Below are 57,134 nucleotides of genomic sequence, written 5' to 3' on the forward strand. Positions count from 1 at the left end.
CGCGTAGGGAAAGAGCCGACCGATCAGACGCAGGCTCGACATCGTGAAGGCCAAGCCCGCTTGCCATCCGATCACCAGGAAGGCGATCGGGAGCACGATCGGGGGGATCTCGATGCCCACCGGCCACCCGAGAAGAGCGAGTGCGCCGGACACCAGCAACGGTCCCAGCGTCGCGGGAGCGGGAAGACGCGCGAGCCGCCCCAGAGCGATGCCCACCAGCACGGCACCGACGAGGAACAGCACACCGATCCACCACGGCAGCGCATCGTCGACGGGTTCCGCAGGCTCGACGGCGTGCGTGTCCGCGTGGAACACGAAGGTGACAACCAGCGGCATCGTCACGACGACCAGAGCGACGCGGAGGTACTGCACGACGGCGACGACACGCTCGTCGCCGCCGAGTTCGCGCGCCGTGGCCACCAGTCCGGTGGCGCCGCCGGCGATCAACGCCAGCATGCCCGTCGCTGCCGTCACATCCTTGTTCAGTGCGAGAAGTGCGCCGCAGCCGGCACTGACCGCCAACGTGGCGATCCCGATGGCCACCGCGGGAAACCAGTTGTCGCCCAACGCAGCCAGCGTCTCGATGTCCACCATCAGGCCGATCGTCACGGCCAGGGTTCCCTGGGCCGCCATCGACCCGAACCGCGGGACCGCGCGCGGACCCAGTCCCGTCAGGGCGAAGAAGACCGCGACGACGAGAGCCGCGAACAGTGACGGGGCGGTCAGTCCCACCGCGTCGAGTAGGAACCATCCGGCCACGGACACGGCTGTGAGCGCCACCCAGCGGGTGGCGCTCACAGCGACGGTACGAACTCTGCTCACGACTTGACGAGCAGCACCGGTACCGGTGTTTCGAGAAGCAGACGCTGGATCGACTGGCCCATCAGGAACTTGCCGACGGCCGACCGGTGACGCGAACCCACCACGAGCAGTTCGGCTCCGGACTTCTCGATCAGGGCGAGCAGGGTGGTCGTGGCATCGGGGTCGGGCTGAGCTGCGGCCAGGGTCCACGTCGCCTCGGATTCACCGAGAGCCGAGAGCGACGCCCTGATGGATTCCTCCACCGCGTCGGCCTCCTTGGCCTCCGAGGAGGGATCGGGTGAACCGGAGTACGCATGCAGCACAACCAGGTCGGTACCGGTCGCCCGTGCCTGCTGGAGTGCGGATCCGAGGGCTTTGCGGCCTTCGTCGGAGCTGTTGTGAACGACGGCGACACTCATGATCGTGTGTTCTCTTTCTCGTGGATGCTGATCAGCCGAAGGGGATCTGGCCGAGGAGGACGCCGACGGCGAGCATCGTCAAGGAGACGACGGTGGCGCGCCACAGGACCTTGCGGTGGTGGTCGGCGAGCGAGACGCCGGCAAGGGTGACCAGCAGCAGGATGGCGGGGACCAGCGGGCTCTGCAGGTGGACGGGCTGGCCGGTGATCGAGGCGCGTGCCATCTCGACCGGCTCGATGCCGTACTGCGCGGCCGTCTCGGTGAGCACCGGGAGGATGCCGAAGTAGAAGGCGTCGTTGGTCATGAAGAACGTCAGCGGGATCGACAGGATTCCGGTGATGACGGCCAGGAACGGTCCCATGGCGTCCGGGATGACGCCGAGGAGCCACTCGGCCATCGCCTCGACCATTCCGGTACCGGAGAACACGCCGGTGAGGACGGCAGCGGCGAGCACCATGGCGACGACGGAGACGATCGAGGCGGAGTGGCGTGCGATGGCCTCGCCCTGCTCCTTGACCTTCGGGAAGTTGAACGTGAGCGCGATGGAGGCGGCGATCATGAACAGCACCGGGATGGGGAGGATGTCCATGACCAGGATGACGAGGAGCGTGACGGTCAGGATCGCGTTGAACCAGAGCAGCTTCGGACGCAGGGTGTCGCGGTTCGGGTCGAGGCCGTCGATGAACTGGCCTGCCTTGCCGTCGTTCTCGTCGTCACCGGTGGTGATGTCGGCGCTTCCGGTGCTGCGACGGGTCTTGCCGGTTCCGGTGCCGTCGGTACCCACGCCGGCTCCTACGAGCTCCGTGTCGTAGACCAGCGAGCCGAGGCGGCGACGCTCCATCAGACCCAGGTGGATCGAGAACAGCAGCACAATGATCAGGCCGGCGATCATGGACGGAACCATGGGGATGAACACGTCGGAGGGCGAGATGCCGAGTGCCGATGCGGCACGGACGGTGGGTCCACCCCACGGGATGATGTTCATGGTGCCGTTGGCCAGACCGGCGACGACGGTCAGGATGACCGGGGAGACACCGAGTTTCAGGTACAGCGGCAGCAGCGCGGACGTCACGATGATGAACGTCGTGGAGCCGTCACCGTCGAGCGAGACGACCATCGCCAGCACGGCGGTTCCGACGACCAGCTTCATCGGGTCGTTGCGCACCAGGCGCAGGATGCCGCGCACCAGCGGGTCGAACAGTCCGACGTCGATCATGATGCCGAAGAAGATGATCGCGAAGAACAGCAACGCGGCGGTCGGGGCGAGCGATTTGATGCCGTCCGTGATCATGTCGCCGATGCCGAGGCCGGCTCCGGCGAACAGACCGAAGATGACCGGCACCAGGATCAGCGCGACGACGGGCGTCGCACGTTTGGTCAGGATCAGGAACATGAAAGCGGCAACCATGAGGAAGCCGAGTATCACCAACATGGTTACTACTCCTCGTGTTTCGAGTGGGGTGTATCGAGTGGATCGGGGTGTTCAGGACACAGCTGTCGCAGGGGACCGAGCTGGTGGGCCGGCGTCAGCCGGTGGTGGGTGGGCCGATCGTGGTGCGGACGAGGTCGGCCTGCTCGTCCAGGAACGACGCGAAGTCGTCACCGGTGAGAAGAGCGTCCCTCCACCCGTTGCGCAGCAGGATCTCCTGCCACACAGGGGATTCGACCAACGACTCGACCTGGGCGGTCAGAGCGTCGACCCGGTCGGGCGGCAGTCCCGGCGGCGCGAGGATGCCCCGCCAGTTGTCGAAGTCCAGGTCCACACCCTGCTCGCGGACGGTGGGGGCGTCGATACCGTCGATACGCTCGGCGCTGGAGACGGCGAGGACACGGACGGTGCCCGACGCGATCTGGTCGAGGTACTCGCTCACGCCGGTCGTGGCCACGTCGACCTGGCCGGTGAGCAGGGCGGGAAGAAGCTCGCCGCCCCCGTCGTAGACGCGGTACTCGGACGCCCGCGGATCGACTCCGACGGCCCGAGCGAGCTGGGTTCGGAACAGTCCGTCCGGACCACCCTCGGCGGAGCCGCCGGCGAACTGGAGACCGGACGTGTCCGAGCGCCATCGATCGAGCAGGTCGGCGAACGTACGCAGCGGGGATGCCGCCGGTACGAGCACGACCTCGGGTTCGGTGACCAGGCGGGCGATGGGAGTGACGTCGGTGATCGAGTGATCGGACGGGGTGGTGGACAGTGCGCCCACCAGCCCCAGTCCCATCACCAGCAGGAGCCGATCGTTGCCCTGTTCCAGAGCAAGACGATTGAGCCCCACGACGCCACCCGATCCGGGTAGTACGAGAACGTCGTCCACCACGACGTCCTCCGCGGCCCAACCTCGGGCCAAGCTGCGAGCGGTCAGGTCGTAACCGCCACCGGCGACGGAGGGAGCGATGAGACGAAGTCCCGGCTCCCCCACCCCGGTCACCATGGACGGCATCGCCGCACTGCAGGCGGTCGCCGTGCAGAGCACCACCAGCAGCGCTGCGAGAGCGCTGATGCGGCGACGTCGGTTCATGGGCACGATCTCACTGTGGCGCATCTTGTGACTGTGGTCACCCTTTGGTGCACAAACGGGATTGTGTTCATTGTGCGCGCCGACCGTGCACGCAGATGCGCGAATTCCCGCACCGTCCGGCGGTACGGTTCAGCGGTGATGCGGCGGCGACTGAATCTCCTTCGATCACGCCGCACCCTCTCGTCACAACTGCTCGGACTCCAGCTTCTCATCATCGTCGCCGTGCTCGTGGTCATCAGCGGCCTCTCGCTCGCGCAGGCGTCCGCGACCTTCCAACGTGAGCAGGGCCTGCGCGTGCAGTCCGCCGCGGAGAACCTGGCTGCCAGCCCGACAGTCCGGCAGCTGCTGCCCTCCGCTCAGCCGCGCATCCGCTCGGGACTGCAGGGCGCCGTGGAGTCGGTGCGCGCAGTGTCCGGCCTCGACTACGCACAACTCACCGATCCCGACGGAGTCATCGTCGTCGCCACGGATCCGTCGCGGATCGGGCAGAAGTCCGCCGCCGAGGGTGCCGGGGCCCGCGACGGCCGATCCTGGACCGGTCTGGCCGAGACCAGCGAGAACACGGCACTGTCCCCGAACGCGTCCGTCCAGTCGCAGGTCCCGGTACTCGACGCCGACGGTCGGATCGTGGGAGTGGCCATCGTCGGGCGTGAGTACCCGTCGGTGTGGGCGCGGCTCGGCCAGGCGACCCCCGACCTGCTCATCTACCTCGCGGTCGCCTCCGTCCTGGGAGCCGTGGGCTCCATCCTGCTTGCCCGACGCGTCAAACGGCAGACGATGGGCATGGAGGCCGGAGAGATCGTCGACCTCGTCCGGCAACGTCAGGCCATGCTCGAGGGACTGAAGGAAGCCGTTGTCGCACTGGACCCTTCGGGCAGGGTCGTCCTGCTGAGCCGCAGCGCCCACGACATGCTCGGTCTCCCCGAGGACAGTGTCGGACGGGACGTGGAGAAGCTGGGGCTCGACGATCGCGTGCTCGACGTCCTGCGCCACCCCAGCGACGACGGTGATCAACTCGTTCTCACCGGTGATCGCATCCTGGTCTTCAACACCGTCCCGATCGAGGCTGCCGGTCGGAAGGTCGCGACGGTCACCACGTTCCGCGACCGCACGGAGCTCAGCGACGTCGAGAGCAAGCTCGACATCAGCCGCACCAGTTCGACCGCACTGCGCGAACACATTCACGAGTTCGACAACCAGCTCCACACCATCTCGGGGCTGGTGCAGCTCGGCGAGTACGACGAGGTGGAGCGCTATGTCGACGGCATCACCGAGCATCGGGAACGACTGACCTCCACCGTCACCGACCGCATCGACGATCTGGGGGTCGCCGCCCTGCTGATCGCGAAGATCGGTGCGGCGGCGGCACGGTCGGTCACGATTGCGCTCGACGACGCCTCGAATCTCCCTCGATCGAGCGACGACGGCTCCCGCGATCTCTGCACCATCGTCGGCAATCTCGTCGACAATGCAGTAGACGCGCTGCTGGAACACGGGACACCGGATCCGGTCGTACGGGTGCGCATCGTGACCACCGAGGACCGTATCGACGTCGAGATCGCCGACAACGGCCCGGGCATCGACGCTCCGGACGTCGACAAGGTCTTCGAACAGGGGTGGAGTACCAAGGGGACGTCGCTCGACGGCCACGGTTTCGGTCTGGCCCTCGTGCGCGTCGTCTGTCGCCGCGGCGGCGGCGAGGTGTCGGTGGGTGAGAGAGTCGAGGACGGCAGGCGCTGGACGGTCTTCCGGGCGAGCGTGGGGAGGGACGAACGATGACACTCAAGGTCCTGGTGGTCGACGACGACTTCATGGTCGCGCGCGTACACACCGGGTTCGTGGCGAAGGTGGACGGCTTCGAGGTGTGCGGGGTGGCGCACACGGCCAGGGAGGCGCTGGAGAAGGTCGAGTCGACACGGCCGGATCTGGTGCTTCTGGACGTCCACCTGCCGGGCGTCACCGGACTCGATCTGATCGGCCCGTTCCGCGACATCATCCCTGACCTGGACGTTCTGGTCATCACCAGCGAGCGTGAGGCCGAGTCGGTTCAGAGGGCGCTACGCGCCGGCGCCGTGCACTATCTGATCAAGCCGTTCAAGTTCTCCGCCCTGCAGGAGCGGCTCGAGCACTACCGGCACACCCGCGAGTCGTTGGCGGCCATCTCCGAGGCGGAGCAGGACGCCGTCGACAAGGCGTTCGGAGTTCGCGGTGCGGCCACCCGTCTGCCCAAGGGTCTGAGCGGCGAGACGTTGACGATGGTGGAGCAGCACCTCCGGGACAACGAGACGGAGATCTCCGCGAGCGCGATGGCCGAACGCACGGGCATGTCGCGCTCCAGCGCGCGGCGCTACCTGGAGTACCTTTCCGACGTGAACCGCGTGACGGTGACGCTCGACTACGGCAACGTCGGCCGGCCGGAGCGGCTCTACCGACTCAAGCGCTAGCGCATCACGTTGCGGCCGGACAGCGCCCGGCCCAACGTGAGCTCGTCGGCGAATTCGAGGTCGCCGCCCATCGGCAGACCGGATGCCAGGCGCGTCACGCTCAGACCGGGGAAGTCGCGCATCATGCGCAGCAGGTAGGTCGCCGTCGCCTCGCCCTCGGTGTTGGGGTCGGTGGCGATGATGACCTCCGAGACGTCGACACCGTCCTCCTGATTGCCGACGCGGGTGAGCAGCTCACGGATGCGGAGTTGGTCCGGACCGACGCCGCTGAGCGGATCGAGAGCACCGCCGAGCACGTGGTAGCGGCCCTTGAACTCGCGAGTGCGCTCGACGGCCTGGACGTCCTTCGGCTCCTCCACGACGCAGATCATGGTGCGATCCCGCCGGGGATCGGAGCAGATGCGGCACATCTCCTTGTCCGAGACGGTGCCGCACACGATGCAGAACTGCACTCCGTCGCGAACACGCTGCAGAGCTTTCTGCAGGCGGTCGATGTCGGGCGCCTCGACGGCGAGGAGGTGGAAGGCGATGCGCTGCGCACTCTTCGGTCCGACACCGGGGAGCTTGCCCAGCTCGTCGATCAGATCCTGGACCGGACCTTCGTACACGGTCTAGAAGCCGGGCAGACCGGGAAGACCGCCGCCGGCGAGACCGGCGAGGGGGCCGAGCTTCTGCGAGGCGACCTCGGCCGCGGCGCGCGACGCGTCCGCGATGGCGCCGATGACCAGATCCTGCAGGGTGTCGACGTCGTCGGGATCGACGACCTTGGGGTCGATGGTCAGGCCCACCACCTCGCCGCTGCCCTTGACGGTGGCCACGACGAGTCCGCCGCCGGCGCTGCCGGTGACCTCGGTCGCGGCGATCTCGGCCTGGGCGGCCATGAGCTGCTGCTGCATCTGCTGGGCCTGCTGCAGCAGTTGGGACATGTCGGGCTGTTCACCGGGTTGCACGGCGGGTGTCCTTCCGAGACGAAAGCTGTGGTCCTGGTCGAGCCTAGTCACTCGACCCGACAGGTCACTGGACCTGACGCGACAGGTTCTCCAGCAGGCTCGCCTGGATCTTCTTCAGCCCGAGAGGGGCGAAGGTCTTCTCGAAGAAACCGCCGATGCCACCGGCGCCGGTCCACTCGGTCGTCGTCGTCACCTGCGAACCCGCCCCACTCGGGGAGACGGCGTAGGTGGTGACCATCGACGAGTTGGCATCGGTCTCGGTGATCGTCGAGCCCGCGACGGACACGGTCGCCAGGACGTCCCGTGACCGCTTCTCGGTCGCCTGGAGGATCCAGCGCACGACGGTGCCGTCGCCCTGACCGCCCTCGACGACAGCGAAGTCGCGGTAGTTCTCGGGCAGGATGCGCGGGCGCACGGTCTCGTAGTCGGAGAGGGCAGCGAGCACCTTGTCGGGTGCCGCCTCGAACGTGCGGACACTGCTGGCGCTGACCTTGGCCATGAGGGGTTCTCCTGAGCACATCGAAACGAACGAACGGTACTACCAGTCTTCCATGTCCCGGCCGAGAGGTTTCCGGGCGGACACCGGGCGAATCGACGGCAACGATCATGTGACGTTTCCCGTCTCGAGGGGCACCTTCCGTAGCGTTGCGAACAACCGCGATATAGCGTTCTCGCGTGGATCGGACACTCGACGCAGAACGTGGGAGACCCCCCGGACCTGCTGAAATCGGACAAGACCGGCACGAAGCCGGCGTACGGACACTGCTGAGCAGCTACCGCGCGATACCCGACGCGGCGACCGTCCGGCTGGCGAAGAAGACGTCCAATCTCTTCCGCGCCCGGCCGAAGAACACCGCTCCCGGCCTCGACGTCTCGGGACTGGGCGGAGTCATCTCCATCGACCCCGTCGCGATGACGGCCGACGTGCAGGGAATGTGCACGTACGAGGACCTCGTGGACGCGACCCTGCACCACGGCCTGTCGCCGCTTGTGGTCCCCCAGCTCAAGACCATCACGCTCGGCGGGGCCGTCACGGGCCTCGGGATCGAGTCGACGTCCTTCCGCAACGGGCTCCCGCACGAGTCCGTGCTCGAGGTCGACATCCTCACCGGATCCGGTGACATCGTCACCGCGACAGCCGACAACGAGTACAGCGACCTGTTCCACGCGTTCCCCAACTCGTACGGCACGCTCGGGTACTCGACCCGTCTCCGCATCGAGCTCGAGCGTGTCCACCCCTACGTCGCCCTGCGCCACGTCCGTTTCCACGACGTGGAGTCGGTGCAGGAGGTGATGACCCGGATCGTCGCGGACCGCGAGTACGACGGCGAACGCGTCGACTACCTGGACGGAGTCGTCTTCACAGGATCCGAGGCGTACCTGACGTTGGGCCGCGGCACCGACGAACCCGGACCCGTCAGCGACTACACCGACGATCGCGTCTTCTACCGGTCCATCCAGCACGACGGCGCCGCCCCGAAGCGTGATCGGCTGACTATCCGCGACTACCTGTGGCGATGGGACACCGACTGGTTCTGGTGCTCCCGTGCCTTCGGCGCCCAGAACCCCCGCATCCGGAAGTTCTGGCCCAAGAAATACCTGCGCAGCAGCTTCTACTGGAAGCTGATCGCGCTCGACCAGAAGTACGACATCGCCGATCGCCTGGAACGGCGCAAGGGCAACCCGATCCGCGAACGCGTCGTGCAGGACATCGAGGTTCCCGTCGAGAACACGGCCGCCTTCGTCGACTGGTTCCTGCGGGAAATACCGATCGAGCCGTTGTGGTTGTGTCCGCTGCGGCTGCGGGAACCCGACGGCTACAGCGATGCGAGCGAGGCGGATGCCGGAGTTCGCGGGTGGCCGCTGTACCCGTTGCAACCACACCGTACGTACGTCAACATCGGTTTCTGGTCGTCGGTCCCGATCGTCGACGGTGAGCCCGAAGGTGCGGCGAACCGCCGCATCGAACGGACGGTGACCGAGTTCGACGGCCACAAATCGCTCTACTCGGATTCGTTCTACGACAAGGACGAGTTCGATGCCCTCTACGGCGGTGAGAAATACCGCCTTCTGAAGAAGAAGTACGACCCCGATTCGCGACTGTTGGATCTGTATTCGAAGGCGGTGCATCGTCGATGACGACGTTCAAGGATCATCAGAACTCCGGCACGGCCGGTAGTTCGCCCAAACTCTCCATAGCCGAGATTCTCGAGCAGTTCACCGAAGGTGATCTGCCCGTGCGCTTCTCGGCCTACGACGGCAGTACGGCCGGTGCCGAGGATTCCGAGTACGGGCTCAAGCTCACCTCACCCCGCGGCACCACATACCTCGCGACAGCTCCGGGCGACCTGGGCATGGCCCGCGCCTACGTCTCCGGCGACCTCGAGATCGAAGGCGCCCACCCGGGCGACCCGTACGACGTGCTGAAGATGCTCGGCGACGACCTTCACTTCAAGCGCCCGTCCGCCCGCGCGCTGGCCACCGTGACCCGCTCGTTGGGCTGGGAGTTGTTGCGGCCCATCGCTCCCCCGCCCCAGGAGTCACTGCCGCGGTGGCGTCGTATCGCCGAGGGTCTGCGGCACAGCAAGACCCGCGACGCGGAGAGCATCCACCACCACTACGACGTGTCCAACACGTTCTACGAGTACGTCCTCGGCCCGTCGATGACCTACACGTGCGCCGCCTACCCGAGTATCGACGCCTCTCTCGAGGAGGCGCAGGAGAACAAGTACCGCCTGGTGTTCGAGAAGCTGAACCTCAAAGCGGGCGATCGGCTGCTCGACATCGGCTGCGGCTGGGGTTCGATGGTGCGCTACGCGGCCCGCCGCGGCGTCCACGTCATCGGCGCCACGCTCTCCAAGGAACAGGCCGAGTGGGCACAGCAGGCCATCGCCGCCGACGGCCTCGGTGATCTCGCCGAGGTCCGGCACAGCGACTACCGCGACATCGCCGAGACCGACTTCGACGCGGTGTCGTCCATCGGCCTCACCGAGCACATCGGTGTCTCGAACTACCCCGCATACTTCGAGTTCATCAAGAGCAAGCTCCGTCCCGGTGGCCGCGTGCTCAACCACTGCATCACCCGCCCCGACAACCGGTCGTCGGCACGTGCGGGTGGGTTCATCGACCGCTACGTCTTCCCCGACGGTGAACTGACCGGGTCGGGTCGCATCATCACCGAGATGCAGGACGTCGGCCTCGAGGTGCGCCACGAGGAGAACCTGCGCGAGCACTACGCGCTGACTCTGCGCGACTGGTGCCGCAACCTCGTCGACAACTGGGATGCCTGTGTCGCCGAGGTCGGTGAGGGAACCGCCCGCGTCTGGGGCCTCTACATGGCCGGCTCGCGCCTGGGCTTCGAGCGCAACGTCGTGCAGTTGCACCAGGTGCTCGCCGTGAAGCTCGACAGCACCGCCGACGCGGGACTTCCGTTGCGCCCCTGGTGGAACGGCTGATCTGCTGACACGGACGCCGTCTCGGGTGTCGAATCACGGGGACTGTCGACACCCGAGCGGGTGCGACTCCACGAGAGGACACCCGAGATGGCGGATCAGTCGCAGCCCGGACGTGCACGGCGGGACAACTGGAACAACCAGGTACGTCGACACGCACTGATGGATCCCGCGGGTGTGGCGCTGCGCTTCGGCGGGGCGACGCACACCTGGCGCGGCCTCGCCGACCGTGTCGACGCACTCGCCGGCGGGTTGTCCCGCCGCGGTGTGACGGCCGGGGACCGGGTGCTGATCCTCATGCTCAACCGGCCCGAGTACGTCGAATCGGTGCTGGCGATCACCGCCGTCGGTGCGATCGCCGTGCCCGTCAACTTCCGGATGAGCGCACCGGAGATCACCTACCTCGCGGAGAACAGCGGCGCCGGCCTCATCGTCGTGGAGGACGCTCTGGCACCGCTCGCCGCGGCGGTCGGCATCGCGGACTCGATCATCGTGGGAGGTGACGGGGACACCTACGAGGCGCTGATCCGCGAGGGCATTCCTGCGCCCGACACCGACGTCCCGGACGATGCGCCGGCGCTGATCATGTACACCTCGGGAACCACCGGCCGCCCCAAAGGTGCTGTGCTGTCCCATTCCAACATGCAGGCCCAAGCACTCACCTGCATCCGGGCGCTACAGATGTACGGGGTGGACGAGATCAATTTCTGCGCGTCGCCGATGTTCCACATCGCCGCGCTGGGCAGCATCGCCCCCAGTCTCAAACTCGGCATCCCCACCGTCATCCACCCCGTCGGTGCGTTCGACCCGGCCGCACTGCTCGACGTCCTCGAGGCCGAGGCCGTGACCACCCTGTTCCTCGTGCCGGTGCAGTGGCAGGCGGTCTGCGCAGAACAGGCGCGACGCCCCAGGACGTTGGCACTGCGGGTGATCTCGTGGGGTGCGGCGCCGGCGTCGGACACCGTGTTGAGGGCCATGTCGCAGACGTTCCCCGACGCCCTCACCGTGGCCGTCTTCGGCCAGACGGAGATGTCGCCGATCACCTGTGTCCTCGACGGCGGCGACGCACTCCGCAAACTCGGGTCCGTGGGACGCGTCGTCGCCACGGTGGAAGCGCGGGTCGTCGACGACGACATGGTCGACGTCCCGCGAGGCGACATCGGCGAGATCGTCTACCGCGGACCGACGTTGATGCACGGTTACTGGGAGAACCCCGCCGCGACGTCGGATGCGTTCCACGGCGGCTGGTTCCATTCCGGCGACCTGGTGCGCCAGGACGACGAGGGCTTCGTCTTCGTCGTCGACCGCAAGAAGGACATGATCATCTCCGGCGGTGAGAACATCTACTGCGCCGAGGTCGAAAACGTCCTGTTCTCCCATCCCCGGATACTCGAGGCAGCCGTCATCGGCCGCCCGGACGACCGGTGGGGTGAGGTGCCCGTCGCCGTCGTCGCGCAGCGCGCCACCGACGAGCCGGACCTGACGCTTCCCGACCTCGTCGACTGGCTGGACGCACGCCTCGCGCACTACAAGCACCCTCGCGACCTGGTCCTGGTGGAGGCGCTCCCCCGCAACGCCGGCGGCAAGGTCGTGAAGGTCGACCTGCGCCGGCGGTATTCGAGCTAGACCCCGCGGCGCCTGCTCACCACCACGATCGCCACTCCGACGATCAGGATGATGGGACCGAGGATCGACCAGGTGGACGTGTTGCTCATCGCGCTACCGCCGATCACCCCGAATCCCTGGAGGGCGAACAGGAGGCCCAGAAGGGCGATTACGACACCGATGACGGTGACAACAGGAGTCTTCACCTGTCGAACGTAGTCCCCTGACGCCGCGTCGGGCAGATCCTCGTGAGGAGACACACCACGAGGTGCGCAGCCCGTGGTGAACTGACAGACGTGACTTCTCTACGACGACTCGGTCTCCCTGCCCTCGTTGCCTGTGTATCGCTGGCGACACCCCTCTGGCTCGCCGTCGCGCCGGCATCCGCGGAACCTGCCGCGGGAACCGTGATCTCCAGCAGTGCGCTCGACCCGGCGCTCGCGCCCCGAGGTGCCGCCGAGAGCTACCTCGTCCGCTACACCACGCTGCGCACCGCGGACAAGGTCGGCGAATCGACGGGAACCGTGTTCGTGCCCGCCGGCGAGCCTCCCGTCGGTGGATGGCCCGTGGTCTCGCACGCTCACGGAACCACGGGCATCGACGACGCGTGCGCACCGTCGCTGACAGGCACCACCGAGCTCGAACGCCCGGCCGTCGAAGCGTGGCTGGCGGCGGGATACGCCGTCGTCGCCACCGACTACGCGGGCATGCGAACCCCCGGCGTGAGTGCGTATCTCGACGGCCCCGCAGCCGGCGCGAACACCGTCGACATCGTGCGCGCAGCCCATTCCGTGGTGGGTGGGACGTTGTCCCCGACGTGGATCGCCACCGGGTTGTCGCAAGGTGGGAACGCGGCGTACTTCGCTGCCGCGGCTGCGTCGTCGCGCGCACCGGAACTCGACTTCCGCGGCGCCGTAGCCATTGCCGGACCGACGCAGCTGGACTCGGTCTTCCCGTTCGCCGGCCCGACAATCCCGCCGGTGCTCCCGAACGGCATCGTCGGCTACGTGTTCTCCACTTTGGCGGGCATGAGCGACCAGCGCCCCGAACTCGATGTGCGGAGCTACCTCACTCCGCGCGGCCTCGAGTACCTGAACGCGGCGACCACGCTGTGCGGCACCGAATTCCGTACCTACCGAGAGACGCATCCCGCGCAGTTCGGTGACCTGCTGACCAGGCCGCTGACTCCGCTGGCGCCGGTGTTCCGGCAGATGCAGGCCGTTCCCGTCAGTGGATACGATCGGCCCCTGTTGGTGACGCAGAGCCTGGCGGACCAGACCGTCCCCGCACCTCTGACGTTCGCGCAGACCGCACGAATGTCTGCCGCCGGCACGGACTTCCAGCTGGTCACCTTCCCGACTCCCGACCACGTCGGAACGCTGATGGCGTCGATGCCGGCCTCGCTGGACTTCGCAGCACGCGTGCTGCGCTGAGACGACGACAGCCCCGCACCACGAGGTGCGGGGCTGTCGTGTGCTCGTGACTAGCGCAGTGACGCAGGCGGAGTGAACCGCTCGCCGTACTGCTTGGCCAGCTCCTCGGCACGGGCGACGAACGCCTCCTTGCCGATCGAACCGTCCGCGGCCTCGTAGCCGACGACGTACTGGTGCACGCCACCGGTCCACGCCGGGAAGCCGATTCCGAAGATCGAGCCGATGTTGGCGTCGGCCGTGGTGTTCAGGACACCCTCGTCGAAGCACTTCTGCGTCTCGATCGCCTCGATGAAGAGCATGCGCTCCTTGAGGTCCTCGAAGGACGCCTCTGACGTCCCCGACTTGAAGGCGTCACGCAGACCGGACCAGAGGCCGGTGCGCTTGCCGTCCACGTACTCGTAGAAGCCGGCGCCCTTGGACTTGGACGGACGCTCGAACTCGTCGACCATCTTGTCGATCACGGCACCCGCAGCATCCTCCGGAGGAGTTCCGCCGGCGGCCACGATCGCGTCGTAGGTCTCCTTGCGGATCTTCTGCATCAGGGTGAGCGTCAGCTCGTCGGAGAGCTGCAACGGCGGCGCCGGGTAGCCCGCCTGGAGGCCGGCCTGCTCGATGGTCGACGGCTCGACGCCCTCGCCCAGCATCGCGATGGCCTCGTTGATGAAGGTACCGATCACGCGGGAGGTGAAGAATCCGCGGCTGTCGTTGACGACGATCGGCGTCTTCTTGATGGCCTGCACGAGGTCGAATGCCTTGGCCAGAGCCGCATCCGAGGTCTTGTCGCCACGGATGATCTCGACCAGCGGCATCTTGTCGACGGGCGAGAAGAAGTGGATTCCGATGAAGTCTTCCTGGCGCTTCACACCCGTCGCGAGACCGGTGATGGGCAGCGTCGAGGTGTTCGAGCCGAGCAGCGAATCGGGAGCGACGAGGTCCTCGATCTCCTGGAAGACCTTGTGCTTGAGGTCCTGCGACTCGAAGACGGCCTCGATGACGAGGTCTGCACCCTCGACGTCCTTCGGGTCCGCCGTCGGGTGGATCCGCGCGAGGAGCGCGTCCGACTTCTCCTGCGTCGTCTTGCCACGCGAGAGAGCCTTGGCCTCGATGGCCTCCGAGTACGCCTTGCCCTTGTCCGCGGACGCCTGCTCGACGTCCTTGAGGACGACGTCGATGCCGGCCTTCGCACAGACGTAGGCGATGCCCGCGCCCATCATGCCGGCGCCGAGAACGGCGACCTTGGTGAACTGGGTCTTCTCGTAGCCGTCCGGCCGCGACTTGCCGGCGTTGATCGCCTGCAGGTCGAAGAAGAACGCCTGGATCATGTTCTTCGAGACCTGGCCGGTGACCAGCGACGTGAAGTAGCGCGACTCGATGGTGGACGCGTTGTCGAAGTCGACCTGCGCGCCTTCCACCGCTGCGGACAGGATCGCGAGCGGCGCCGGCATGGGCGCGCCCTTGATCTGCTTGCGCAGGTTCGAGGGGAACGCCGGAAGGATCTGTGCGAGCTTGGGATTCGACGGCGTGCCGCCGGGGATCTTGTAGCCCTTGACGTCCCAGGGAGCGACGCCACCCTCGGGGTTGGCCTTGATCCATGCCTTCGCAGCGGGAACCAGTTCCTCGATGCTGCCGACGACCTCGTGCACCAGACCGAGCTCGAGAGCCTTCGACGGCCGGAAACGCGTGCCCTGCGACAGCACCGACATGAAACCGTTCTGGATGCCCATCAGGCGGGTGATGCGCGTGACGCCACCACCGCCGGGGAGCAGGCCCAGCGAGACCTCTGGGAGGCCGAGCTGCACGCCCGGCACGTCGGCGACGATGCGGTGATGCGTCGCCAGCGTGATCTCGAGTCCGCCGCCCAGTGCTGCACCGTTGATCGCGGAGACGACGGGCTTGCCCAGGGTCTCGAGGCGACGGAGCTGCGCCTTGACGGTCTGCACCTCGTCGAAGATCTGCTGTGCGTCGGCCGGACCGGCCTTGATCATGTTCTTCAGGTCGCCACCGGCGAAGAACGTCTTCTTCGCCGAGGTGATGACGACGCCGGTGATGGAGTCCTTCTCGGCCTCGAGGCGATCGACCGTCGCGCCCATCGAGTCCTTGTAGAGCTCGTTCATCGTGTTGGCGCCCTGGTTGGGGTCGTCCATCGTCAGCGTGACGATGCCGTCGGCATCCTGATCCCACGCAATCATGTTCTCGCTCATATAAGTTCCTCAGACTCGCTCGATGATGGTGGCCACGCCCATGCCGCCGCCGATGCACAGGGTGATCAGCGCGTAGCGCCCGTTGCGTCGCTCGAGCTCGTCGAGGACGGTGCCGGTGATCATGGCGCCCGTGGCACCGAGGGGGTGGCCCATGGCGATGGCGCCGCCGTTGACGTTGAGCTTCTCGCCCGGGATCTTCAGATCGCGCTGGAAGCGGAGCACCACGGACGCGAACGCCTCGTTGAGCTCGAACAGGTCGATGTCGTCGACCGTCAGCCCGGCCGCGGCCAGGACCTTCTTCGACGCAGGCGTCGGGCCGGTCAGCATGATGGTGGTGTCGGCGCCACTGGTGGCGGTCGCGACGACGCGCGCACGGGGAGCCATGCCCATCGACTTGCCGGCGTCCTCGCTGCCGACGACGACGAGTGCAGCACCGTCGACGATGCCGGACGAGTTACCGCCCGTGTGGACGTGATCGATCTTCTCGATCCAGTGGTACTTCTGCAGCGCGACGTCGTCGAAGCCGCCCATCGCGGCGATTCCCTCGAACGCGGGCTTCAGCTTGCCGAGCGACTCGACCGTCGTACCCGGACGCATGTGCTCGTCGTTGTCGAGGATCAGCAGGCCGTTCTGGTCGGTGACCGGAACGACGGACTTGGTGAAGTAGCCACCCGACCATGCAGCAGCGGCGCGCTCCTGCGACTGCGCGGCGTAGGCGTCGACGTCCTCACGGGTGAAGCCCTCGATCGTCGCGATCAGATCGGCGCCGATTCCCTGAGGAGCGAAGTAGGTGTCGTAGTTGGTCTGCGGGTCCATCGCCCACGCGCCGCCGTCCGAGCCCATGGGCACGCGCGACATCGACTCGACGCCGCCGGCGATGACCAGCTCGTCCCACCCGGACCGCACCTTCTGTGCGGCGAGGTTGACGGCTTCGAGGCCCGAGGCGCAGAAGCGGTTGAGCTGGAAGCCGCCGACCGTGTCGGGCATCTTCGCGGCGAGGACCGCCGTGCGAGCGATGTCCGCGCCCTGGTCGCCGACGGGCGAGACGACACCGAGGATGAGGTCGGAGATCCGATCCTCGTCCATGTCGGGGAAGCGACGACGGAGCTCGTCGATCAACCCGGTGACGAGCGAGATCGGCTTGACCGAGTGCAACGACCCGTTCTTGCCCTTGCCTCGCGGCGTCCTGATGGCTTCGTAGATATATGCCTCTGTGGTCACTGCGCAGAGTTCCTTCCGACGTGAGATGGGCAGCACGGCGGATACAGGCACCGGCGCCCACGAGGTACAGACCTCGACGCCACTCACCATAAGCACGAAAAGGCGTGGCGGAAAGGACCGAAACGAGCGCGCAGTATGACACCGGGGACGGTGTTCGCGGGCCCTTTCGAGAGTGTCAGATCTCCTTGAGCGGGGTGGCGCCCAATTCGGACTGCAGCAGCTCCAGCGCGACCTCGTCCGGATCGCGCCGCGTCGACGGATCGACAGGCTCCTTCGCCTGCTTCATCAACTCTTCCTGCTCCTCCGGACTTTCCGGGGGAGGAGGACCGTCGTACGGATCAGGGCTGCCCGGGTCGTCCGGATAGTCGGGCTCCTCTGGCGGAGGCGGTATGTCGTCGTCGGTCGGCCGCGACGCCGTGGACGGGCGGGCCGTCGAGGTCGGCGCCGGTTGCGGTGCGGCACGGCTGGGTCGCGAGAAGCGAGGAGCGTTCGATGCAGGACGTTCCGGTGTCGCCGTGGCGGGCGCCGGGGCCGCTGCACGCACCGAGCCGTCCCCGGCCTCGCAGACGACGGTCCAGTCCACACCGAACACATCCCGCAGCGCGTCCTTGATGACTTCCGCGTTCCTCGGTTCCACCAGCCTCTTCGCCAGCGGCGCCGAGTCGTGACCCAGCACGATCGCGCCGTCACCGACGGACTTCACCGTCGCACCCGACAGCATCACCTCGACCGTGCGACTGCGCTCACGGACCTTGGTCCGCACCTCGGACCAGACCGCGCGCACGGCAGCCACATCGGGTCCGGCCGTGTCGGGTTCGGGAGCCGCGGTGGGCTCGGGTTCCGGTGTCGGATCCGGTTCCGGTGTCGGCTCGGGCTCGGGTTCCGGGGTCGGCTCGGGTTCCGGGGTCGGCGTCGGCTCGGGTGTCGGCACGGGGTCGGGCTTCGGTGCCGGCACGGGCTCGGGGGTCGGCTCGGGCTGTGGTGTCGGCTCTGGCGCAACAGGTTTCGCGGCCACCTCGGGTGCTGGCGCCGGTTCGGGAGCGCGCTCGGACGGCCGTCGGAAAGTCTGCTTGTGGGCCGTGGCCTCGAGCCGGTCCTGCTCGTGACCCGCCTCCACAGCGGCGGCTTCTCCGGCGGGAAGCGTGACGTCGAGCCGACGCTCCAACCGCTCGATGCGTTGCAGCACAGCACTTTCCGCGTCGGACGCAGCGGGGAGAAGCATGCGGGCACACATCACCTCGAGGAGCAGACGGGGCGCCGTCGCGCCGCGCATCTCACCCAGACCGGCGTGCACCGTCTCCGCGTACCGCGCCAACGTGGCCGGACCGATGCGCTCGGACTCGTCGCGCATGCGCTCGATCATGTCCGCTGGGGCGTCGATCAGACCGCGCTCCCCCGCGTCGGGAACCGCTCGCATGAGGATGAGGTCGCGGAGACGCTCGAGCAGGTCGACGGCGAACCGACGCGGATCGTGCCCGGCGTCCATGACTTTCTCGACGGTGCCGAACAGCGCTGCTCCGTCCTGCGCGGCCAACGCGTCGACGGCCTCGTCGATCAGCGCGACGTCCGTGACACCGAGCAGCATGAGCGCGCGGGCGTACTGCACACCCTCGTCGCCCGCGCCGGCGAGCAACTGGTCCAGCACGCTCAGAGTGTCACGGGGCGAACCGCCGCCGGCGCGAATGACCAACGGGAACACAGCATCCTGGACGGTGACATGCTCTTCCGCGCAGATACGTACCATCAGCCCGCGCATGGCTGCCGGGGGCAGCAGTCGGAACGGGTAGTGGTGCGTACGGCTACGGATGGTCGGAAGAACTTTTTCCGGCTCCGTCGTCGCGAACACGAAGATGAGGTGCTCCGGCGGCTCCTCCACGATCTTGAGCAGCGCGTTGAAGCCGGCCGTGGTGACCATGTGCGCCTCGTCCACGATGAAGACGCGGTAGCGGGACTCGGCCGGGGCGTAGAAGGCCCGATCACGCAGTTCACGGGTGTCGTCGACGCCGCCGTGGCTCGCAGCATCGAGCTCGATCACATCGAGGTTGCCGGGGCCACCGGGAGCCAGCGCCACACACGACCCGCAGACGCCGCACGGAGTCGACGTCGGACCTTCCACACAGTTGAGCGAGCGCGCCAGGATGCGCGCGGAGGACGTCTTACCGCAGCCGCGAGGACCGGAGAACAGGTAGGCGTGATTGATGCGCTTCGAGTCGAGTGCGACGGACAGCGGCTCGGTGACATGCTCCTGCCCGACCACTTCCGCGAACGTCGCTGGACGGTATTTCCGGTACAGGGCCACGCGAGAAAGAGTACCGACGCCGACCGACAGATCGGTCGGCGGGAACCTACGACCCCTTGCTCTCCTTCGCCGCCTTCTTGGCGGCCTTCTTGAACTCGCGGACCTCACCCAGTGAGCGGGCGTCGACCACGTCGGCAATCGACCGGCGCGACCCGTCGTCGCCGTAGGAACCCGCGGCGTCGCGCCAGCCCGTCGGCTCCACACCCATCTGCTTGCCCAGCAGCGCGAGGAAGATCCTGGCCTTCTGATCGCCGTACCCGGGCAGCGCCTTCAGTCGCTTCAGCACTTCCTTGCCGTCCGGATCGCCCTCCGTCCAGATGGCGTCGGCACGGCCGTCCCAGGTATCCACGATGAACGAGCACATCGACTGGATCCGCTTACCCATCGATCCCGGGTAACGATGCACCGCGGGCGGGGTGGAGCAGATGGCGAGGAAGTCGTCCTCCGGCATCTCGGCGATCGCGCGCACGTCGAGCGACCCGATGCGATCCACCAGCTTCTTCGGCCCGGCGAACGCGGATTCCATCGGCACCTGCTGATCGAGCAGCATCCCGATCAGGAGCGCCAGGGGCTCGGAAGAGAGCAGTGCGTCGGCGTCGGGGTCTCCCACCAGGTGCAGCGTCGTTGCCATGGCGTCATTCTTTCACGCGGACAGCGCAGCACGGATGCGCTGCGCCAACCGATCGTCGGCGAGGTCCTTCCAGGTCCAGCGCACGACTCGCCACCCGGCGGCGCGCAGAGCGTCCTCCCGCAGCTTCTCGGCGACCATCACGCTCTCGGTCGCCTCACCTCCACCGGTGTACTTCACCATCCCGTCGAACTCGCCGATCACGGTGTCCCACAGAAAGTCGGGTCGATACACGCGTCCGTCGACCACGATCTCGGTCTGCAGCCGAGGACGGGGAAGCCCGTGTCGGTCGAAGTAGACCCGGCTCCGCGACTCACCGACCGATTCACTCGCACGATCGACGAAGTCGGCCACACGTCGCGCTCGGGCGATACCTGCGCGTCGGCCACATCGCTGTAAAGCCTCCCGCAGGTCGGCGTCCTCAGCCGACGCGGCGTCCCCCGCACACACCGCAGCCTCGAACGACAGCGAGCAGGCGAGGTCGACGACGGTTCGCGCAAGCGTCGTCACACAAATCAGGTCGTGCGTGGTCAGGTCGACCGGGCTGAGGGAATGGCTGTGGAGATATCTGTCCGCGTCGACACGTCCGCGTCGTCCACTCGTCGCAGTGACATGCACTTTGTGCGGTGGTCCGCCGATCAGCGGCAACCCCCAGTGCAGTGCGGCGGACTCATGGCTGAGTACGAGGTCGGATCCGCCTGCCGACAGAACGGCCCTGGCGCAGAGGAGGTGGCGTGCTTCCGGGGACACGTCCGCCATGACGCCGGAACCGACGAAGCACCCGCGGCGCACGGAGGAGATCGAACCGGACCGGAGTGCACGGCGGATCTCGGAATCGCTGACACCGCGGTGCACCAGCTCGCGTCGGGTGATGAGTGGGTCGTCGGCCATTCGCTCATCGTGAACGACCTCGTCGACCAGTGAATTCTTCTATCCACAGGGCGGCTGCTTGCTCCGGTTTCAGCAAGGTGCTCCGGCTACAACCAGAGCAGGATGCAGAACACGGAGCACGTGCAGCCGACCTCATCCACAGGCGACCGAGGCATCGGAACCCGCTTCGGTTTCGGCAACCTGCTCCGGCTACAACAGGAGCACCGTGCGGGAAGTGGAGGAGCTACTACGAACCCAACAGCTTCTCGGTCGCAGCGAGCAGAACACAGGTCGCGACGCCGTCCATCGCCGCGGCCAGCTCGTCCGTCGACGGGAAGCTGGGGGCCAGGCGGATGTTGCGGTCGTTCGGGTCCCGCTTATACGGGAAGGCGGAGCCGGCGCCCGTCAGCGCGATGCCCGCGTCCTTGGCCAGCGAGATGGTGCGGGCAGCGGTGCCGTCGAGCACGTCCAGGCTGACGAAGTAACCGCCGTCGGGCTCGGTCCACGATGCGACCTTCGAGGCACCGAGCCTGTCGTCGAGGATTTCCTGGACCATCGCGAACTTCGGCGCAAGGATCTCGCGGTGCTTGGCCATGTGCGACCGCACTCCGTCGGCGTCGCCGAAGAAGCGCAGGTGGCGAAGCTGGTTGAGCTTGTCGGGGCCGATGCTCTTCTTGCCGTAGTGACCCAGGTACCAGTCGAGGTTCGCGGTGGACGCTCCGAGGAAGCTGACTCCTGCACCCGCGAAGGTGACCTTGGACGTCGACGCGAACACGTACGGCCGGTTGGCGTGGCCCGCGTCCGCTGCGAGCCCGAGGACGTCGTACGACGGTGGGAACTGCTCGCTGATGGGGTGCACGGCGTAGGCGTTGTCCCAGAACAGGCGGTAGTCGGCGGCCGCGGTGGGCATCGTGGCCAGGGCGCGCACCACCTCTTCCGAGTAGACGGCGCCGGTGGGGTTCGCGTAGTTCGGCACGCACCACATGCCCTTGATCTGCGGATCGCCCGAGACCAGCCGCTCGACCTCGGCGACGTCGGGGCCGTCCTCGTTCATTGTCACCGGGATCATCTCGATGCCGAAGCTCTCGGTGATGGCGAAGTGCCGGTCGTATCCGGGGCTGGGGCAGAGGAAGCGGACGACGGGTTCGGCGGCCCAGGGACGCACGGAGTCGACGGTGCCGTGGAGCATTCCCCACACCACCAGGTCGTGCATGATCTCGAGGCTCGCGTTGTTGCCGGCCACCAGGTTCGCGGCGGGGATGTTCAGGAGCTCACCGAAGATGGCGCGCAACTCGGGAAGGCCCTGGAGTCCGCCGTAGTTGCGGCAGTCGGTGCCCTTGCCGTCGCGGTAGTCCTCACCGGGCAACGTCAGTAGTCCGGCAGCGAGGTCGAGTTGCTCGGGAGAAGGCTTTCCGCGAGTGAGGTCCAGCGACAGTCCGCGGCCCTTCAGGGCGTCGTATTCGGTCTTGTGCTTCTCGTGCTCCGTAGCCAGCTCGTCGGGATTCATCAGTCCGAGTTGAGCTTGGCCGGTCATGGCGAGGAGGGCCTTTCGAGGCGACTGCGCGTGGCGGGAAGTTAAGGGGACCCCGCGCACCCGGCAGAGCCCGTTGACCCTTGCTGCCTTCCGGCCCTGGGGGAGTTCACAGGATGCGCGCCGCGCGGGATCCGTGGACGAGTCTAGCCACATCCCCCGCGCACCACCGAACCGACCCGATTCGTCTCCGAGGGGGTGTCGCCGGTAAGGTAGCCGACGGAGGATTCGCCTAGTGGCCTATGGCGCTCGCCTGGAACGCGGGTTGGGTTAACGCCCTCAGGGGTTCAAATCCCCTATCCTCCGCAGAGAAAGACCCCCGTGCACTGCACGGGGGTCTTCTTCGTTCTCACTCTCTGTCCAACACCCAGGTCACCGGAGCCGGGTCGAGCCCCTCCACGACGCCGGCGGCCCAGGCCTCGGCGGTGGAGATGTCCTCGTGGTCGGCTTTGGCCAGGACGGTGTCGTTGCTGGTGTCACGCACTCGGTAGGTCGGCATGACTGCCGGATGCCACACGGCGTGCACCGACAAACTCAGAACAGCGCTTCCTGCATCGCGGGGAGCGCCGTCTCGAAGTCGCCCCTCTCGATGCGCCGCCCGCGCAGTCTCGACAGGTCGGCCACGTAGAGCGAGTCCGGGTCTTCGGACACCGTGGACCCGACGGCGGAGCCGACGCACCACCGCACTGTCATTCCATGCGTGCCGACGGCGGTGTCGAGCGGATACGCGGTCCGTCGCCCGTCGAAAACTTCGTCCCGTGCGGGAGCCTGCCACTGCTCGTCGACGATGCGGAAGTCGTCGTCGGAGAAGTCCGATCCGAGATCCGCCAGCACCTCGCGCGCCGCCGCGGCCGCATCGGCGTTCGCACGATCGAGGCGCGACAAGTCGACGGGACGGGTGAGGCCTGCAGCCTTGGCGGACGCGCGGACCGCTTGCCGGAGCCCCGCCGTGTCGGTCATCGCGTCCTCGAGATGTCGCACCACCCGACCGTCGACGGCTCGCGCGACGTACCGTCCGACGACAGCTCCCTGCTCGGTCAGACGCCCCCATTTTCGGGGGTCGGCGGCGGTCCCCACCTTGTCGGTCCCGTCGGCGAACGTTGCGACGTACAACCAGTGCGGCTGCATCACAACGCTTTCCAGTCCCTTCGACAGGAAGTCCTGCCGGTGCACGATGTGGACGAACCGGAAGGGGTCCGCCGCGACGCACGCCTCGCAGTGCACCCCGGAAGTCGCCCGCGCCGAGTTCGGGCACGCCACGGGACCCGCATCACCGCGGCGTCCGATGCACCACAGCACGCCGGGGGCGTCGACCGCCCGGTACCGCAGCGAGGCCCCGGTGACGGGCATCGTGGTCATCCGGCCCGTCGAGGCGTCGGTGAGTCCCAGCAGCGGCTCGTCCCGTGGCCAACTCACGCCGCGAACCAACTCGACCACGTACGTCTCCTCTCGACCTGGCACTCTTCGACCATGCGCGCACCCGGATTCGTCAGCTCCGCCTATCACCGCGTGACGACGCGGAAGGGTGGGCTGCTCCCCCGACACCGCGCGTCCGCACGATTGTCCGCCTATGTCTACGGCAACATTCTGGTGATGACCGTCGTGGTCGCGGCGAGCCCGGGGTCCATCGCAAACGGCTCGGCGGCGTTGTTGGTGCTCGGGACGACGGTCACGACGTTCCTCGCCCACGTCTTCGCGGACGCCGTGGCGGCGGGCACTGTCGACGACGACTCGGTGGACATGCGCGCGGAGTTGCGCGACACGGTGCCGATCGCGTCGTCCGGTGTCGCGCCGTCCTTCCTTCTGGCCCTTGCCTGGCTCGATGTGCTGCCCGGCGCCCTCGCACAGGCCGCCGCCGGGGCGTTGGTGACTCTGCGCATCGCCTCGATACCCGTGGTCGCCGAGCGTCTGCGGGGGCGGAGTCCGTCGTTCCGCCTGGTCCTGGCGGGTATCGGGACCGCTGTCGTCGCCGCCGTGGTGGTAGCCGTGAAGGTCTATCTGACGCACTGAACACGTCGTTCGCCGGACAAACGTCTTGTGACGAACACCGCCCGTCCACACGTAATGTCTGGCATCACATGGCTCCGGAATGGCGCATCCGCGCCGGATGCAGTGCACACTCGGAAGAGTTGTACTACGGAGGGATCTCCCATGGCGGCACTCGATACCGCACAGCCGGACATGCAGACATTCAGTCTGCACGGCAACGACATGAAATACCTGGACATCGGAGACGGCCCGACGGTCATCCTGATCCACGGCCTGCTGGGTTCCCACCACAACTGGGAACCCCAGGTCGACATGCTGTCGCGTCGATACCGCGTGATCGTCCCGGACCTGCTGGGTCACGGTGAGTCCGACAAGCCGGCCGGTGACTACTCCATCAGCGCCCACGCGGCCAGCGTCCGCGACCTGCTGCACAGCCTCGACATCTCGTCCGCGACGTTCGTCGGCCACTCTCTCGGCGGCGGCATCGCGATGCAGACCCTCTACCTGTTCCCCGAACTGGTCGAGCGCATGGTGCTCATCGCGAGCGGTGGCCTCGGCCCCGAGGTGAGCCCGCTGCTCCGCGCCGCGACTCTCCCCGGTAGCGAGTTGGTGCTCCCGCTGATGGCCAACCGCACGGTTCGCGGACTGACCGACCTGGCGATCGACGGTCTGGACAAGCTCGGACTGCCGCTGATGAGCGCCAGTTCGACCGAGGCGTGGCGCAGTTTCGGGTCGGTGCAGGACGCCGGAACCCGACGCGCATTCCTGGCGACGGCGCGCTCGGTGATCAGCTTCCGAGGCCAGACCATCAATGCCACTCCGCACTTCGCCAATTTCCCCAACATCCAGGCGATGCTCATCTGGGGTGCGCGCGACAGCATCATCCCCAACTCCCACACCGAGAACGCGCGGGCCGAGCTACCGCAGGGACGGGTCGAGATCTTCGAGCGCGCGGGGCATTTCCCGCACCTGGACAACCCGGACCGCTTCGAGCGAGTGTTCGCAGAGTTCATGAGCGACTGCGAGGCGCAGACCCCGCGGCCGAGACTGGTCGCGAAAGCCTGATCACGACGAAGAACGCCCTCTCCCGATCCGGGAGAGGGCGTTCTCGCGTTGTACAGACCTACTTGGCGAGACCGACCTTCGCGAGTTCCGCCTCGGTGGCCAGGTTCTTCGCGTCGGCGATGTCGATGCTCTCGAGCGCGATGCCCTTGGTCTCCCGCGCCACGACCACGGCGATGAGGGTGATCAGGGTGGCGCCCGCGAGGTACCAGGCGATGGGCACGGACGAGCCGTACACGTCGAGCAGCTTGACCGCGATGATCGGCGCCAGCGAACCCGCGACGATCGACGTCACCTGGTATCCCAGTGACACACCCGAATACCGCATACGCGTGGGGAACATCTCGGACATGATCGCCGGCTGCGTCGCGTACATGAAGGCGTGGAAGACCAGGCCGATGATGATCGCCAGCATGATCACGACGTTGTGGCCGCTGTTCATCATCGGAAACGCGAAGAACCCCCACGTCCCGGCGGTGATCGCACCGACCATGTACACCGGACGGCGGCCCACGGTGTCGGCCAGTCGACCGACCAGCGGGATCACCGCGAAGTGGACGGCGTGCGCGACGAGCATCCACCACAGGATGGTGCTGGTGTCCGTTCCCACCTCGACCTTGAGGTAGGTGATGGAGAAGGTGACCACCAGGTAGTACATGACGTTCTCACCGAAGCGCAGGCCCATCGCGGTGAACACGCCACGCGGGTACCGCTTGACCACCTCGAAGACGCCGTACGACGCGGCCTTGATGACCTCTGCCTGCTTCTGGGCCTCGACGAAGATCGGGGCGTCGGTGACCTTGGTGCGGACGTAGTAGCCGACGAAGACGATGACGGCGGACAGCCAGAACGCGACACGCCAGCCCCAGCTGAGGAACGCCTCGTCGGACAGTGTCGTGGTCAGAACCAGCAACACCACGGTGGCCAGCAGGTTTCCACCGGGAACACCGGCCTGCGGCCAGCTCGCCCAGAAACCGCGGCTCTTGTTCGGGCTGTGCTCGGCGACCAGAAGTACCGCGCCACCCCACTCTCCGCCGACGGCGAAGCCCTGGATGAAGCGCAGCAGCACCAGCAGCGCCGGCGCCCAGTAGCCGATCTGGTTGAACGTCGGCAGACATCCCATGAGGAACGTCGCGGCACCGACGAGCACCAGGGAAAACTGGAGCAGCTTCTTGCGTCCGTACTTGTCACCGAAGTGACCGAAGACGATGCCGCCCAGCGGTCTCGCGACGAATCCCACCGCGTAGGTGACGAACGCGGCCAGGATGGCGTCGAGTTCGCTGGTTCCCTCCGCGAACATGATCTTGCTGAACACGAGCGTCGCCGCCGTGCCGTAGAGGAAGAACTCGTACCACTCGACCACGGTGCCCGCCATGGATGCGGCGACCACCTTCCGCAGACCCGACGGTTCCTCCTCGCGGTCCACTCTGTCGACAACCGACATGACATTCTCCTTGCTGAGTCTCCGGCACCGGGACAGTGATCCACGGCACACGCTGGGTTCAGTATCGACGCAGATCACCGGAGATCACAATGGCCGCGAACGCAGTACGAGACTGCAAAGATGCACACATGACCCCGATCGGCAGTTCCGCACCCCACGGTCGGCCGTCTCTGCCCAGTGCCGACGATCTCCTGGTGCTCCTCGCCGTGGGACGCAGCGGACGCTTCACCGCGGCGGCGGACAGTCTGGGCGTCAACCACACCACCGTGTCGCGCCGCATCGCGTCGTTGGAAAAGTCGCTCGGTGGCCGAGTGCTGGTCAAGACGTCGGGCGGGTGGGAACTGACCGACCTCGGCCGGGGTGCCGTGCGGGCGGCAGAGACAGTGGACGGAGTCGTCCGGGGGTTGGTGGACCCCGCCGGGGCGTCGCTGAGAGGTGTCGTGAGGATCTCGGCCACCGACGGCTTCAGCGCGTACATCGCCGCTCCCGCCGCGGTCCATGTGCAGGAACGCCACCCGGACATCGCTGTCGAACTGGTCGCCGCCACTCGTCGAGCGTCGCAACAACGGTCGGGAATGGACATCGAAATCGTCGTCGGGACACCGCACGTCCACCGCGCCGAGGCCCTGCATCTCGGCGACTACTGCCTCGGTCTCTACGCCACCCGCGAGTACCTGGACAGCCACGGCGACGTCGCCACCCGAGCCGACCTCTCCGGGCATCCGTTGGTCTACTTCGTGGAATCGATGCTGCGTGTCGACGATCTCGACCTGGCGCGATCCGTCGGAGGCGACGCCGACTCCTCCGACGTTCCCGTCATGCGCAGTTCGGTCAGCTCGACCAACGTGTTCGTCCATGTCGAGGCCACCCGTGCCGGGGCGGGCATCGGCCTGCTCCCGTGCTTCATGGCCGACCGCCACGACGACCTGGTCCGAGTGCTGCACTCAGAGGTCACGGTGACATTGGCGTACTGGCTGGTCGCTCGGAGCGAGACACTGCGTCGGCCCGAGGTCGGGGTCGTCGTCGACGCGATGAGGGCATTGGTCACGGCGCGCAGTGCCGAACTGCTCGGACGGGCGGAATGACGGGAGCCGGCCGATACGCGCCGAGCCCGTCCGGCGATCTCCACCTCGGCAACCTCAGGACCGCTGTCCTGGCCTGGCTCTTCGCCCGCAGGACGGACCGATCGTTCGTCCTGCGCGTCGAGGATCTGGACCGTGTCCGGGAGGGTTCGGAAGCGCGCCAACTTGCCGATCTGGCCGCACTGGCCGTGGACTTCGACGGCCCCGTGCTGCATCAATCGGATCGACGAGATTCCTATGTGGCGGCCATCGAGTCTCTGCGCGCGGACGGTCGGGTGTACGAGTGCTTCTGCACTCGGCGGGAGATCCAGCAGGCTGCGTCGGCGCCTCATGCTCCACAGGGCGCCTACCCGGGAACGTGCCGTCATCTGTCCGACACCGAACGCGCGCAGCGCAGAGCCGAGGGTCGACGCGCTGCGCTGCGGTTGAGAGCCGACGTCGACACGTACACGGTCCACGACGCACTGGCAGGCGAGTACACCGGAGTCGTCGACGACTTCGTCCTGCAACGCACCGACGGAGTGCCCGCCTACAACCTTGCCGTGGTCGTCGACGACGGCTTCCAGGGTGTGGACCAGGTCGTCCGCGGCGACGACCTTCTCGCGTCGGCTCCCCGCCAGGCGTATCTGGCCGGCCTGCTCGACATCCCCGAACCGACGTACGTGCATGTCCCGCTCGCCCTGGGGCCCACGGGTGCGCGGCTCGCGAAGAGGGACGGCGCAGTGACGTTGCGAGACCGCCTGGACGCCGGCGAATCCGTGCAGGACGTCGTCGAGATGATCGCGGCGTCGATCGGAACGCCGGGATGTCGCAGTCTCGACGACATCGCAGGTCGATGGACTCCGGCACTGCTTCCGCGAGATCCGTGGTTCGTGGCGTTTCCCTGATCGGTACCGCTTCGCAACAGGACATGGCACACCGTCGGGGGCATTTCGGACGTAGGGTGGCCGCGACAGTTCCGCACGTCTCATCCCCTCGTACGAGAAGGACACCATGACCACAGGCGGTTTCGACCCGAACAAGGACCCGCAGAACCCCGGTGGCTACCCACCGCCCAGCCAGGGTTCGTACCCGCCGCCCCAGCAGGGCAACTACCCGCCGCCGCAGCAGGGTGGATTCACTCCGCCTCAGCAGGGCTCGTACCCGCCGCCGCCGCAGCAGGGTGGCTACCCGCAGCAGGGCGGTTACCCCCAGCAGGGCGGCTACCCGACGCCTCCCCAGTTCGACAACAGCGGGTTCGGCGGACAGCCTGCCGGCGGCCGGCCCGGTAGCCTCGGCATCCGTCTCGGTGCCCGCATCATCGACGGGATCATCGTCGGAATCGTCGCGTTGATCCTGGCGGCCATCTTCGGGGCCACCGACAACATCCTCGTCACCGGCCTGTTCTCCGGTGTTCTGACGTTCGCCTACTTCGTCGGCCTCGAGGTCAGCCAGGGAGCGACGCTGGGCAAGAAGATCCTCGGGCTCCAGGTTCACGGACCCGCCGGTGCGGCACGTCCGAGCCTGCAGCAGTCCGCGATCCGCAACGCCTTCACGCTGCTGAACGTCATCCCGTTCCTCGGCGGCCTGCTCGCGTTCATCGCGGTGATCGTCATCGCCGTGACGATCAACTCGAGCCCCAGCAAGCAGGGCAAGCACGATCAGTTCGCCGGCGGCACCCAGGTCGTCAAGAAGTAACACCGTTCGCGGCGCCTCGGGCGCGGATCCCTCGCGGGATTCGCGCCCGTCGTCGTCTCGGTGCTTGGATCGACCGGTGACTGCAACCAACTCCACTGCCACCGACGGCGACACTCCGTCTGGACAGGCCTCGTTCGCCCACATCAGCCGGGGCTTCTACCCCGCCATCGTCGCTCTTTTCGTGGCGGTTCTGCTGATCTCGAACGTGGCCGCCAGCAAGGGTGTCGCCTTCTTCGCCTCGTCCGACGTCTCGCTCGGGCCCTTCCAAGTTCTGCCGATCAACACCGACGGCGCCTTCTTCCTCTTCCCCCTCGCCTACATCCTCGGCGACGTCCTCAGCGAGGTATACGGCCTCAAGGCGACGCGCCGCGCCATCTACCTTGGCTTCGGATCGCTCCTGCTCACCTCGGTGTGCTTCTGGATCGCGATCGAACTCCCCGCAGCCTCGTTCTACGAGAACCAGGCAGCACTCGAGACCGTCGTCGGCGTCGTCCCCCGTCTGGTCCTGGCCGGACTCGCCGGGTACACCGTCGGACAGCTGCTGAATTCCATCGTGCTGGTGAAGATCAAGGAACGCACGAAGGAGAAGCACCTGTGGGCCCGGCTCATCGGGTCGACCGTCGTCGGCGAATTCTTCGACACACTGATCTTCTGCAGCATCGCAGCCGGCGTCATCGGCATCACGACGGGCTCCGACTTCGTCAACTACGTCATCGTCGGCTTCCTGTGGAAGACCCTCGTCGAGGTGCTGGTCCTCCCCATCACCTACGCCGTGATCGCGTACATCAAGAAGCGCGAGCCGACCTACTCCCCGGACTGACCCCACCCCCGCCCCGCGAGTACGTCGATACTGTCGCTGCCGAGCACGACATCACGACACTATGGACGTACTCGCGGGGAGTTTTGGTCAGGAATAGAAGCGCGCCAACGTGTCCTTCTTGAACTCCTGGAACCGCCCGTCGCGGATGGATGCGCGGATGTCGTCGACCAGTTTCACCGTGAAACGCTCGTTGTGGATCGTCGCCAAGGTCGAGGCCAGCATCTCCTTCGCCTTGAACAGGTGATGCATGTAGGCGCGTGTGTAGTGCGCGCAGGTGTAGCAATCGCACTCGTCGTCGATCGGGGTGAAGTCGCGTCGGAAACGCGCGGTGTTGATGTTGAATCTGCCGTCCGGGGTGTAGATCGCCGCGTTCCGCGCCACTCGTGACGGGTTCACGCAGTCGAAGGTGTCGGCGCCGTTCTCGATGGCGACGAAGAAGTCGTCCGGCTCGCTGATGCCGAGCATGTGGCGCGGTTTGTGTTCGGGCAGTTCCTCGTTCACCCATCGGACGATGGTGCCGAGGTTCTGCTTCTCCAATGCGCCGCCGATGCCGTAGCCGTCGAATCCGCGCCCGGTCTCACCCACGATGGTCTCGAGATCATGTGCCGCTTTCCGACGAAGATCCTCGTACTGCGCACCCTGCACCACACCGAACAGCGCCTGGTACGGCTTGCCGACGCGTTCCGCCGTCAGCCGCTCGTGTTCGGCGATGCAGCGGACCGCCCACGCCTGGGTCCGGTCGAGCGACTGTTCCTGATACGCACGGGTGTTCATCAGCGTCGTCAGCTCGTCGAAGGCGAACATGATGTCCGCGCCGAGCTGGTGCTGGATCTGCATCGACACCTCGGGGGTGAAGCGGTGCCGCGATCCGTCGAGGTGGGACTTGAACGTGACGCCGTCGTCGTCGACGTGGGCGAGACGCTCCTTGCCCTCGGCAATGACGTCGTCGGACTGGACGCGGCTCGCGTCCATCGAGATGACCTTCTTGAATCCCACGCCCAGCGACATGACCTGGAACCCGCCGCTGTCGGTGAACGTCGGGCCGTCCCAGTTCATGAACTTCCCGAGACCGCCCGCGTCGTCGACTATGTCCGAGCCCGGCTGCAGGTACAGGTGATAGGCATTGGCCAGAACTGCCTGTACCCCCAGCTCTTTCATCGATTCGGGCAAAACCGCCTTGACGGTCGCCTTGGTTCCGACGGCGATGAACGCCGGGGTCTGGATCTCGCCGTGCGGGGTCCGCAAGGTGCCGGTGCGACCGAGGTGGTCCTCGATCCGGTCCTCGACGGTGAAGAAGTTCTCGCGGGGCTGACTCACGCTCCCATCGAACCAGACGCCAGCTGCTGCTCCTGCAGGCCGGACGCACTGAGCCGGTGGTAGGCACCGCGCGCCGCGATGAGCTCGTCGTGCGTGCCCTTCTCCACGATGGATCCGTTCTCCATCACGAGAATGAGATCGGCGTCGCGGATGGTCGAGAGTCGGTGTGCGATAACGAAACTCGTGCGATCGCTGCGCAACGCGGCAGTCGCCTTCTGCACCAACAACTCGGTGCGGGTGTCGACGGAGCTGGTGGCCTCGTCGAGGATCAGCACGGCCGGATCAGCCAGGAATGCGCGAGCGATGGTGATGAGCTGCTTCTCACCGGCGCTGACGTTGCTGCCTTCCTCGTCGATCACGGTGTCGTAGCCGTTCGGAAGCGAGTGGACGAAGCGGTCGACGTAGCTGACCTGCGCGGCCTCCATGATCGACTCCTCGGTGGCGTCGGAGTTGCCGTACGCGATGTTGTCGCGAATGGTGCCGCCGAACAGCCAGGTGTCCTGCAGGACCATGCCGGTCCGCGATCGCAGAGTCGCCCGCGTCATGTCCCGGGTATCGACGCCGTCGAGGGTGATGGACCCGGAATCGATGTCGTAGAACCGCATTACGAGGTTCACCAGGGTTGTTTTACCCGCGCCGGTGGGACCGACGATCGCCACCATCTGACCGGGCTCGGCCACGAACGACAACCCGTCGATGAGCGGACGCTCGGGTTCGTAGCGGAACGAGACGTCGGCGAACTCGACGCGCCCGCTGCGCGTGGTGGGCTCGACCGGCTCGATCGGGTCGGCACCCTCTTCCTCCGCGTCGAGGATCTCGAAGATCCGCTCGGCCGAGGCGACACCGGACTGCAGCAGGTTGACCATCGAACCGATCTGCGTCAGCGGCTGCGTGAACTGGCGCGAGTACTGGATGAACGCCTGCACCTCACCGAGACTCAGCGTTCCCGACGCGACGCGCAACCCGCCGACGACGGCGATGGCCACGTAGTTGAGGTTGCCCAGGAACATGATGGCGGGCATGACGATTCCGGAGATGAACTGCGCGCGGAAGCTCGCCTGGTAGAGCTCCTCGTTGCTCTCGTGGAACACGCGAGCGGTCTCGCGCTGGCGACCGTAGGCCTTGACCAGCTCGTGGCCGGTGTACGCCTCCTCGACCTGCGCGTTGAGCGACCCTGTCTGCTTCCACTGCGCGATGAAGTGCGGCTGCGACCGCTTCGCGATCACCGTCGTCACCACGATCGACAGCGGCACGGTGAGGATGGCGACGAGCGCGAGCAGGGGCGAAATCCACAGCATCATCCCCAGGATCCCGAGGACGGTGAGCACCGAGACGATCAACTGGCTCAGCGTCTGCTGGAGACTTTGCGAGACGTTGTCGATGTCGTTCGTGACGCGGGAGAGCACGTCGCCGCGCTTGTGCGAGTCGAAGTAGCGCAACGGCAACCGATGGATCTTGGTTTCGACGTCGGTGCGCAGTCTCTTGATCACACGCTGCAGCGCGATGTTCAGGATGTAACCCTGGATCCACGACAGCAGGGCGGAACCGAGGTAGAGCGCCAGCACGATCATGAGCACGGATCCGACGGCGTCGAAGTCGACACCGCGCCCGGGCACCACGTCCATGCTCGACACCATGTCGGCGCGGGTGCCGTCACCGGCGGCGCGGAGGCCGTCGACGACCTGGTCCTTGGTCAGCGAGGGATCCAACGACCGGCCGACGATGCCGTCGAAGATCAGGTTGGTGGCCCTGCCCAGGATGTTCGGGGCCAGCACGGTGAGGACGACGCTGGCGATGGCGAACACGAGAACGATCGAGAGCAGCATCCGCTGCGGGACGAGCCGTCGCAGAAGACGCTTGACGGAGGGGCCGAACGTCATCGCCTTCGTGCCGGGAGCTCCGGGACCGGGAGGTCCTCCGGGCCGCGTCACGAGACACCTGCTGCGGTGCGCTGCGAGTCGACTATCTCCGCGTAGGTCGGACATGTCTCGAGCAACTCGTCGTGAGTGCCGAGTCCGACCATCCTTCCGTCGTCGAGGACGACGATGCGGTCGGCATCACGGATGGTGGACACGCGCTGTGCGACGACGATCACGCAGGCATCGCGGGTGATGGGGCGCAACGCCTCCCGGAGATTCGCATCGGTCGTCAGATCCAACGCCGAGAACGCGTCGTCGAAGACGTAGATGCTCGGACGGCGGATGATCGCGCGGGCGATGGCGAGCCTCTGACGCTGCCCGCCGGAGACGGTGGTGCCACCCTGGGCGACCGGGGTCTCGAGTCCCTCGGGCATGTCGCGGACGAAGTCGGCGGCCTGCGCGATCTCGAGCGCCTCCCACATCTCGGCCTCCGTGGCGTCCTCCTTGCCGTATCGGAGGTTCGAGGCGATGGTGCCGGAGAACAGGAACGGCCGCTGCGGGATCAGGCCGATCTCCGCTCGGAGGACTTCCGGATCCAGTTCTCGCACATCGGTTCCGCCCACACGTACCGTTCCGTCCGTCGTATCGATGAGTCGGGGTACGAGATTGACCAGGGTCGTCTTGCCCGAGCCGGTACTGCCGATGACGGCGGTGGTGGTTCCGGCGTCGGCGCGGAACGACACATCGCAGAGCACCGGGTAGTCGGCGGCGGGGTACGCGAAGCCGGCTCCGTCGAACTCGACGGTCGACGGTGCCGACGCGAAGCCGATCGGCTTCGCCGCGGGGACGACGGAGGAGTCGGTGCCCAGCACCTCCATGATCCGTTCGGCGCAGACGCTGGCGCGCGGAATCATCATCGCGATGAACGACGCCATGATCACCGACATCAGGATCTGCATGATGTAACTGAGAAGCGCAGTCAGAGAACCGATCTGCATGCGACCCTCGTCGACGGCGTGGCCACCGAACCAGATCACGGCCGCGCTGGTGACGTTGCTGATCAACATGACGACGGGGAACATCAGAGCCATCAGACGACCGACCTGCAGCGCGGTCGCGGTGAGGGCGGTGTTCGCGTCGTCGAAACGCTCGACTTCGTAGGGCTCGCGGACGAAGGCGCGGACCACTCGGATACCGGTGATCTGCTCGCGCAGAACACGGTTCACGGTATCGATGCGGGTCTGCATCACCTTGAACGCCGGCACCATCCGGACGACGACGAAGCCCATGCTGACGGCAAGCAACGGGACGGCGATACCCAGCAGCCAGGACAGTCCGAAGTCCTCGCGCAGCGCCATGACGATGCCGCCGACGCACATGATGGGTGCCATCACCAGAATGGTGCAGCCCATCAGGACCACCATCTGGACCTGCTGCACGTCGTTGGTGTTGCGGGTGATCAATGACGGTGCGCCGAAGGTCCCGACCTCACGGGCGGAGAACGTACCCACCCGGTCGAGCAGCGCTCCGCGGATGTCGCGTCCGGCCGCCATGGCCGCTCGCGCTCCGAAGTAGACGCCACCGATCGAGCAGGCGATCTGCACGGCCGACACCAGAAGCATGATCGTGCCGGTGGACAGGATGTAGCCGGTGTCGCCCGTCGTCACGCCGTTGTCGATGATGTCGGCGTTCAGACTGGGCAGGTACAGCGAGGCCACGGTGGCCACGAACTGCAGCACCACCACGCCCGTCAGCGGTCCCCGGTACGGGGCCAGGTAACGACGGAGAAGTGAGATCAACACGTCGTGCTTCCTTCCTTCAGGGCGGACGGGTCGTGGTGGGTGCAGGTCATCGGATCACAGCGTATTCGCCGGTACCCGCTCGTCGGTCGGCCTCGTGAGCTTCTCGCCCTCGATGTCCACGTTCGGCAGAATCTTGTCCAGCCACTTCGGCAGGTACCAGGCCTTGTCGCCGAGCAGCGCCATGACCGCGGGGATCAGGATCATGCGGACGATGAAGGCGTCGAAGAACACGGCGGCCGCGAGAGCGAAGCCGATGGACTTGATGAACGAGTCCGGCTCCAGCATGAACGCTGCGAACACCGAGATCATGATGACCGCCGCGGCCGCCACGACGCGGGCTCCGTACTTGAAGCCCGTGACGATGGCGTCGCTCGCATTCGCTCCGTGGACGTACGCCTCCCGCATCCGGGACACCAGGAAGACCTGGTAGTCCATCGCGAGTCCGAAGACCACACCGATCAGGAAGATCGGCATGAAGCTGACGATGGGCTGCGGGTTGGAGATCAGTCCCAGTCCGCCTTCCTGGAAGATGAAGACGGTGGCCCCGAAGGTGGCGAGCACGCTGAGCAGGAAGCCCAGTGTCGCCGTCAGCGGCACCAGGATCGACCGGAACACGACCATGAGCAGCAGAAATGCCAGTCCGACGACGACTGCGAGGTACGGGATCAGGGCCTTCTGGAGCCGATCCGACACGTCGATCTCGAGCGCGGTCTGGCCTGTGACGCCGTAGGTGACGCCGTACTCGGATTCCAGACCACCCTGGGCGTCGCGCAGCGCGGTCACCAGGTTCTGCGTGTCCTCGCTGATCGGTGAGCTCTTGGGAGTCACCGACACCAGGGCGGTGTCGCCCGCCGGGTTGAGCCCGGCCTGCTGTGCGTTGGTCACGTCGGGTTCCGCCGCAGCCTTGTCGACGACGGCCTGGAAGGCCGCCGTCCGATCGGCCTCGGGGACGTTGCTCGCGTCCACGACCATCAGCAGCTGTCCGTTGCGGCCCGGGCCGAAGCCCTGGTCGACCAGGTCGTACGCCTCACGAGCGGGGGTACCCGGTTCGGCGGTGGCCACCGACGGAAGCGCCAGTCGCAGCGACGTCATGGGACCGGCGATGACACCGAGGATCACGACGCCGACGATGAGGACCAGTGCGGGACGCTTGATCACCATGCGCACCCACCGCAGGCCGTTGGTCGGCTTGTCGTCGTGCTCCGGGTCCGGGACGGTGCGGATCTTGCCGGCGAAGGCCTTCTTGCCGAACAGACCGAGCACGGCGGGGAGCATCGTCAAGGCGACGAGGACGGCGACGAACACGCCGAAGCCTGCGGCGAGACCCATCTGCGAAAGGAACGGGATGCCGACGACGCGAAGCGCGACCAGGGCGATGAGCACCGTGGTTCCGGCGAAGACGACGGCGCTGCCCGCGGTACCGACAGCGCGTGCGGCGGCTTCTTCTCGGTCGTCGGTCTCGCTGAGCTCGTTGCGGAAGCGGGCGACGATGAAGAGGGAGTAGTCGATGGCGACGGCGAGGCCGATCATGATGGCCAGGATGGGCGTGAACTGCGTCAGTTCCGCGAAGCCCGATGCAGTGGTGATGGTCAGGCTCGTGACGCCGATTCCGACGATGGCGGTGATCAGCGGCAGTCCGGCGGCGACCAGCGACCCGAACATGACGACGAGGACGACTGCGGCGACGGCGAGACCGATGAGTTCGGCACTACCCCCGGGAGGTTCGTTGGCCTGCATCGCGCTTCCGCCGATCTCGACGGTCAGCCCGGCGTCCCGCGCCGGCTGCGCTGCCTCGTCGAGCTGCGTGCGCACGTCGGCGGTGACGTCGGTGACGGTGCCGGTCAGCGGAACCTGCAGGATTCCGATGGTCTTGTCCGGCGAGAGCGGGGACACCGCAGCGGCATTCGCGGCAGCGACGTCCGGCGCGAGACCGGCCTCCGCGTACTGATCGACGATCGCCTGGTTACCGGCGATCGGATCGAGGAGCGGCATGGCACCCTCGGGAACGGGCCCGGCGTCCGGATCGGCCTTCGCCGTGTCCTTCACCGCGGAGATGCCGCGGATGTTGCCGATGACTCTGTCGATCGCCGCGGTGTTCTCGGGCGAGTCGAGCGTGGTTCCGGAGGGGGCCTGGAACACGTACTGAGCGCTGGCGGACGTCAGCGGATCCTCACCGCCGCCGAATCGCTCCTTCTGCAGATCCAGCGCCGCCTGAGCGGGGGTGCCAGGAATGGAGAACGAGGTGCTCGTCGGACCGGACAGCGTGGCTGCACCGATTCCCGCCAGAACCAGGATCGCGAGCCAGATCGGCAGCACGATGCCTTTCCGACGGTACGAGAACCGTCCTATGCGATACAGGAAGGTGGCCATGGAAGTTCTCCTCGTTCGGGTGTTCGTGCTGGTGACGGGCGGGTGCGTGATCAGTCGGGCGGGAGCGGGGTGGAGCCGGTGAGCGGTTGCCGGAGTCCGCATTCGAGCTGTTGCATCGCGAGACGAACCACCTCACCGGCGGATTCCGCTGTGGTGGAACCCTTCTCGGATGCCTCCGCGAAGAAGGCGAGTGCGGCGCTGACGATGGCACCCACTGCGGCCTGCACCAGCGAGGGGTACAGGTCGCGGTCGGGATCGAGCCCGGTGCGCCGAGCGACGGCCTTCTTGAACGCTGCCGAGAGCGATCGGTCGAACTCGAGTTTCTTCGCCAACAGCGCCGGCGACTCCTCGACGAACCGTGCGATCGCGACGGTCTCGGTGAGCTCTCGTTCCGGATCGTCGACGATCTGGAAGACGATGGCGCGCACCGTATCCCAGAAGTCCTCGTCCTGCGGACGGTGCTCGATGAGGTCCACCCACTCGAACGCTGCCTGCTCGAGGTAGTACAGCGCCGCTTCTTCCTTGCTGGAGAAGTAGTTGTGGAACGTGCGCGTCGACACCCCCGCGTCGCGGGCGATCGCCTCCGCGGTCACGGTGTCGAAACCCTGTTGCCGACCGAGGCGGATGGCGGCAGCACTCAACGCTGCACGGGTCTCCGCTTTCTTGCGGTCACGTAGTCCGGAACTCACGGGATCCACAGTACGGAAGTTGCGCGAGTCGGCAAGTTTGCAGTGACGTGCACTTTTGTGACGCTCACCACGCAGAGTGCAGGTTTCAGTCGATCAGGGAGTGAGCCATCGCTTCACGCGGGCCGTGATGAACGGAAGAAGCACGTACACCATGACAGGGGTGCTGACGAGGGTGATCAGGAGAGTTCTGACGACGAGACCGAGCGAAAGATACTCGGACACAAGAAAGTTCATGACAAGCGACAGGGGGAAGAACGCCGACCAGATGACGATCGCCTGCTTCCAGCGCGGCGGCGGAGCACCCACCACTCGCACGGCGTCGGTCAAGGTCGACTGTGGTTCGAACCACCCTTCGACACCCGTGAGGCGATGCGTCACATGGTCGTCGGCGACGCCCACGCCGCGGGCAACCCACGCCCTGCGGAACGGTGAGGACAGCCACTCCTGGAGGTGTGCGTCCGAATCGAAGCGGTAGAGCACGTAGTACTCGTACGGGTCCGCGGACGAGCGCAGCCATCCGCCTCCGAGGAAGCCGTCGAACGTGCGGAGGACGCTGATACCTGCGTCGGTCCACGCGACGAAGTCCTGCTCACGACCCGGCGTGATCCGGCGTGCCACCGACGTGGTGACCGCGGAACCCCGCGGCGAGTCGTGTGTGTCGGTCATGTCGAGCCAGAGTCGGCAGTGCGCCCGCGGTCAGGACTTCTCGGAGAAGAGCTGCCCGTAGACGGGTGCAGTGGCATTGGCGGCGTCACGCGCGGCCGACGTCGCGGGAGCCTCGACGGGCTCGGAGTCGGCGGTGACGGGTGCGAGGAAAAGTGAGACGGGTTCCATGAAAAACCCCTTCTATGGAGGGCGGACGAGCAGATCGTCGAACAGAGTCCCCCGCGACAAGAAGTGCGGAGGGGGTGGTCACAATGTCGGGTATTCCGACTACGGGAGTCGCAGGATCGACCGCGGACTCTTCGCTGTACCTATGTTGCACCCTACTCCACGACGTCGACACCACCCGCCTCGCGACACGCACGTGGGGAACGGACTGGTGAACTGTGCACTGCAGAGCCGGAAACTGGATCGTCGGACTGTCGACGCCGTGGCCTCCCTGTGCCACACTTGTGACGCAGGCGTGACCTCTTACTTCGTGTGCGCACCCGACTGCCAGTGACCGACAGCCGTGGAACGAAGAGTCCACAGGAAACCGAGGTAGCCAGTGTCCGTCACCTCCGAACGGCCCCGTGACAAGTTCATCAGCTCGTACACCGAGCTGTCCGTCGCGGTGCGCGCCTCCGGCCTGATGGAGCGACGCAGGGGTTTCTACATCTCGCGCATCGTCGCGACCGTCTTCGCCTTCTTCGCGGTCTGGGTCGGCGCCTTCCTTCTCGGCGACTCCTGGTGGCAGCTCGGCCTCGCGGTCGTCCTGGCTCTCGTCAGCACTCAGTTCGGCTTCCTCGGCCACGACGGAGCACACCGTCAGATGTTCGACTCGTCCAAAGCCAACGAGTGGACGGCGCGGATCCTGTCGGGAACGTTCGCCGGGCTGTCCTTGCACTGGTGGCAGGGCAAGCACAGCAAGCACCACAACGCGCCGAACCAGATCGGCAAGGACCCCGACATCGGCAACGGGCCGATCGCCTTCGTGCCCGAGTACGCCGCCGGCAGGACCGGCATCTACGGGGCGCTGACTCGTCGTCAGGGCTGGCTCTTCTTCCCGCTCCTGACTCTCGAAGGCGCGGTGCTTCATATCGCGAGCGTGCGAACGTTGCTGGGGTCCAAGGAGATCAAGCACCGCAAGCTAGAACTCGGCTTGATCGCACTGCGGCTCACCGTCGGATTCGTGCTGCCGTTCCTGGCCATGCCCGCCGGCCTGGCCATCGGATTCATCCTCGTACACCTCGGCGTCTTCGGCGTCCTGCTGGGTGGATCGTTCGCGCCCAACCACAAGGGCATGCCGCTGGTACCCGCCGGCGCGAAGGTGGACTTCCTGCGGCGCCAGGTCTTGATGTCGCGCAACGTCGACGGCGGACCGGTCACCGACTTCATGATGGGCGGTCTGAACTACCAGATCGAGCATCACCTGTTCCCGAGCATGCCGCGGCCCAACCTGAAGAAGGTCCGGCCGATGGTCCGGGCGCATTGCGAGAAGCACGGCGTGACCTACACCGAGACCTCGCTGGTCCGGTCGTACGGCATCGTCGTCCGCTACCTCAACGCGGTCGGGCTCTCGCACCGCGATCCGTTCGACTGCCCGCTGGTGCGCACCTACCGAGGCTGAACCACCCGCGATGATGTGACCGCGATCACGTAGAGTGTTGCGGTGATCGCAGACCTGTGGAACTCCCTTCCGGGTCCTCTCCGGGATCCGGTGGCCCTGGCGGTGCCCGCCTTCCTCGGCCTGCTGGCGCTGGAGTGGACCGCGGCCGTGGTCCTGGAACGTCGAGGCGCCTCGGAGCCGACCGACGCAGCCGACAGGCCAGCGCGAGGGACCTACCTCCGCGCCGACGCCCACGCGTCCATCTCGATGGGCCTGGTCTCCATCGTCACCACGACGGTGTGGAAAACCGTTGCTCTACTGGGATATTCGGTCATCTACGCGTATGTAGCGCCGTGGCACCTACCGTCCGACCAGTGGTACACGTGGGTCGTCCTGCTACTCGGTGTCGACGTGCTCTTCTACTGGTACCACCGCATCGCGCACCGCACGCGCGTCATCTGGGCGACGCATCAGGCCCATCACTCCAGTGAGTACTTCAACTTCTGTACCGCCCTGCGGCAGAAGTGGAACAACAGCGGCGAGATCGTCATGTGGCTGCCCCTGCCCCTCCTCGGCATCCCGCCGTGGATGGTGTTCACGGGCTTCGCCATCAACCTCGTCTACCAGTTCTGGGTGCACACCGAACGTATCGACCGCATGCCACGGTGGTTCGAATTCGTCTTCAACACCCCGTCCCACCACCGCGTGCACCACGGGAACGACAAGGAATACCTCGACAAGAACTACGCGGGAATCCTGATCGTCTGGGACCGGATGTTCGGAACCTATGCGCCCGAGACCTTCCGTCCGCACTACGGCTTGACGACGCCGGTGAACACCTTCGACATCCTGAAGCTCCAGACACACGAGTACGCCGCCATCGCACGGGATGTGCGAACGGCGGCGACCCTCCGTCAGAAACTCGGATACGTGTTCGGTCCTCCCGGCTGGGCACCGGAGCTTCAGGCCGCGGCGAGCGTGACCAGGAAGTCGACGGAGCCGGCCGGGGCGACCGTCACGAACCCGAGCGACGGCGGCTCGATGCCGTAGTCGGCCCATGTCGCCGGAATGCTTCCCGACGCCACGATGGTCTCACCCGAGCGCAGGACCTGCGTGTCCACGCTGACGTCGCGGGTCTGCCCCTTCAGAGTGAGGGTGCCGTCCATCGTCACTGTCGCGGTGGTTCCGTCCGTGGGCACCGAGGACAGGTCGACGGGTGAGGTGACGGTGAACGTGGCTGTCGGATTGGCTGCCACGTCGAAGATGTTCCCGCGGAACTGGTTGTCCCGGCGGTCGCTGTCGGTGGTGATCGTGGCCGTCTGCACGACGATCTCGCCGGCCGTGAGCTGCTGATCGGCAATGGTCGCCGATCCACTGACGTCCGGCGTGGTGCCGACGACGGTCACGTCGGTGCCGTTCAGCACCTCCGCGACCGTGTATCCGGCGGACGTCCGGTTGGCGTCGTCACCCGGCGTGACGGTCCACCGACCGTCCAGATCACCGGTGGCGGCCACCGCCCCGCTGGTGGAGACCGACGCCGCCGGGTCGCTGCTCTCCAACGAGGAGTAGATGCGAGGTCCGACGACCAGGGCGACGATCGCGAGCACCACGACGACTGCTGCGGCAATCCACCACTTCTTCTTCATGGGAAAACTTTAGTTGTCGCTTCAACGCCCGGCCACCGCTACGGCTGGGAATCACCTGTGAATGAGCCCGACCGACATCACCACTTCGAGTGGACGACGCTCCGCAGGTGCCGGTCGTAGATCGCACGCACACCCTCGTCGAACTTCTCCCCCAACGGGTCGACACGTCCGGCATCGGCGTTGGCGCGAGCCTGCTCGACGTTCCGAGCTCCCGGAATGACTGTCGAGATCTGCGGGTGCTGCCACAGCCAGGCGATCGCCGCGGCTGCGGGCGTCGTGCCGGCAGGAGCCTGCTCGGCGACCAGCGCAGAGAACTCGCGCGCCGCCGTCAGGCCGGTATCGAACGGCACACCCGAGAACGTCTCGCCGACATCGAAGGCTTCGCCGTTGCGGTTGAAGTTGCGGTGATCGTTCTCGGCGAACGTCGTCGACTCGTCGTACTTCCCCGACAGCAGACCCGACGCCAGCGGGACGCGCGCGATGATGCCGACGCCGGCCTCCGCGGCGACGGACAGCACCTCCTCGATCGGCTTCAGTCGGAACGCGTTGACGATGATCTGGACGGTGGCGACATTCGGTCGACGAATAGCCGCGAGGGCCTCGTCGACCGTCTCGACGCTCACGCCGTAGTTCCGGATCGATTTCTCCTCGACGAGCGTGTCGAGGGCGTCGAAGACCTCGTCGTTCGCGTAGACCGCACTGGGCGGGCAGTGCAGCTGCACCAACTCGAGCGAGTCGACGCCGAGATTGCTGCGGGATCGGTCCACCCAGCTGCGGAAGTTGTCGAGCGTGTAGTTCTCGGGAACCTGGTCGACGCGTCGACCCATCTTCGTCGCGACCGTGACGGCATCGCGGAGTCCGCGGTCGGCCAGGAACGCGCCGATCACCCGCTCACTGCGCCCGTCGCCGTACACGTCGGCCGTGTCGAAGAAGGTGATGCCACTGTCGACGGCAGCATCGAGAACCGCTGTGGCGTCGGCTTCGGACACATCGCCCCAGTCCGCACCCAGCTGCCACGTTCCGAGACCGACGCACGAGACCTGACGGCCGGTGCGTCCGAGTGCGCGGTCCTGCATCGCGTTCATGTTCTGTTACTCCCTCGTGAATCAGTGATGTACCTCACCGCCGACCTTACGAGACGGGAACGACAAAGCCCCCCAGCTGTCGGAACAGTGGGGGGCTCTTGGCGGTGGCGGAGAGATTTGAACTCTCGGACGGGGGTTACCCGTCACGCGCTTTCGAGGCGCGCTCCTTAGGCCGCTCGGACACGCCACCGCCGGTTAGGTTACCGGAAGGGTGGCGCAGATCCGAAATCGCGACGTCAGAAGGCGTCCTCGCCGTGGATCAGTGTCCGGTGAGCTTGTCCTTGATGTTGGACGCTGCGTCCTTGACCTTCTCGGCGCCGTCCTTGAAGGCTGCGGACGTCTGGTCGCCCTTGCCCTCGGCCTGCAGGTCCTGGTCGCCGGTGGCGTTGCCCGCGGCTTCCTTGCCCTTGCCCTTGAGGTCTTCTGCCTTGTTGCCGATCTTGTCGTCGAGTCCCATGAAGTACTCCTTCGAAACGGAAGAACGTGTCATCCACCCCTCCATTTCGGCGAGGCGGGCGACGCTACGGTGCGTCTGGTGTCCTACCGGCAGGTAATACCCCGGCGCAGGGTTGGATCAAACGTCGCGAGTGGTTCGAAAGAACTGCCGGATCAGACCGCCGCACTCGTCCTCGAGCACTCCCCCGACGACCTGGGGACGGTGCGTGAGTCGCTGATCGCGCACCACGTCCCACAGTGAGCCGACAGCACCGGTCTTGGGTTCCCAGGCGCCGAACACCAGGCCCGACACTCGGGACAACACGGCTGCGCCTGCGCACATCGTGCAGGGTTCGAGGGTGACGACCAGCGTGCAGCCACCCAGCCGCCATCCGTCCCCGTGCCGAGCCGCCGCAGCGCGAAGGGCGAGCACCTCGGCGTGCGCGGTCGGATCGCCGCGGTGTTCGCGCTCATTGACAGCCGACGCCAGTTCCACCCCGTCCGGCGAAACCACGACGGCGCCGACGGGAACGTCTCCGAGCGGTGTGCCGGCGGCGACCTCGAGGGCCCTGCTCATCCAGAAGCGGTGCCGAGCGAGCGGCAACATCTCAGCGCGGGAGTTTGTCGAGCACCGCGGCGAACTCGGCGGCGAATCCCAGACGGGCCGCGATCATGCCGAGCTGCTCGTCGGGGTAGAGATCGGACTCGGCGAGGATGACGCCCAGTACCGGCTCCGGCAGACCCAGATCACTGAGAAGATCAGAGTCACCCTCCTCCCACGGCTCGACATCGTCGAGCTCGTCGGGGTCGAGGTCCGGTATGTCGATGTTCAGGCGATCCAGGACATCGGCGGCGATGTCGTAGTCGATGGCGGCGGTGGCGTCCGAGAGCAGGACACGCGTTCCCGACGGCGACGGCCGGATGACCACGAAGAACTCGTCGTCCACGTCGAGCAGGCCGAATACGGCACCGGCGCTGCGTAGTTCACGCAGTTCCGTGTCCGCCACGCTCAAACTGCCGAGGGCCTCGGAGGACAGTGGCCGACACGTCCACTTACCTTCTTCGCGCACGACCGCGATGGCGAAACCTTCGAGGTCGTCGTAGTCGTCGGAGGCGGTGTCACCTCTACCCTTGGACGAGTTGCCACCTCCGCGCTGAGCAGTCATGCGCGCAACCGTAGTCCCACATGCGGTGCCGACGGCGCGGACCTCCCCCGACATGTGCAAACCTTCTCCTGATGAACACTCCCGATCGTCCCGTGTGTGTCCTCGGCCTCGGCCTCATCGGCGGATCGTTGCTCCAGGCGGTCGTCGCCTCGGGCCGCCCGGCCTGGGGATGGAACCGGTCCGCCTCGGCCGTGGATCTCGCGCGCGCTGACGGGTACGACGTGACGACGGACATCACGGCCGCCTTGCAGCGCGCCGCGGCCGACGACGCTCTCGTCGTCGTCGCGGTCCCGATGTTCGCCGTGGACACAGTTCTCGACGCGATCGCCGAGCACGCACCGGCGTGCGCGCTCACCGATGTGGTCAGCGTCAAGGCCGAGGTCGCCGCCGCGGTGGCCCGACACGGCCTCTCGGCGCGGTTCGTGGGCGGACACCCGATGGCGGGAACGTCGGAATCGGGATGGGTGGCCGCAGAGGTCGACCTGTTTCGTAACGCCGTGTGGGTCGTGACCGTCGACGAGGGCACGGACCCACACGTCTGGCTCACCGTCGCCGGCCTCGCGTTGGCCTGCGGGTCGGTCGTGGTCCCGTCCCGATCCGAGGAACACGATCGAGCCGTCGCACGCGTGTCGCACCTCCCGCACGTGCTCGCCGAGACACTCGCCGCGGTGGGCGCCGACGGCGGGGAACTGGCCCTCCGACTGGCCGCCGGATCGTTCCGGGACGGAACCCGGGTCGCCGGTACAGCCCCCGCCCTGGTCAGCGCCATGTGTGATGCCAACGCACCGGCGCTGGTGGAGGCACTCGACGACGCGATCGATCGACTGCAACGAGCGCGGACAGCGCTGAGCGCCACGTCGTCGACCGAGGAGTTGGTGACAGCCGGCCACGCCGCCCGCCGTGACTACGACGCGCAGTTGCAGTGGTGGGAGATCACCGACGTCGTGGTCGGTGCCGCGGGGTGGCTGAACGAGATGTGGGACGCGGCCCGCAGCGGCGGCGTCGTGCAGAGGCTTCCCGACTCCGTCTGACGGAGGATCAGATGCGCTCGGCCAGTCCCCGGTAGTCGGCGACGAAGCCCTCGGCGTCGACACTGACCTCGGACGTACCCACGGGCGAGACGACGCGGAACTCGCTGGGCCCCTGGCTGTAGGACAACGTTTCGGCGCGCGCTGTCAGGACCGGAAGGCCGACGTAGACGACGGGAACCTCCTGATCGGACGGCGTGGTGTTGAGGCCGAGACGCCGGATGGCGAGGGTGTTGAAGAACGGGCTCCACACCAGTTCGACGTCGAGGGCGCCGTTGAAGGAATTGCGCAACGGGGATCCGTCGTCGACGAGCCAGTAGCCCTCCGAATCGCGGCTGATCGAGATCTGCTTCTCACCCGAGGCGACGGCGGAACGAACGGACAACCGCTTGGTGACGCCGTTCTCGTCGGTGACCAGGTCGTACGACGCCGAGAACGCAGGGTGCTCGTCACATGCACCACCGATGATGCGGCCTGCTGCCTTGATGCGCTTTCCGTTGAGCTGGACGCGCACCGACTCCATCCGGGGCGCCTGGTGCGCGCGCCATGTGAGAACGGCCGGCCAGGACGAACCCGTCACGTCGGCGGACGCCAGGGAATCGGTAGTGGGAGTGGTCACGCGTTCACGGTAGATCACGAGCGCACAGCTGGTGTCGGAGCCGGACGAATTGCCTGTGAATCGCCGTCTCTCGCAGCCCGAGGGGTGCCCCGCCGACGTGGGACGAAACCTCCGCGAACAGCCGGTTCTCCCGAGCGCCGGCGACAGGAGGCGTGAGGCCGCGCACGCGACGGCGTCGGTCCGGAATCGCTCACACCACCACGGGCGCGGCTCGAAAGGCCGTGTCGGTGTTCTCGAGTAGCCTCACTCGAAGTCGGATCGAGTTTACGTCGTGAGGAGTTCGTGGTCGTGTCGGAACGTGGGATGGTCGGCTTGTTCGCCGGTATCGGCGGGCTCGAGCTGGGCTTGTCCCGACACGGGTGGTCGACGTCGATGCTGTGCGAGATCGACGCGGGAGCCGGCGCGGTACTGCGGTCGCGCTTTCCCGACGTCCCTCTCCACACGGATGTCACCACGCTCCGCGCCCTGCCCCCCGCCACCGAACTCGTCGCGGCGGGCTTCCCCTGCCAGGATCTCTCGCAGGCGGGCCGGACCGCCGGCATCACCGGAACACGGTCGGGTCTGGTGGACGAGGTCTTCCGTTTGGTGGCTCGGAAGCGCGGTCCGCGGTGGCTTCTGATCGAGAACGTGCCGTTCATGCTCCAACTCGGCCGCGGAGCGGCGATGCGCCACATCACCCATGCGCTCGAGGACCTCGGCTACATGTGGGCCTACCGCGTGGTCGACGCACGGTCCTTCGGCCTGCCCCAACGGCGGCAGCGCGTCGTCATGCTCGCATCGCGGACCGACGATCCTCGCGAGGTGCTGTTCGGGCCGGATGCCGGCATGCCGGAGCCCGGTGATGCCGACGTGCTCCCGTGCGGCTTCTACTGGACCGAGGGAGTCCGCGGACTCGGCTGGGCCGTGAACGCGGTGCCCACACTCAAGGGCGGCTCGACTCTGGGTATCGCCAGCCCACCCGCGGTGCGATTGCCGTCGGGTGAGGTGGTGACACCCGGCATCACCGACGTCGAGCGCCTTCAGGGTTTCGACGCCGGATGGACGACGCCCGCGACGGACGTGCCGGGTGTCCGGGCGGGCCACCGGTGGAAGCTGGTGGGCAATGCGGTCAGCGTGCGGATGGCGTCGTGGGTCGGCGAGCAGCTCGATGCTCCCAGCCCGTACGACGGCTCGGCTGATGTCGAGCTGGCACCGGGTCAGAGTTGGCCCTCGGCTGCATGGGGAAAGGACCGTCGCACCTTCCGCGTGGCCACCAGCACCTGGCCGGTCCAGCATCCGTACGAGGATCTGAGCGGCTTCCTCACCGAGTCGAAGCTGTTGTCCGCCAGGGCAACTGCCGGATTTCTCAAGCGCGCCAGGTCCGGTCGCCTGCGCTTTGCTCCAGGTTTTCTCGATACCGTCGAGTCGCATCTGCACCGGATGACCGAACCGACTCCGGTACCCGAACCGGTTCGAGTCGCCTGATGTATCCGTTGACATTCGCCCTCGACTTCGCCGGTGATCGGCCGGCGCCGGATGCCGATCGTGGGGAGAAGAAGAACTACGCCCAACGGCTGTCCAACAATCTGGCGCAGGTGGTGGCGGATGCACTCCGTCCTCGCTACCCGTCGATCACACCCGATGTCCACGGAGTCGGCCAGGAGGCGCAGGTCGACGTCGCGAAGGGGCGCAAGCGCCTGGACGTCAAAGCCCTGGACCCGACGCTCGGATTGATCCTGTGCGTGTCCATCAAGACGTACAGCTTCCAGGACTACAGCCCCACCTCCGGACGCTTGGGAAGGTGGACCAAGAACATCGTCCGCAACGACCATGAGCTCCGCGGCGAAGCGATGGTGCTGCACCAACGTCAGCCGTACAGCGTGTTGGTGGGAGTGATGTTCGAACCGTGGGCGACGTGCGAGGACGGTGACCCTGGAAAGAGCAGCGACACCGGCAAGAGTTCGTTCGCACACCACGTCACGACGCTGTCCAAACGATCCGGACGCGGCAAGCGCGCGGTGCTCGGCGGACCGAGCAAGGCGTGGGTCGACCTGGGCGCGGAGGACACGCGATACGACCTGTTCGAGAAAGTGTTCATCGGCCTCTACGAACCCGACGGGCCGTACCGCGGTGAGGTGCGGTTCTTCGACGTCGACGACTCGCCCCCGCGCAACGGCAGGCCGTCGGACAGGAACACGCTGAGCTTCGACGACTTCGTCGAGGTGGTGCACGCAGAAGTGGAGCGGCGCAACAGGTTCGCGCCCAGCTGGTCGGAACCGGACGACGACGACTGATGCCGAGGACGGATGCCGCGACCAGTGCACGGATGGCCAAGCAGCGCCGCCGCGACACCAAGCCGGAGGTGGCGCTGCGCCGGGAACTCCACCGTGTCGGCTTGCGCTACTTCGTCGACAAGGCGCCGCTACCGGGTATGAGACGAAGAGCCGACGTGGTGTTCCCACGTCGGCTCGTTGCCGTCTACGTCGACGGATGCTTCTGGCACAGCTGCCCGCAACACGCGACGCATCCTAAGAACAACGCCCAGTGGTGGGCGGACAAACTGGCCGCCAACGTCGCGCGAGACCGTGACACCGATCGACGTCTCGCCGAGGCCGGCTGGACCGTCGTGCGCATCTGGGAACACGAGGACCCGGTCATCGCCTCCGAGCGAGTGGTCGAGGCGGTACGTCAGCGCTCGTGACGTCCCTGAGGATCCTGGCGAACCTGATCCTGACGGACCTGGTCCTGACGCACCTGGTCGTGATGGCCCGGCAGGTCCTGACGCACCTGATCCTGACGTCCGGCGTCGCGGCCGTCGGTTGCTGCGCGGTCGCCACCACGGGGAGTTCCGTCGTCGTGAACGGTCGGGTCGAGCTTGTTCGCCCGCTCCCACTCACGATCGAGCTCGTCGCGCTGGCCTGCCGCGGCACCCTGGTGCTCGTGCGCGCGCTGCTGCGCCAGCTTCGCCTCGGCTGCCTTCGCATCGGCCTCGGCCTGCGCCCGACGCGCATCCGCCTCGGACTTCTGCGCCAGCGCCTCGGAATGCTCGACGTGGGCACTGCGCTCTGCGGCACGCTCGCGGATCTCACCGGCCTTCTCGACGCGCTTCTGCTTGCTCTTCTTCGACAGGGCGACAGCAATAGCGACGATCAGCAGCACCACCACGACGGCGATGACGATCCAGACAGCTGTATTCATTGTTTCTCCTCGAGTATGTGGAGCCGGGGGTACCCCTACGGCTCCTTTCCCACACGGAACGCGGCCTAGGATCGGCGGTCATGAGCAGCGATGTCGATGTTCTCGTGGTCGGAGGCGGTATCGCCGGGGTTTCCCTCGCCTACGAGCTGTCCTCGGATCGTTCCGTCTGCGTCGTCGAGGCGGAGTCGTCGTTGGCCGTGCATTCGACGGGCCGCTCGGCCGCCATGTTCCTCGAGACCTACGGCAACCACGTCATCCGGGGGCTGACGACTGCCAGCCGGGCGTTCCTGCTCGACCCCCCGGACATGGTCCGATCCACGATCATGACTCCGCGGCCGTTCGTGCAGTTCGCTGCACCGGGCCGCGCCGACGCACTGACCGCAGCGTTCGACTCGTTACGTGACCTGTCGCCGGACGCACGACTTCTCGACGCCGCGGAGACCGTCGAGTGCGCACCGTTGTTGCGTCGGGACGCGGTCGACGCGGCGATCCTGGAGCCCGGTGCTCTCGACATGGATGTCGACGCCCTCCATCAGGGTTTTCTCCGCGGAGCACGGGACCGCGGGACGTCGGTCCGGACCGGATCCCGGGTGACGAGCGTTCGGCGCGTCGCCGGCCGATGGTCGGTGGACATGTCCGACGGAGAGACGGTCACGGCGTCGACGCTGGTGGACGCGGCCGGGGCGTGGGCCGACACGCTCGCCGAGCTCGCCGGTGTACGACCGATCGGCCTGGAACCGCGACGCCGGACCATCTTCGTCATGAACGCACCGGAGGGCATCGCAGCAGGCCGGCACCCGCTGATCAGCGACATGGACGAGGCGTTCTACATCAAGCCGGAGGGGACCCGGTTGCTCTGTTCACCCGCCGACGAGACTCCGTGTCCCCCGAGCGACGCTGCGGCGGACGACCTCGAGATCGCGCGCGCCCTGGACGAGATCGGCGAGGCCACCGTCGTCACCGGCCGCCGTGTCACGTCGTCGTGGGCGGGCCTGCGCTCGTTCGTGCCCGACCGCACCCCCGTCGTCGGCTTCGACGATCGTTCGGAGGGGTTCTTCTGGTGCGCCGGGCAGGGCGGATACGGCATCCAGACGTGCGCGGCGCTCGCTCGGGTCGGCGCCGCACTGATACGCCGCGAGCCGCTTCCGGCCGACGTCACCGACCGCGGCGTCTCCGCGGACGACCTCGCACCGGGTCGGTTGCGCTGAGCCGTGCGCTTACAGCCACTTCTGCTTGCGGAAGACCACGTACAGCGCACACGACGCGAGCAGCATCGCGCTGACGGCCGCGGGATAACCGAACGTCCATCCCAACTCCGGCATGTGCTCGAAGTTCATGCCGTAGATACCGGCGATCAGCGTGGGTGCGAAGAGGATGGCGCCCCAGGACGAGATGCGCTTGACCTGCTCGTTCTGTTCGAGACTCACCTGCGTCATCGCGCGCATCTCGTCGTTCTGACGCTGTCCGACCAGGGTCGTGTGCACCGACAGTGCGTTCTGCAGGTTCGCACGGAACGAGTCGACTCGCTCGGTGATCCGGATCGCGTGGTCCAGGACGTCGCGAAGGTTGCGCCGCAGTTCGATGTCGACGTTGTACTTCTCGGAACCTCGGCCGAGCGCTTCGATCATCGACACCAGGGGATGCGTGGCGCGCTGGAACTCGATGACCTCGCGCGAGAGTTCGTAGATGCGCCGGGATACGTCGGGATCACCGGTGAACAACTGGTCGTCGATTTCGTCGATGTCGTTCTCGAGGCCCGCGACGACCGGTTCGTACTCGTCGACCACCTGGTCGAGAATGGCGTAGAGAACGGCCTCGGTTCCCAGTTCGAGTAGTTTCGGCGTGTTCTCGAGTCGCTTGCGGACCACGCCGAGGTCCGGCGATTCTGCGTGACGGATGGTGACGACGAAGTCGCGACCGCAGAACACGTGCAGCTCGCCGAACTCGACCTTCTCGGTCTCGTCGATGTACCGCGCGGGGTGCAGCACCACGAACAGTTGGTCGCCGTAGCGTTCGAGCTTCGGTCGCTGATGCGCGGACACGGTGTCCTCCACCGCGAGCCGGTGCAAGTCGAATTCGGTGGCCACCGACTCGATCTCGGTCTTGTCGGGCCGGTACAAACCGATCCAGGCCATCCCACCGCACGCACGCAGGAGCTCGTAGGTCCGGTCGAGGCTCTCCGGTTCGTCGGCTCGGGCCCCATGTACGTACACGGCGTTGTCCACGATCGGCACTGCGCAAGCCCCTCACACTCAGCTCGCACGCCGCCGGAACCGGGACGTGCTCGTTCAAACCACAACGGTCGTTCTTTGTTCGCGATGACCGACATCGTGTCCGGCACGCATTTCTGCCCACAATCGGTCGTTTGCGATCGTAGATCCGTGCTGTGGCGATAGCGTGTGCGGCGTGGCAGAACGTGGCGCACGACCCCAGGTATCGGTGCTTCGCCGAACCATGCTCAAGGTATTCAAACACCTGTCGAACCCGCTTCGTCCGGACGACTACTTCGAGATGATCAATCCGTTGTGGACCACCCAGGAGCTTCGCGGGAAGGTCGACCGGGTCGAGAGAGAGGGCACCGACGCGGTCTCGGTGTTCATCAGACCGGGATACGACTGGGGTGGGCACGAGCCCGGCCAGTACCTCCGGCTGGGCGTGGTCATCGACGGCCGCTATCACTGGCGCGCGTACTCGATCACCTCGGACCCGCACGGCGATCACGGCCTGATCTCCGTCAGCCCCAAGCTGGTTCCCGAGGGCACCGTGTCCCCGTACCTGGTGCAGGGCATCAAGGCGGGCGACATCGTGCGACTGAGCGAGATCGAAGGCGTCTTCACGCTGCCCGATCCCGTGCCGGCCAAGCTGCTCTACATCAGCGCGGGCAGCGGCATCACGCCGATCATGAGCATGCTGCGAGAACTCGACCACATGGGCGCCATGCACGACGTCGTCGTCATCCATTCCGTGCACAGCCGCGACCAGACGATGTTCTCCGAGACCCTCGAGCGTCTCGATCGCAAGCATTCGACGCTCCGGCTCGACCTCCGGGTGACCGAGGAGCGAGGCCGAATGAAGGCCACTGATCTGGACGAATTGTGCCCCGATTGGCGCGAGCGGGAGGCATTCTGCTCCGGTCCCGGCGATCTCCTGGACGATCTGCGGGACTACTGGAAATCCGAGGGTGACCCCGAGAAATTCCACTACGAAAGTTTCCAACCCGTCATCGGTGGTGGTGACGAAGAAGGAGAAGGCGGCACAGTCCGCTTCGTCAGAAGCAACACCGAAGTCGAATGTGACGGAGGTACACCGATTCTCGCGGCCGGGGAGGAAGCGGGACTCGATCTCAAGTTCGGGTGCAGGATCGGCATCTGCCATACCTGCACAGGTACCTTGAAAAAGGGACGTTTGAGAGACCTACGTAACGGGGAAGTCTCCGAGCCTACAGGGCAGGCGGTTCGCATCTGCGTGAACACCGCCGAGGGAGATGTCGAAATCGATCTCTGACGAGACCGGTTCACAACACTGCAGTACCAGGGAGGGTTCGTCATGAGTATCGATACCGGCAAACGGGAATTTTCCGTCGAGCATCCGCTCGCACATCTGAGCGATGAGACCATCGAAGCGCTCGCCAAGGAATTCGACGCCATTCACGACGAGGTCTACGCAGACCTCGGTGAACGCGATCGCAACTACATCACCACGGTCATCGCGGCTCAGCGTCAACTCGCTGTCGCCGGCCGCGTCATCCTGTTCGGCTCGACGAGTCGTACGGCATGGCTCGCGGGCACCGCATGCCTCGGTGTGGCCAAGATTCTCGAGAACATGGAGATCGGCCACAACGTCATGCACGGCCAGTGGGACTGGATGAACGACCCGGACATCCACTCCTCCGTATGGGACTGGGACACGGCATCCACCGCCGAGGCGTGGAAGCACTCCCACAACTTCGTGCACCACACGTACACGAACATCCGCGGCAAGGACAAGGATCTCGGCTACGAGATCATGCGCATCGATCCCAACCAGCCCTGGTCGCCGGTCTACCTCGCGCAGCCTTTCTACAACCTGCTGCTCACGGCGTTCTTCGAGTGGGGCGTCGCTCTCCACGATCTCGACATCGAAGCGATCCGACGGGGCGAGAAGCCTGTAAAGGACCTGCTCCACGATCTTCGTGGCATCGGCACCAAGGCGCGGCGTCAGATCGTCAAGGACTACATCGGCTGGCCCGCGGTCAGTGCTCTCGCCTACGGTGCTGTGCAGGTCGCGTCGGGTGGACGCGTGTCCGGCGCCGGCAAGTCGAGGCTGGGAGCGCGGTTGCGCTCACTGAGCTCGTCGAAGGCGACCAACTCCGTGGCCAAGGTTCTGGACAAGCACGGCGCCGGCATCGAACGCACCTTCGTCGCCACGCTGACGGCAGACTTCGTCGCCAACATCATTCGCAACGTCTGGAGTAACGCAATCATCTTCTGCGGTCACTTCCCGGACCAGGCCTACACCTTCAGCAAGGAAGAGACGGAGAACGAGTCCCGCGGCGGCTGGTACGTCCGTCAGCTCGTGGGTGCGGCCAACATCGAGGGTTCTTCGCTGTTCCATCTGATGAGTGGCAACCTCAGCTACCAGGTGGAGCACCACCTGTACCCGGACATGCCCAGCACCCGGTACAAGGAAGTCGCGCCGAAGATCAAGGACATCTGCGAGCGCTACCAGCTTCCGTACAACACGGGGCCCTTCATCAAGCAGTGGGGATCGGTGCAGCGCACCATCATTCGGCTCGCCTTCCCCGGCGGAAAAATGGCCCCGAAGCCCGGACCATACCGCGGCGAGCGCGTCGGCGGTTCCTCGTCGCAGCCCAGCGAGGCAGCACGATTCCGGAATCGCGTTCCCGCGGGGCACCCGGCATCGGGCCCCGAGCACAACGGTGGCGGCGTCGAGGCTCAGGTCCCTCCTCGCGACTGACGATCACCTGATCGCCGACTGATTCGACCGGCGTTTTCTGGATACCCCGCGGGGACCGGAGGGCGCCGGTCGACTCATGTCAGGAGGTGACGGTGACTGTCGAAGGTCTGGGCGTGACCGGATTGCCGGCCGTGCTCGACGCTGCGCCCGATCTGGTCGCGGTGTCGGACCCCCGCGGCAGAGTGCTGTACATGAATCCGGCGGGCATCGCGATGGTGGGCGCAGCCGGTCTCGACGCGGTGCGGCGCCTGTCCACGTGGAACTTCTTCTCCGACGTCGGCTTGCTCACCGCACCCGACGTCGAACGGTCCCTCCAGGAGACAGGACTGTGGCGGGGACTCGGCGAACTGCGTCGAATCGACACCGGTGACCCGATTCCGGTCTCGATCTCCACGTTCGTCGTTCCTCAGGACGGCGCCTCCGAGCCGTTGGTCGCCGCCGTCATGCAACGCCGCGGCACCTCTGAAGACGATGATTCCGCGCCGACCCCCGATCTCGCGTCGGCGGCGTACCGCATCCGCGAGCAGAGCGCGATCAGCGAACTGGGTCGGCGGGCCGTGGACGGTGATCTGGACACGATTCTCGCGGTGACGACCGGTGCGGCCACGGCTCTGAGGGGAACGGAGTGTTCGTCCGTCGCCCGCCTGAACGAGGCCGGGACCGCACTCGACGTCGTCGGATACAGCGGCGTCAGCGAGCCACCCACCCGCTTCGGTCTCGGCACCCGCTCCGCTCCCGGTCTCGCAGTGAGTACCGGTGAGCTGGTCGTGTGCCCCGATGCCGCTGAGGAACGACGATTCGACACGTCCACGATGGAGTCCCGCGGACTCGCCAGCGCCGTCTGCGTCCCTTTCCACTCGGCCTCACTCCCCGGCGTTCTGACGGTCCACAGCGCATCACCGCGTGACTTCTCGGTAAGAGACCTGCGATTTCTGCAGACGGCCGCCGACATCCTCGCCGCCGCCATCCGGCGCATCGAACTCGAACAGGAATTGCGCTACAGATCGTTGCACGATCCCTTGACCGGGTTGGGCAATCGAACCCTGGCGTACCGACGGATCGAGGAAGCCACTGCGCACGTGAGGGATTCGGACACCACGGTGGCGGTGATACTCGCAGATCTGGACGACTTCAAGACCGTCAACGACAGCTTGGGCCACTCTCACGGTGATGCCGCGCTGATCTCGCTGTCGCGCAAGTTGGAACACGTGGTTCCGGGCGGTGACACCGTCGCGCGACTGGGCGGCGACGAGTTCCTGGTGGTCTGCGAACACGTCGTGGACGAGGACGATGCGCGCCGACGTGCACAACGCATCTCACGGGCACTGTCGACGGTGGATACCCGCGACGATCAGACGATGGCGTTCAGCGCCAGCATCGGCATCGGCATCGCGCTTCTGCAGCATCCGGATACCTCCGCGGAGGAGATGGTGCGCCGGGCCGACCTCGCGATGTACCGCGCGAAAGCGACGGCACCGGGAACGATCGATGTCTTCGACATCCAGGACAAGTACGAGGCGGACAGGGTGTTCCGCCTCGCGGCGGATCTCCGACAATCGCTCGCGGACAACAGCTTGCGGGTCGAGTATCAACCGATCTTCGGCCTGGAGAAGGATGCCGTCGTCTCCGTGGAGGCCCTGGCGCGCTGGGATCATCCGACGCTGGGCGCCGTACCGCCCAGCGAATTCGTCGCGGTAGCCGAACGGACCGGGTTGGTGGGCACACTCGGCGACTGGGCGCTCGACACCGCGTGCCGTGATGCGCTGGACTGGCCGGACCACATCACGGTGCGCGTGAACGTGAGCGCGCACCAGCTCAACGATCCCGACTTCGCCGAGTCGGTCACCCGAGTGCTGGAACGGACGGGGTTGCCGGCGACGCGGCTGGGGTTGGAGATCACCGAAATGGTGTGGGTACAGGAGAACACGCGAGTGGCACGCACTCTGAGCAAACTCCACGACATGGGCGTGACACTGGCCCTCGACGATCTCGGGACCGGTCACAGCTCGATCGCCTATCTCGACCGGTACCCGATCTTCGACTGCCTGAAGATCGACGGCTCCTACATCGGCGCGCTACCGGGCGTACGACCGCACGCAATCGTCTCGGCAATCGTCATGCTGGGAGACGCATTCGGGGTCGAAGTCGTCGGCGAAGGAGTGGAGACGGCCGAGCAGGCCGAGGCGTACCGGTCCTGCGGCGGGCGTCTGGCGCAGGGTTACCACCTCGGACGGCCCATGCCGTCCGCAGCGGTCCGCGCGCTCCTCGAGGAACGCGCGCGACCCCCGCATGT

General features: G+C 66.5%; 54 protein-coding genes, 2 tRNA genes and 1 other RNA gene (1 of these 57 running past the window's edge). 23 read left to right on the plus strand and 34 right to left on the minus strand.

What is annotated here, in order from left to right; genetic code table 11:
* From RU01_RS13065 to RU01_RS13080, 4 genes are all read right to left on the minus strand, one after another.
* On the minus strand, positions 1-822 hold an 822-nt coding region (locus RU01_RS13065; protein WP_042575011.1), incomplete at its 3' end, for an AbrB family transcriptional regulator.
* A complete protein-coding gene (locus RU01_RS13070) occupies positions 819-1,220 on the minus strand; it encodes a universal stress protein (RefSeq protein WP_042575012.1) in 402 nt (133 codons plus the stop codon). The genes RU01_RS13065 and RU01_RS13070, both read right to left, overlap by 4 nt.
* Positions 1,221-1,251: 31 nt before the next feature.
* The gene (locus tag RU01_RS13075; protein WP_042575013.1) at positions 1,252-2,652 is read right to left on the minus strand and encodes a CitMHS family transporter; all 1,401 of its coding nucleotides are present in this window, start codon (positions 2,650-2,652) and stop codon (positions 1,252-1,254) included.
* Positions 2,653-2,746: 94 nt separating this feature from the next.
* The gene (locus tag RU01_RS13080; RefSeq protein WP_231568704.1) at positions 2,747-3,757 is read right to left on the minus strand and encodes a Bug family tripartite tricarboxylate transporter substrate binding protein; all 1,011 of its coding nucleotides are present in this window, start codon (positions 3,755-3,757) and stop codon (positions 2,747-2,749) included.
* 114 nt (positions 3,758-3,871) lie between these two features.
* Here RU01_RS13080 and RU01_RS13085 point away from each other — a divergent pair, with 114 nt between their 5' ends.
* A complete protein-coding gene (locus RU01_RS13085; RefSeq protein ID WP_042575014.1) occupies positions 3,872-5,512 on the plus strand; it encodes a sensor histidine kinase in 1,641 nt (546 codons plus the stop codon).
* Positions 5,509-6,177 carry a response regulator gene (locus RU01_RS13090; RefSeq protein ID WP_156148908.1) on the plus strand — a complete coding sequence of 223 codons (669 nt, stop codon included), beginning with the start codon at positions 5,509-5,511 and terminating at the stop codon, positions 6,175-6,177. The genes RU01_RS13085 and RU01_RS13090 overlap by 4 nt, the downstream gene beginning before the upstream one ends.
* Here the strand turns inward: RU01_RS13090 and recR are convergent.
* The 3 genes from recR to RU01_RS13105 form a co-directional block, all read right to left on the minus strand.
* Complete coding sequence (recR, locus tag RU01_RS13095) at positions 6,174-6,785, minus strand: recombination mediator RecR (RefSeq protein WP_042575016.1); 612 nt, start codon at positions 6,783-6,785, stop codon at positions 6,174-6,176. The two genes, RU01_RS13090 and recR, sit on opposite strands and share 4 nt — an antisense overlap.
* A 3-nt stretch (positions 6,786-6,788) precedes the next feature.
* Positions 6,789-7,127, minus strand: coding sequence for a YbaB/EbfC family nucleoid-associated protein (locus RU01_RS13100; RefSeq protein WP_042575017.1), 339 nt, complete (start codon positions 7,125-7,127; stop codon positions 6,789-6,791).
* Between the two features lie 64 nt (positions 7,128-7,191).
* Positions 7,192-7,626: an SRPBCC family protein gene (locus tag RU01_RS13105; protein ID WP_042575018.1), complete on the minus strand. Its 435-nt coding sequence runs from the start codon at positions 7,624-7,626 to the stop codon at positions 7,192-7,194.
* A 227-nt stretch (positions 7,627-7,853) separates the two neighbouring features.
* On the opposite strand from RU01_RS13105, the gene RU01_RS13110 reads away from it, so the two are divergent.
* From RU01_RS13110 to fadD5, 3 genes are all read left to right on the plus strand, one after another.
* Positions 7,854-9,266, plus strand: a complete 1,413-nt coding sequence (locus tag RU01_RS13110) for an FAD-binding oxidoreductase (RefSeq protein ID WP_042575098.1) — start codon at positions 7,854-7,856, stop codon at positions 9,264-9,266.
* Positions 9,263-10,582 carry a class I SAM-dependent methyltransferase gene (locus tag RU01_RS13115; RefSeq protein ID WP_042575019.1) on the plus strand — a complete coding sequence of 440 codons (1,320 nt, stop codon included), beginning with the start codon at positions 9,263-9,265 and terminating at the stop codon, positions 10,580-10,582. Before RU01_RS13110 ends, RU01_RS13115 begins: the two co-directional genes overlap by 4 nt.
* 87 nt (positions 10,583-10,669) lie before the next feature.
* Positions 10,670-12,205 carry a fatty-acid--CoA ligase FadD5 gene (gene fadD5 / locus RU01_RS13120; protein ID WP_042575099.1) on the plus strand — a complete coding sequence of 512 codons (1,536 nt, stop codon included), beginning with the start codon at positions 10,670-10,672 and terminating at the stop codon, positions 12,203-12,205.
* On the opposite strand, the gene RU01_RS13125 is transcribed toward fadD5, so the two are convergent.
* Positions 12,202-12,390, minus strand: coding sequence for a membrane protein (locus tag RU01_RS13125; protein ID WP_042575020.1), 189 nt, complete (start codon positions 12,388-12,390; stop codon positions 12,202-12,204). The two genes, fadD5 and RU01_RS13125, sit on opposite strands and share 4 nt — an antisense overlap.
* Positions 12,391-12,480: 90 nt before the next feature.
* On the opposite strand from RU01_RS13125, the gene RU01_RS13130 reads away from it, so the two are divergent.
* Positions 12,481-13,617: an alpha/beta hydrolase family protein gene (locus RU01_RS13130; RefSeq protein WP_042575021.1), complete on the plus strand. Its 1,137-nt coding sequence runs from the start codon at positions 12,481-12,483 to the stop codon at positions 13,615-13,617.
* 50 nt (positions 13,618-13,667) lie between these two features.
* On the opposite strand, the gene RU01_RS13135 is transcribed toward RU01_RS13130, so the two are convergent.
* The 7 genes from RU01_RS13135 to ffs all read right to left on the minus strand — a co-directional run bounded on the left by RU01_RS13135 (position 13,668) and on the right by ffs (position 22,506).
* The gene (locus RU01_RS13135) at positions 13,668-15,818 is read right to left on the minus strand and encodes a 3-hydroxyacyl-CoA dehydrogenase NAD-binding domain-containing protein (protein ID WP_042575022.1); all 2,151 of its coding nucleotides are present in this window, start codon (positions 15,816-15,818) and stop codon (positions 13,668-13,670) included.
* Between the two features lie 9 nt (positions 15,819-15,827).
* Positions 15,828-17,039 carry an acetyl-CoA C-acetyltransferase gene (locus RU01_RS13140; protein WP_042575023.1) on the minus strand — a complete coding sequence of 404 codons (1,212 nt, stop codon included), beginning with the start codon at positions 17,037-17,039 and terminating at the stop codon, positions 15,828-15,830.
* Between the two features lie 175 nt (positions 17,040-17,214).
* Positions 17,215-19,338 carry a DNA polymerase III subunits gamma/tau gene (locus RU01_RS13145; RefSeq protein ID WP_042575024.1) on the minus strand — a complete coding sequence of 708 codons (2,124 nt, stop codon included), beginning with the start codon at positions 19,336-19,338 and terminating at the stop codon, positions 17,215-17,217.
* Between the two features lie 46 nt (positions 19,339-19,384).
* Positions 19,385-19,969, minus strand: a complete 585-nt coding sequence (locus RU01_RS13150) for an HhH-GPD-type base excision DNA repair protein (protein ID WP_042575025.1) — start codon at positions 19,967-19,969, stop codon at positions 19,385-19,387.
* Positions 19,970-19,981: 12 nt separating this feature from the next.
* Complete coding sequence (locus tag RU01_RS13155; RefSeq protein ID WP_042575026.1) at positions 19,982-20,857, minus strand: type IV toxin-antitoxin system AbiEi family antitoxin domain-containing protein; 876 nt, start codon at positions 20,855-20,857, stop codon at positions 19,982-19,984.
* Positions 20,858-21,083: 226 nt separating this feature from the next.
* A complete protein-coding gene (locus RU01_RS13160) occupies positions 21,084-22,370 on the minus strand; it encodes an aminotransferase class I/II-fold pyridoxal phosphate-dependent enzyme (protein WP_042575027.1) in 1,287 nt (428 codons plus the stop codon).
* A 41-nt stretch (positions 22,371-22,411) separates the two neighbouring features.
* An RNA gene (gene ffs, locus RU01_RS22510) (signal recognition particle sRNA small type) lies at positions 22,412-22,506 on the minus strand.
* 82 nt (positions 22,507-22,588) lie between these two features.
* Between ffs and RU01_RS13165 the strand changes: the two genes are divergently transcribed.
* Positions 22,589-22,673, plus strand: a tRNA-Ser gene (locus RU01_RS13165).
* A gap of 43 nt (positions 22,674-22,716) precedes the next feature.
* Here RU01_RS13165 and RU01_RS13170 read toward each other — a convergent pair.
* Both RU01_RS13170 and RU01_RS13175 read right to left on the minus strand, forming a co-directional pair.
* Positions 22,717-22,866, minus strand: coding sequence for a hypothetical protein (locus tag RU01_RS13170; protein ID WP_156148909.1), 150 nt, complete (start codon positions 22,864-22,866; stop codon positions 22,717-22,719).
* A 35-nt stretch (positions 22,867-22,901) separates the two neighbouring features.
* Entirely contained in the window at positions 22,902-23,804 is a 903-nt protein-coding gene (locus tag RU01_RS13175) for a DUF2797 domain-containing protein (RefSeq protein ID WP_231568705.1), read from the minus strand.
* A 33-nt stretch (positions 23,805-23,837) separates the two neighbouring features.
* Here RU01_RS13175 and RU01_RS13180 point away from each other — a divergent pair, with 33 nt between their 5' ends.
* Together RU01_RS13180 and RU01_RS13185 are read left to right on the plus strand one after the other, a co-directional pair.
* A complete protein-coding gene (locus tag RU01_RS13180; protein WP_042575029.1) occupies positions 23,838-24,377 on the plus strand; it encodes a hypothetical protein in 540 nt (179 codons plus the stop codon).
* Positions 24,378-24,518: 141 nt separating this feature from the next.
* Positions 24,519-25,421 carry an alpha/beta fold hydrolase gene (locus tag RU01_RS13185; protein ID WP_231568706.1) on the plus strand — a complete coding sequence of 301 codons (903 nt, stop codon included), beginning with the start codon at positions 24,519-24,521 and terminating at the stop codon, positions 25,419-25,421.
* Positions 25,422-25,479: 58 nt separating this feature from the next.
* Here the strand turns inward: RU01_RS13185 and RU01_RS13190 are convergent, their stop codons facing one another.
* Positions 25,480-26,862 carry an MFS transporter gene (locus RU01_RS13190; protein WP_042575030.1) on the minus strand — a complete coding sequence of 461 codons (1,383 nt, stop codon included), beginning with the start codon at positions 26,860-26,862 and terminating at the stop codon, positions 25,480-25,482.
* Between the two features lie 128 nt (positions 26,863-26,990).
* On the opposite strand from RU01_RS13190, the gene RU01_RS13195 reads away from it, so the two are divergent.
* The 4 genes from RU01_RS13195 to RU01_RS13210 all read left to right on the plus strand — a co-directional run bounded on the left by RU01_RS13195 (position 26,991) and on the right by RU01_RS13210 (position 30,441).
* On the plus strand, positions 26,991-27,947 hold the full coding sequence (locus RU01_RS13195) for a LysR family transcriptional regulator (protein ID WP_231568707.1): 957 nt from the start codon (positions 26,991-26,993) through the stop codon (positions 27,945-27,947).
* Positions 27,944-28,831, plus strand: coding sequence for a tRNA glutamyl-Q(34) synthetase GluQRS (gluQRS, locus tag RU01_RS13200; RefSeq protein ID WP_042575032.1), 888 nt, complete (start codon positions 27,944-27,946; stop codon positions 28,829-28,831). The genes RU01_RS13195 and gluQRS overlap by 4 nt, the downstream gene beginning before the upstream one ends.
* Positions 28,832-28,937: 106 nt before the next feature.
* Entirely contained in the window at positions 28,938-29,621 is a 684-nt protein-coding gene (locus tag RU01_RS13205) for an RDD family protein (protein ID WP_042575033.1), read from the plus strand.
* A gap of 76 nt (positions 29,622-29,697) precedes the next feature.
* The gene (locus RU01_RS13210) at positions 29,698-30,441 is read left to right on the plus strand and encodes a queuosine precursor transporter (protein WP_042575034.1); all 744 of its coding nucleotides are present in this window, start codon (positions 29,698-29,700) and stop codon (positions 30,439-30,441) included.
* 87 nt (positions 30,442-30,528) lie between these two features.
* Here RU01_RS13210 and tgt read toward each other — a convergent pair whose 3' ends face one another.
* From tgt to RU01_RS22875, 7 genes are all read right to left on the minus strand, one after another.
* The gene (gene tgt / locus RU01_RS13215) at positions 30,529-31,758 is read right to left on the minus strand and encodes a tRNA guanosine(34) transglycosylase Tgt (protein ID WP_042575035.1); all 1,230 of its coding nucleotides are present in this window, start codon (positions 31,756-31,758) and stop codon (positions 30,529-30,531) included.
* Positions 31,755-33,638 carry an ABC transporter ATP-binding protein gene (locus tag RU01_RS13220; protein WP_231568711.1) on the minus strand — a complete coding sequence of 628 codons (1,884 nt, stop codon included), beginning with the start codon at positions 33,636-33,638 and terminating at the stop codon, positions 31,755-31,757. Before RU01_RS13220 ends, tgt begins: the two co-directional genes overlap by 4 nt.
* 47 nt (positions 33,639-33,685) lie before the next feature.
* Positions 33,686-35,419, minus strand: a complete 1,734-nt coding sequence (locus RU01_RS13225) for an ABC transporter ATP-binding protein (RefSeq protein ID WP_042575037.1) — start codon at positions 35,417-35,419, stop codon at positions 33,686-33,688.
* A gap of 54 nt (positions 35,420-35,473) precedes the next feature.
* Complete coding sequence (locus RU01_RS13230; RefSeq protein ID WP_042575038.1) at positions 35,474-37,789, minus strand: MMPL family transporter; 2,316 nt, start codon at positions 37,787-37,789, stop codon at positions 35,474-35,476.
* A gap of 50 nt (positions 37,790-37,839) precedes the next feature.
* Positions 37,840-38,478, minus strand: coding sequence for a TetR/AcrR family transcriptional regulator (locus RU01_RS13235; protein WP_052493279.1), 639 nt, complete (start codon positions 38,476-38,478; stop codon positions 37,840-37,842).
* A 93-nt stretch (positions 38,479-38,571) separates the two neighbouring features.
* A complete protein-coding gene (locus RU01_RS13240) occupies positions 38,572-39,144 on the minus strand; it encodes an antibiotic biosynthesis monooxygenase (protein WP_042575040.1) in 573 nt (190 codons plus the stop codon).
* A 30-nt stretch (positions 39,145-39,174) separates the two neighbouring features.
* The gene (locus RU01_RS22875; protein WP_156148910.1) at positions 39,175-39,312 is read right to left on the minus strand and encodes a hypothetical protein; all 138 of its coding nucleotides are present in this window, start codon (positions 39,310-39,312) and stop codon (positions 39,175-39,177) included.
* A gap of 376 nt (positions 39,313-39,688) precedes the next feature.
* Between RU01_RS22875 and RU01_RS13245 the strand changes: the two genes are divergently transcribed.
* Both RU01_RS13245 and RU01_RS13250 read left to right on the plus strand, forming a co-directional pair.
* Positions 39,689-40,750 (plus strand): fatty acid desaturase family protein, encoded by a 1,062-nt coding sequence (locus RU01_RS13245; RefSeq protein ID WP_042575041.1) that lies wholly within the window; start codon positions 39,689-39,691, stop codon positions 40,748-40,750.
* A gap of 42 nt (positions 40,751-40,792) precedes the next feature.
* Positions 40,793-41,779, plus strand: coding sequence for a sterol desaturase family protein (locus tag RU01_RS13250; protein ID WP_042575042.1), 987 nt, complete (start codon positions 40,793-40,795; stop codon positions 41,777-41,779).
* Here the strand turns inward: RU01_RS13250 and RU01_RS13255 are convergent.
* The 6 genes from RU01_RS13255 to RU01_RS13280 all read right to left on the minus strand — a co-directional run bounded on the left by RU01_RS13255 (position 41,692) and on the right by RU01_RS13280 (position 45,061).
* A complete protein-coding gene (locus RU01_RS13255) occupies positions 41,692-42,375 on the minus strand; it encodes a YceI family protein (RefSeq protein ID WP_042575043.1) in 684 nt (227 codons plus the stop codon). The genes RU01_RS13250 and RU01_RS13255 overlap by 88 nt on opposite strands.
* Before the next feature lie 77 nt (positions 42,376-42,452).
* Complete coding sequence (locus tag RU01_RS13260) at positions 42,453-43,460, minus strand: aldo/keto reductase (protein ID WP_231568708.1); 1,008 nt, start codon at positions 43,458-43,460, stop codon at positions 42,453-42,455.
* A gap of 99 nt (positions 43,461-43,559) precedes the next feature.
* Positions 43,560-43,650 (minus strand) — tRNA-Ser (locus tag RU01_RS13265).
* Positions 43,651-43,719: 69 nt separating this feature from the next.
* On the minus strand, positions 43,720-43,917 hold the full coding sequence (locus tag RU01_RS13270; protein ID WP_042575044.1) for a CsbD family protein: 198 nt from the start codon (positions 43,915-43,917) through the stop codon (positions 43,720-43,722).
* Between the two features lie 117 nt (positions 43,918-44,034).
* On the minus strand, positions 44,035-44,472 hold the full coding sequence (locus RU01_RS13275; protein ID WP_042575103.1) for a nucleoside deaminase: 438 nt from the start codon (positions 44,470-44,472) through the stop codon (positions 44,035-44,037).
* 31 nt (positions 44,473-44,503) lie between these two features.
* Positions 44,504-45,061: a tRNA adenosine deaminase-associated protein gene (locus RU01_RS13280; protein ID WP_042575045.1), complete on the minus strand. Its 558-nt coding sequence runs from the start codon at positions 45,059-45,061 to the stop codon at positions 44,504-44,506.
* Between the two features lie 71 nt (positions 45,062-45,132).
* On the opposite strand from RU01_RS13280, the gene RU01_RS13285 reads away from it, so the two are divergent.
* Positions 45,133-46,092 carry a prephenate dehydrogenase gene (locus RU01_RS13285; protein WP_042575046.1) on the plus strand — a complete coding sequence of 320 codons (960 nt, stop codon included), beginning with the start codon at positions 45,133-45,135 and terminating at the stop codon, positions 46,090-46,092.
* A gap of 7 nt (positions 46,093-46,099) precedes the next feature.
* On the opposite strand, the gene RU01_RS13290 is transcribed toward RU01_RS13285, so the two are convergent.
* Positions 46,100-46,708, minus strand: a complete 609-nt coding sequence (locus RU01_RS13290; protein WP_268793320.1) for a putative glycolipid-binding domain-containing protein — start codon at positions 46,706-46,708, stop codon at positions 46,100-46,102.
* A gap of 303 nt (positions 46,709-47,011) precedes the next feature.
* Between RU01_RS13290 and RU01_RS13295 the strand changes: the two genes are divergently transcribed.
* The 3 genes from RU01_RS13295 to RU01_RS13305 are packed head-to-tail and all read left to right on the plus strand — an operon-like array spanning position 47,012 to position 49,388.
* Positions 47,012-48,172: a DNA cytosine methyltransferase gene (locus RU01_RS13295; protein WP_042575105.1), complete on the plus strand. Its 1,161-nt coding sequence runs from the start codon at positions 47,012-47,014 to the stop codon at positions 48,170-48,172.
* Entirely contained in the window at positions 48,172-48,981 is an 810-nt protein-coding gene (locus RU01_RS13300; RefSeq protein WP_042575047.1) for a hypothetical protein, read from the plus strand. Before RU01_RS13295 ends, RU01_RS13300 begins: the two co-directional genes overlap by 1 nt.
* Positions 48,981-49,388, plus strand: a complete 408-nt coding sequence (locus RU01_RS13305) for a very short patch repair endonuclease (RefSeq protein WP_042575048.1) — start codon at positions 48,981-48,983, stop codon at positions 49,386-49,388. Before RU01_RS13300 ends, RU01_RS13305 begins: the two co-directional genes overlap by 1 nt.
* Here RU01_RS13305 and RU01_RS13310 read toward each other — a convergent pair.
* On the minus strand, positions 49,376-49,885 hold the full coding sequence (locus tag RU01_RS13310) for a hypothetical protein (RefSeq protein WP_052493274.1): 510 nt from the start codon (positions 49,883-49,885) through the stop codon (positions 49,376-49,378). The two genes, RU01_RS13305 and RU01_RS13310, sit on opposite strands and share 13 nt — an antisense overlap.
* Before the next feature lie 80 nt (positions 49,886-49,965).
* Between RU01_RS13310 and RU01_RS13315 the strand changes: the two genes are divergently transcribed.
* A complete protein-coding gene (locus tag RU01_RS13315) occupies positions 49,966-51,093 on the plus strand; it encodes an NAD(P)/FAD-dependent oxidoreductase (protein ID WP_042575049.1) in 1,128 nt (375 codons plus the stop codon).
* Positions 51,094-51,102: 9 nt separating this feature from the next.
* Here RU01_RS13315 and RU01_RS13320 read toward each other — a convergent pair whose 3' ends face one another.
* Positions 51,103-52,119, minus strand: coding sequence for a magnesium and cobalt transport protein CorA (locus RU01_RS13320; protein ID WP_042575050.1), 1,017 nt, complete (start codon positions 52,117-52,119; stop codon positions 51,103-51,105).
* A gap of 172 nt (positions 52,120-52,291) precedes the next feature.
* On the opposite strand from RU01_RS13320, the gene RU01_RS13325 reads away from it, so the two are divergent.
* From RU01_RS13325 to RU01_RS13335, 3 genes are all read left to right on the plus strand, one after another.
* Entirely contained in the window at positions 52,292-53,389 is a 1,098-nt protein-coding gene (locus tag RU01_RS13325; RefSeq protein WP_042575051.1) for a ferredoxin reductase, read from the plus strand.
* Between the two features lie 42 nt (positions 53,390-53,431).
* Complete coding sequence (locus RU01_RS13330) at positions 53,432-54,841, plus strand: fatty acid desaturase family protein (protein ID WP_042575052.1); 1,410 nt, start codon at positions 53,432-53,434, stop codon at positions 54,839-54,841.
* Between the two features lie 92 nt (positions 54,842-54,933).
* Positions 54,934-57,134, plus strand: partial view of a sensor domain-containing protein gene (locus RU01_RS13335; protein WP_042575107.1) — the 5' portion only. 13 nt of this gene lie beyond the right edge of the window; only the first 2,201 of its 2,214 coding nucleotides appear in the window; it begins with the start codon at positions 54,934-54,936; its stop codon lies off the right edge, out of view.

This window comes from Rhodococcus sp. MEB064, assembly GCF_000834565.1.
GTDB lineage: Bacteria > Actinomycetota > Actinomycetes > Mycobacteriales > Mycobacteriaceae > Rhodococcoides.

Excerpts from the sequence above, each read along its gene's own strand:
- RU01_RS13275 (WP_042575103.1), bottom strand. The coding sequence starts at position 44,472 with ATGAGCAGGGCCCTCGAGGTCGCCGCCGGCACACCGCTCGGAGACGTT.
- RU01_RS13180 (WP_042575029.1), top strand. The coding sequence starts at position 23,838 with ATGCGCGCACCCGGATTCGTCAGCTCCGCCTATCACCGCGTGACGACG.
- RU01_RS13105 (WP_042575018.1), bottom strand. The coding sequence starts at position 7,626 with ATGGCCAAGGTCAGCGCCAGCAGTGTCCGCACGTTCGAGGCGGCACCC.
- RU01_RS13310 (WP_052493274.1), bottom strand. The coding sequence starts at position 49,885 with ATGAATACAGCTGTCTGGATCGTCATCGCCGTCGTGGTGGTGCTGCTG.
- RU01_RS13280 (WP_042575045.1), bottom strand. The coding sequence starts at position 45,061 with ATGACTGCTCAGCGCGGAGGTGGCAACTCGTCCAAGGGTAGAGGTGAC.
- RU01_RS22875 (WP_156148910.1), bottom strand. The coding sequence starts at position 39,312 with ATGGAACCCGTCTCACTTTTCCTCGCACCCGTCACCGCCGACTCCGAG.
- RU01_RS13090 (WP_156148908.1), top strand. The coding sequence starts at position 5,509 with ATGACACTCAAGGTCCTGGTGGTCGACGACGACTTCATGGTCGCGCGC.
- RU01_RS13085 (WP_042575014.1), top strand. The coding sequence starts at position 3,872 with ATGCGGCGGCGACTGAATCTCCTTCGATCACGCCGCACCCTCTCGTCA.
- RU01_RS13295 (WP_042575105.1), top strand. The coding sequence starts at position 47,012 with ATGGTCGGCTTGTTCGCCGGTATCGGCGGGCTCGAGCTGGGCTTGTCC.
- RU01_RS13070 (WP_042575012.1), bottom strand. The coding sequence starts at position 1,220 with ATGAGTGTCGCCGTCGTTCACAACAGCTCCGACGAAGGCCGCAAAGCC.
- RU01_RS13315 (WP_042575049.1), top strand. The coding sequence starts at position 49,966 with ATGAGCAGCGATGTCGATGTTCTCGTGGTCGGAGGCGGTATCGCCGGG.
- RU01_RS13255 (WP_042575043.1), bottom strand. The coding sequence starts at position 42,375 with ATGAAGAAGAAGTGGTGGATTGCCGCAGCAGTCGTCGTGGTGCTCGCG.
- fadD5 (WP_042575099.1), top strand. The coding sequence starts at position 10,670 with ATGGCGGATCAGTCGCAGCCCGGACGTGCACGGCGGGACAACTGGAAC.
- gluQRS (WP_042575032.1), top strand. The coding sequence starts at position 27,944 with ATGACGGGAGCCGGCCGATACGCGCCGAGCCCGTCCGGCGATCTCCAC.
- RU01_RS13305 (WP_042575048.1), top strand. The coding sequence starts at position 48,981 with ATGCCGAGGACGGATGCCGCGACCAGTGCACGGATGGCCAAGCAGCGC.
- RU01_RS13150 (WP_042575025.1), bottom strand. The coding sequence starts at position 19,969 with ATGGCAACGACGCTGCACCTGGTGGGAGACCCCGACGCCGACGCACTG.
- RU01_RS13270 (WP_042575044.1), bottom strand. The coding sequence starts at position 43,917 with ATGGGACTCGACGACAAGATCGGCAACAAGGCAGAAGACCTCAAGGGC.
- RU01_RS13075 (WP_042575013.1), bottom strand. The coding sequence starts at position 2,652 with ATGTTGGTGATACTCGGCTTCCTCATGGTTGCCGCTTTCATGTTCCTG.
- RU01_RS13160 (WP_042575027.1), bottom strand. The coding sequence starts at position 22,370 with ATGACCGGCCAAGCTCAACTCGGACTGATGAATCCCGACGAGCTGGCT.
- RU01_RS13080 (WP_231568704.1), bottom strand. The coding sequence starts at position 3,757 with ATGCGCCACAGTGAGATCGTGCCCATGAACCGACGTCGCCGCATCAGC.
- RU01_RS13260 (WP_231568708.1), bottom strand. The coding sequence starts at position 43,460 with ATGAACGCGATGCAGGACCGCGCACTCGGACGCACCGGCCGTCAGGTC.
- RU01_RS13205 (WP_042575033.1), top strand. The coding sequence starts at position 28,938 with ATGACCACAGGCGGTTTCGACCCGAACAAGGACCCGCAGAACCCCGGT.
- RU01_RS13300 (WP_042575047.1), top strand. The coding sequence starts at position 48,172 with ATGTATCCGTTGACATTCGCCCTCGACTTCGCCGGTGATCGGCCGGCG.
- RU01_RS13230 (WP_042575038.1), bottom strand. The coding sequence starts at position 37,789 with ATGGCCACCTTCCTGTATCGCATAGGACGGTTCTCGTACCGTCGGAAA.
- RU01_RS13190 (WP_042575030.1), bottom strand. The coding sequence starts at position 26,862 with ATGTCGGTTGTCGACAGAGTGGACCGCGAGGAGGAACCGTCGGGTCTG.
- RU01_RS13330 (WP_042575052.1), top strand. The coding sequence starts at position 53,432 with ATGAGTATCGATACCGGCAAACGGGAATTTTCCGTCGAGCATCCGCTC.
- RU01_RS13155 (WP_042575026.1), bottom strand. The coding sequence starts at position 20,857 with ATGGCCGACGACCCACTCATCACCCGACGCGAGCTGGTGCACCGCGGT.
- RU01_RS13170 (WP_156148909.1), bottom strand. The coding sequence starts at position 22,866 with ATGCCGACCTACCGAGTGCGTGACACCAGCAACGACACCGTCCTGGCC.
- RU01_RS13220 (WP_231568711.1), bottom strand. The coding sequence starts at position 33,638 with ATGACGTTCGGCCCCTCCGTCAAGCGTCTTCTGCGACGGCTCGTCCCG.
- RU01_RS13195 (WP_231568707.1), top strand. The coding sequence starts at position 26,991 with ATGACCCCGATCGGCAGTTCCGCACCCCACGGTCGGCCGTCTCTGCCC.
- RU01_RS13185 (WP_231568706.1), top strand. The coding sequence starts at position 24,519 with ATGGCGGCACTCGATACCGCACAGCCGGACATGCAGACATTCAGTCTG.
- RU01_RS13115 (WP_042575019.1), top strand. The coding sequence starts at position 9,263 with ATGACGACGTTCAAGGATCATCAGAACTCCGGCACGGCCGGTAGTTCG.
- RU01_RS13240 (WP_042575040.1), bottom strand. The coding sequence starts at position 39,144 with ATGACCGACACACACGACTCGCCGCGGGGTTCCGCGGTCACCACGTCG.
- RU01_RS13135 (WP_042575022.1), bottom strand. The coding sequence starts at position 15,818 with ATGAGCGAGAACATGATTGCGTGGGATCAGGATGCCGACGGCATCGTC.
- RU01_RS13285 (WP_042575046.1), top strand. The coding sequence starts at position 45,133 with ATGAACACTCCCGATCGTCCCGTGTGTGTCCTCGGCCTCGGCCTCATC.